Source organism: Mesorhizobium atlanticum, assembly GCF_003289965.1.
Lineage (GTDB): Bacteria > Pseudomonadota > Alphaproteobacteria > Rhizobiales > Rhizobiaceae > Mesorhizobium > Mesorhizobium atlanticum.
The window spans coordinates 333,937-388,782 of sequence record NZ_QMBQ01000005.1; the positions used below are offsets into that span (position 1 = coordinate 333,937).

Annotated in this window: 58 protein-coding genes and 1 tRNA gene (2 of these 59 cut by a window edge); 22 read left to right on the top strand and 37 right to left on the bottom strand. The window is 65.0% G+C overall.

The window, feature by feature from the left end:
* A protein-coding gene (gene mnmE, locus DPM35_RS19035) for a tRNA uridine-5-carboxymethylaminomethyl(34) synthesis GTPase MnmE (RefSeq protein WP_112128799.1) crosses the window boundary here: on the bottom strand, positions 1-345 show its beginning. Its footprint begins 963 nt before the window's first position; the window shows 345 of its 1,308 coding nt (coding positions 1-345); the start codon lies at positions 343-345; its stop codon lies beyond the left edge, outside the window.
* A gap of 120 nt (positions 346-465) precedes the next feature.
* On the opposite strand from mnmE, the gene DPM35_RS19040 reads away from it, so the two are divergent.
* Entirely contained in the window at positions 466-2,481 is a 2,016-nt protein-coding gene (locus DPM35_RS19040; protein WP_112128800.1) for a thioredoxin domain-containing protein, read from the top strand.
* A gap of 46 nt (positions 2,482-2,527) precedes the next feature.
* Here the strand turns inward: DPM35_RS19040 and rho are convergent, their stop codons facing one another.
* The 3 genes from rho to hemE all read right to left on the bottom strand — a co-directional run bounded on the left by rho (position 2,528) and on the right by hemE (position 5,619).
* Positions 2,528-3,793 (bottom strand): transcription termination factor Rho, encoded by a 1,266-nt coding sequence (rho, locus tag DPM35_RS19045; RefSeq protein ID WP_112128801.1) that lies wholly within the window; start codon positions 3,791-3,793, stop codon positions 2,528-2,530.
* Between the two features lie 246 nt (positions 3,794-4,039).
* On the bottom strand, positions 4,040-4,594 hold the full coding sequence (gene hemJ, locus DPM35_RS19050; protein WP_112128802.1) for a protoporphyrinogen oxidase HemJ: 555 nt from the start codon (positions 4,592-4,594) through the stop codon (positions 4,040-4,042).
* Positions 4,591-5,619 (bottom strand): uroporphyrinogen decarboxylase, encoded by a 1,029-nt coding sequence (gene hemE, locus DPM35_RS19055; protein WP_112128803.1) that lies wholly within the window; start codon positions 5,617-5,619, stop codon positions 4,591-4,593. Before hemE ends, hemJ begins: the two co-directional genes overlap by 4 nt.
* A 401-nt stretch (positions 5,620-6,020) precedes the next feature.
* On the opposite strand from hemE, the gene DPM35_RS19060 reads away from it, so the two are divergent.
* From DPM35_RS19060 to dnaQ, 5 genes are all read left to right on the top strand, one after another.
* Entirely contained in the window at positions 6,021-6,842 is an 822-nt protein-coding gene (locus DPM35_RS19060) for a pyruvate, water dikinase regulatory protein (protein ID WP_112128804.1), read from the top strand.
* 168 nt (positions 6,843-7,010) lie between these two features.
* The gene (locus DPM35_RS19065; protein ID WP_112128805.1) at positions 7,011-7,610 is read left to right on the top strand and encodes a Maf-like protein; all 600 of its coding nucleotides are present in this window, start codon (positions 7,011-7,013) and stop codon (positions 7,608-7,610) included.
* Entirely contained in the window at positions 7,603-8,436 is an 834-nt protein-coding gene (locus DPM35_RS19070) for a shikimate dehydrogenase (protein ID WP_112128806.1), read from the top strand. The genes DPM35_RS19065 and DPM35_RS19070 overlap by 8 nt, the downstream gene beginning before the upstream one ends.
* On the top strand, positions 8,436-9,041 hold the full coding sequence (coaE, locus tag DPM35_RS19075; protein ID WP_112128807.1) for a dephospho-CoA kinase: 606 nt from the start codon (positions 8,436-8,438) through the stop codon (positions 9,039-9,041). The genes DPM35_RS19070 and coaE overlap by 1 nt, the downstream gene beginning before the upstream one ends.
* Before the next feature lie 75 nt (positions 9,042-9,116).
* The gene (dnaQ, locus tag DPM35_RS19080) at positions 9,117-9,821 is read left to right on the top strand and encodes a DNA polymerase III subunit epsilon (RefSeq protein WP_112128808.1); all 705 of its coding nucleotides are present in this window, start codon (positions 9,117-9,119) and stop codon (positions 9,819-9,821) included.
* 301 nt (positions 9,822-10,122) lie between these two features.
* Here the strand turns inward: dnaQ and secB are convergent, their stop codons facing one another.
* Complete coding sequence (gene secB / locus DPM35_RS19085) at positions 10,123-10,623, bottom strand: protein-export chaperone SecB (protein WP_042645309.1); 501 nt, start codon at positions 10,621-10,623, stop codon at positions 10,123-10,125.
* A gap of 118 nt (positions 10,624-10,741) precedes the next feature.
* Complete coding sequence (locus DPM35_RS19090) at positions 10,742-11,236, bottom strand: FxsA family protein (RefSeq protein ID WP_112128809.1); 495 nt, start codon at positions 11,234-11,236, stop codon at positions 10,742-10,744.
* A gap of 204 nt (positions 11,237-11,440) precedes the next feature.
* Here DPM35_RS19090 and DPM35_RS19095 point away from each other — a divergent pair, with 204 nt between their 5' ends.
* From DPM35_RS19095 to DPM35_RS19110, 4 genes are read left to right on the top strand one after another with little or no spacing between them, the layout of a single operon-like run.
* Positions 11,441-12,145 (top strand): Tim44/TimA family putative adaptor protein, encoded by a 705-nt coding sequence (locus DPM35_RS19095; protein WP_112128810.1) that lies wholly within the window; start codon positions 11,441-11,443, stop codon positions 12,143-12,145.
* 23 nt (positions 12,146-12,168) lie between these two features.
* Positions 12,169-13,275 (top strand): murein transglycosylase A, encoded by a 1,107-nt coding sequence (gene mltA / locus DPM35_RS19100; RefSeq protein ID WP_112128811.1) that lies wholly within the window; start codon positions 12,169-12,171, stop codon positions 13,273-13,275.
* Entirely contained in the window at positions 13,272-13,796 is a 525-nt protein-coding gene (locus DPM35_RS19105) for a Smr/MutS family protein (RefSeq protein WP_112128812.1), read from the top strand. The genes mltA and DPM35_RS19105 overlap by 4 nt, the downstream gene beginning before the upstream one ends.
* A gap of 24 nt (positions 13,797-13,820) precedes the next feature.
* Positions 13,821-14,183 (top strand): helix-turn-helix domain-containing protein, encoded by a 363-nt coding sequence (locus tag DPM35_RS19110; RefSeq protein WP_112128813.1) that lies wholly within the window; start codon positions 13,821-13,823, stop codon positions 14,181-14,183.
* A gap of 241 nt (positions 14,184-14,424) precedes the next feature.
* Here DPM35_RS19110 and DPM35_RS19115 read toward each other — a convergent pair whose 3' ends face one another.
* From DPM35_RS19115 to DPM35_RS19130, 4 genes are all read right to left on the bottom strand, one after another.
* A complete protein-coding gene (locus tag DPM35_RS19115; protein ID WP_112128814.1) occupies positions 14,425-14,673 on the bottom strand; it encodes a hypothetical protein in 249 nt (82 codons plus the stop codon).
* Between the two features lie 482 nt (positions 14,674-15,155).
* Positions 15,156-15,773 carry a transglutaminase-like cysteine peptidase gene (locus DPM35_RS19120; protein ID WP_112128815.1) on the bottom strand — a complete coding sequence of 206 codons (618 nt, stop codon included), beginning with the start codon at positions 15,771-15,773 and terminating at the stop codon, positions 15,156-15,158.
* Between the two features lie 198 nt (positions 15,774-15,971).
* Positions 15,972-17,249: a polyhydroxyalkanoate depolymerase gene (locus DPM35_RS19125; RefSeq protein ID WP_112128816.1), complete on the bottom strand. Its 1,278-nt coding sequence runs from the start codon at positions 17,247-17,249 to the stop codon at positions 15,972-15,974.
* Between the two features lie 286 nt (positions 17,250-17,535).
* Entirely contained in the window at positions 17,536-17,898 is a 363-nt protein-coding gene (locus DPM35_RS19130) for a septal ring lytic transglycosylase RlpA family protein (protein ID WP_112128817.1), read from the bottom strand.
* 309 nt (positions 17,899-18,207) lie between these two features.
* Between DPM35_RS19130 and DPM35_RS19135 the strand changes: the two genes are divergently transcribed.
* Entirely contained in the window at positions 18,208-18,393 is a 186-nt protein-coding gene (locus DPM35_RS19135; protein ID WP_112128818.1) for a hypothetical protein, read from the top strand.
* Positions 18,394-18,534: 141 nt separating this feature from the next.
* Here DPM35_RS19135 and DPM35_RS19140 read toward each other — a convergent pair whose 3' ends face one another.
* The 8 genes from DPM35_RS19140 to tauA form a co-directional block, all read right to left on the bottom strand.
* Entirely contained in the window at positions 18,535-19,338 is an 804-nt protein-coding gene (locus DPM35_RS19140; protein WP_112128819.1) for an ATP-binding cassette domain-containing protein, read from the bottom strand.
* Between the two features lie 8 nt (positions 19,339-19,346).
* Positions 19,347-20,126: an ABC transporter permease subunit gene (locus DPM35_RS19145; protein ID WP_112128820.1), complete on the bottom strand. Its 780-nt coding sequence runs from the start codon at positions 20,124-20,126 to the stop codon at positions 19,347-19,349.
* The gene (gene ssuD, locus DPM35_RS19150) at positions 20,123-21,280 is read right to left on the bottom strand and encodes an FMNH2-dependent alkanesulfonate monooxygenase (RefSeq protein ID WP_112128821.1); all 1,158 of its coding nucleotides are present in this window, start codon (positions 21,278-21,280) and stop codon (positions 20,123-20,125) included. The genes DPM35_RS19145 and ssuD overlap by 4 nt, the downstream gene beginning before the upstream one ends.
* A 75-nt stretch (positions 21,281-21,355) precedes the next feature.
* Positions 21,356-22,327, bottom strand: a complete 972-nt coding sequence (locus DPM35_RS19155) for a sulfonate ABC transporter substrate-binding protein (RefSeq protein WP_112128822.1) — start codon at positions 22,325-22,327, stop codon at positions 21,356-21,358.
* A gap of 185 nt (positions 22,328-22,512) precedes the next feature.
* Positions 22,513-22,698 carry a hypothetical protein gene (locus DPM35_RS19160; RefSeq protein ID WP_112128823.1) on the bottom strand — a complete coding sequence of 62 codons (186 nt, stop codon included), beginning with the start codon at positions 22,696-22,698 and terminating at the stop codon, positions 22,513-22,515.
* Positions 22,699-22,720: 22 nt separating this feature from the next.
* Entirely contained in the window at positions 22,721-23,581 is an 861-nt protein-coding gene (locus tag DPM35_RS19165; RefSeq protein WP_112128824.1) for an ABC transporter permease subunit, read from the bottom strand.
* Positions 23,578-24,366, bottom strand: a complete 789-nt coding sequence (locus DPM35_RS19170) for a taurine ABC transporter ATP-binding protein (RefSeq protein ID WP_112128825.1) — start codon at positions 24,364-24,366, stop codon at positions 23,578-23,580. The genes DPM35_RS19165 and DPM35_RS19170 overlap by 4 nt, the downstream gene beginning before the upstream one ends.
* A 163-nt stretch (positions 24,367-24,529) precedes the next feature.
* Positions 24,530-25,543, bottom strand: coding sequence for a taurine ABC transporter substrate-binding protein (gene tauA / locus DPM35_RS19175; RefSeq protein ID WP_112128826.1), 1,014 nt, complete (start codon positions 25,541-25,543; stop codon positions 24,530-24,532).
* 488 nt (positions 25,544-26,031) lie between these two features.
* On the opposite strand from tauA, the gene DPM35_RS19180 reads away from it, so the two are divergent.
* The 3 genes from DPM35_RS19180 to DPM35_RS19190 all read left to right on the top strand — a co-directional run bounded on the left by DPM35_RS19180 (position 26,032) and on the right by DPM35_RS19190 (position 30,396).
* Complete coding sequence (locus DPM35_RS19180) at positions 26,032-27,372, top strand: FAD/NAD(P)-binding protein (protein ID WP_112128827.1); 1,341 nt, start codon at positions 26,032-26,034, stop codon at positions 27,370-27,372.
* A gap of 421 nt (positions 27,373-27,793) precedes the next feature.
* Positions 27,794-29,230 carry a pyridoxal-phosphate dependent enzyme gene (locus tag DPM35_RS19185; RefSeq protein ID WP_112129105.1) on the top strand — a complete coding sequence of 479 codons (1,437 nt, stop codon included), beginning with the start codon at positions 27,794-27,796 and terminating at the stop codon, positions 29,228-29,230.
* On the top strand, positions 29,227-30,396 hold the full coding sequence (locus DPM35_RS19190; RefSeq protein ID WP_112128828.1) for a trans-sulfuration enzyme family protein: 1,170 nt from the start codon (positions 29,227-29,229) through the stop codon (positions 30,394-30,396). Before DPM35_RS19185 ends, DPM35_RS19190 begins: the two co-directional genes overlap by 4 nt.
* Before the next feature lie 18 nt (positions 30,397-30,414).
* Here the strand turns inward: DPM35_RS19190 and DPM35_RS19195 are convergent, their stop codons facing one another.
* Positions 30,415-31,254: a tetratricopeptide repeat protein gene (locus DPM35_RS19195; protein WP_112128829.1), complete on the bottom strand. Its 840-nt coding sequence runs from the start codon at positions 31,252-31,254 to the stop codon at positions 30,415-30,417.
* A gap of 249 nt (positions 31,255-31,503) precedes the next feature.
* Between DPM35_RS19195 and DPM35_RS19200 the strand changes: the two genes are divergently transcribed.
* The 3 genes from DPM35_RS19200 (at position 31,504) to DPM35_RS19210 (ending at position 34,233) form a co-directional block, all read left to right on the top strand.
* A complete protein-coding gene (locus tag DPM35_RS19200) occupies positions 31,504-32,745 on the top strand; it encodes a D-amino acid dehydrogenase (RefSeq protein WP_112128830.1) in 1,242 nt (413 codons plus the stop codon).
* Between the two features lie 56 nt (positions 32,746-32,801).
* A complete protein-coding gene (locus DPM35_RS19205; RefSeq protein WP_112128831.1) occupies positions 32,802-33,608 on the top strand; it encodes a maleate cis-trans isomerase family protein in 807 nt (268 codons plus the stop codon).
* A 442-nt stretch (positions 33,609-34,050) separates the two neighbouring features.
* Positions 34,051-34,233, top strand: coding sequence for a hypothetical protein (locus DPM35_RS19210; RefSeq protein WP_112128832.1), 183 nt, complete (start codon positions 34,051-34,053; stop codon positions 34,231-34,233).
* Positions 34,234-34,358: 125 nt separating this feature from the next.
* Here DPM35_RS19210 and DPM35_RS19215 read toward each other — a convergent pair whose 3' ends face one another.
* From DPM35_RS19215 to DPM35_RS19265, 11 genes are all read right to left on the bottom strand, one after another.
* The gene (locus DPM35_RS19215; protein ID WP_112128833.1) at positions 34,359-34,664 is read right to left on the bottom strand and encodes a UBP-type zinc finger domain-containing protein; all 306 of its coding nucleotides are present in this window, start codon (positions 34,662-34,664) and stop codon (positions 34,359-34,361) included.
* A gap of 26 nt (positions 34,665-34,690) precedes the next feature.
* Complete coding sequence (locus DPM35_RS19220) at positions 34,691-36,367, bottom strand: FAD-dependent oxidoreductase (RefSeq protein WP_112128834.1); 1,677 nt, start codon at positions 36,365-36,367, stop codon at positions 34,691-34,693.
* 405 nt (positions 36,368-36,772) lie between these two features.
* Positions 36,773-36,857 (bottom strand) — tRNA-Leu (locus tag DPM35_RS19225).
* Positions 36,858-36,937: 80 nt separating this feature from the next.
* Complete coding sequence (locus tag DPM35_RS19230) at positions 36,938-37,558, bottom strand: 2,3-bisphosphoglycerate-dependent phosphoglycerate mutase (RefSeq protein ID WP_112128835.1); 621 nt, start codon at positions 37,556-37,558, stop codon at positions 36,938-36,940.
* Between the two features lie 34 nt (positions 37,559-37,592).
* Complete coding sequence (gene dapB / locus DPM35_RS19235) at positions 37,593-38,414, bottom strand: 4-hydroxy-tetrahydrodipicolinate reductase (protein WP_112128836.1); 822 nt, start codon at positions 38,412-38,414, stop codon at positions 37,593-37,595.
* Positions 38,411-40,282, bottom strand: coding sequence for an ABC transporter ATP-binding protein (locus tag DPM35_RS19240; protein WP_112128837.1), 1,872 nt, complete (start codon positions 40,280-40,282; stop codon positions 38,411-38,413). Before DPM35_RS19240 ends, dapB begins: the two co-directional genes overlap by 4 nt.
* 124 nt (positions 40,283-40,406) lie before the next feature.
* Positions 40,407-41,426, bottom strand: a complete 1,020-nt coding sequence (locus tag DPM35_RS19245) for a glucokinase (RefSeq protein WP_112128838.1) — start codon at positions 41,424-41,426, stop codon at positions 40,407-40,409.
* A gap of 150 nt (positions 41,427-41,576) precedes the next feature.
* A complete protein-coding gene (gene mepA / locus DPM35_RS19250) occupies positions 41,577-42,659 on the bottom strand; it encodes a penicillin-insensitive murein endopeptidase (RefSeq protein WP_112128839.1) in 1,083 nt (360 codons plus the stop codon).
* Between the two features lie 97 nt (positions 42,660-42,756).
* Positions 42,757-43,659: an SDR family oxidoreductase gene (locus DPM35_RS19255; RefSeq protein WP_112128840.1), complete on the bottom strand. Its 903-nt coding sequence runs from the start codon at positions 43,657-43,659 to the stop codon at positions 42,757-42,759.
* Between the two features lie 13 nt (positions 43,660-43,672).
* A complete protein-coding gene (gene queG / locus DPM35_RS19260) occupies positions 43,673-44,824 on the bottom strand; it encodes a tRNA epoxyqueuosine(34) reductase QueG (protein ID WP_112128841.1) in 1,152 nt (383 codons plus the stop codon).
* Positions 44,805-45,497, bottom strand: coding sequence for a glutathione S-transferase family protein (locus tag DPM35_RS19265; RefSeq protein ID WP_042645260.1), 693 nt, complete (start codon positions 45,495-45,497; stop codon positions 44,805-44,807). The genes queG and DPM35_RS19265 overlap by 20 nt, the downstream gene beginning before the upstream one ends.
* 216 nt (positions 45,498-45,713) lie before the next feature.
* Here DPM35_RS19265 and DPM35_RS19270 point away from each other — a divergent pair, with 216 nt between their 5' ends.
* Entirely contained in the window at positions 45,714-46,520 is an 807-nt protein-coding gene (locus DPM35_RS19270) for an undecaprenyl-diphosphate phosphatase (RefSeq protein WP_112128842.1), read from the top strand.
* 143 nt (positions 46,521-46,663) lie between these two features.
* Here DPM35_RS19270 and DPM35_RS19275 read toward each other — a convergent pair whose 3' ends face one another.
* Both DPM35_RS19275 and rsmI read right to left on the bottom strand, forming a co-directional pair.
* On the bottom strand, positions 46,664-47,041 hold the full coding sequence (locus DPM35_RS19275) for a YraN family protein (RefSeq protein WP_112128843.1): 378 nt from the start codon (positions 47,039-47,041) through the stop codon (positions 46,664-46,666).
* 51 nt (positions 47,042-47,092) lie between these two features.
* Positions 47,093-47,983 (bottom strand): 16S rRNA (cytidine(1402)-2'-O)-methyltransferase, encoded by an 891-nt coding sequence (gene rsmI, locus DPM35_RS19280; protein ID WP_181592070.1) that lies wholly within the window; start codon positions 47,981-47,983, stop codon positions 47,093-47,095.
* A gap of 213 nt (positions 47,984-48,196) precedes the next feature.
* Here rsmI and DPM35_RS19285 point away from each other — a divergent pair, with 213 nt between their 5' ends.
* Positions 48,197-48,385: a hypothetical protein gene (locus DPM35_RS19285; RefSeq protein WP_112128845.1), complete on the top strand. Its 189-nt coding sequence runs from the start codon at positions 48,197-48,199 to the stop codon at positions 48,383-48,385.
* A gap of 209 nt (positions 48,386-48,594) precedes the next feature.
* Here the strand turns inward: DPM35_RS19285 and DPM35_RS19290 are convergent, their stop codons facing one another.
* The 5 genes from DPM35_RS19290 to rph form a co-directional block, all read right to left on the bottom strand.
* Positions 48,595-48,915, bottom strand: a complete 321-nt coding sequence (locus DPM35_RS19290) for a low molecular weight protein tyrosine phosphatase family protein (RefSeq protein ID WP_112128846.1) — start codon at positions 48,913-48,915, stop codon at positions 48,595-48,597.
* Positions 48,916-48,920: 5 nt separating this feature from the next.
* Positions 48,921-50,099 carry a radical SAM family heme chaperone HemW gene (gene hemW, locus DPM35_RS19295; RefSeq protein WP_112128847.1) on the bottom strand — a complete coding sequence of 393 codons (1,179 nt, stop codon included), beginning with the start codon at positions 50,097-50,099 and terminating at the stop codon, positions 48,921-48,923.
* Positions 50,096-50,758 carry an RdgB/HAM1 family non-canonical purine NTP pyrophosphatase gene (gene rdgB, locus DPM35_RS19300; protein WP_112128848.1) on the bottom strand — a complete coding sequence of 221 codons (663 nt, stop codon included), beginning with the start codon at positions 50,756-50,758 and terminating at the stop codon, positions 50,096-50,098. The genes hemW and rdgB overlap by 4 nt, the downstream gene beginning before the upstream one ends.
* Complete coding sequence (locus DPM35_RS19305; protein ID WP_112128849.1) at positions 50,758-51,168, bottom strand: VOC family protein; 411 nt, start codon at positions 51,166-51,168, stop codon at positions 50,758-50,760. Before DPM35_RS19305 ends, rdgB begins: the two co-directional genes overlap by 1 nt.
* A 238-nt stretch (positions 51,169-51,406) precedes the next feature.
* On the bottom strand, positions 51,407-52,123 hold the full coding sequence (rph, locus tag DPM35_RS19315) for a ribonuclease PH (protein ID WP_112098165.1): 717 nt from the start codon (positions 52,121-52,123) through the stop codon (positions 51,407-51,409).
* Between the two features lie 172 nt (positions 52,124-52,295).
* Between rph and hrcA the strand changes: the two genes are divergently transcribed.
* The 3 genes from hrcA to DPM35_RS19330 all read left to right on the top strand — a co-directional run.
* A complete protein-coding gene (hrcA, locus tag DPM35_RS19320; protein WP_112128850.1) occupies positions 52,296-53,393 on the top strand; it encodes a heat-inducible transcriptional repressor HrcA in 1,098 nt (365 codons plus the stop codon).
* 74 nt (positions 53,394-53,467) lie between these two features.
* Positions 53,468-53,665, top strand: a complete 198-nt coding sequence (locus tag DPM35_RS19325) for a hypothetical protein (RefSeq protein ID WP_095820109.1) — start codon at positions 53,468-53,470, stop codon at positions 53,663-53,665.
* Positions 53,666-53,784: 119 nt separating this feature from the next.
* On the top strand, positions 53,785-54,846 hold the 5' portion of the coding sequence (locus DPM35_RS19330; RefSeq protein ID WP_112128851.1) for a PQQ-dependent sugar dehydrogenase. It continues 279 nt past the right edge of the window; 1,062 of the gene's 1,341 nt are visible here — the first part of the coding sequence; its start codon is at positions 53,785-53,787; its stop codon lies off the right edge, out of view.

Consider the following 54,846-nt stretch of genomic DNA (forward strand, 5'->3'; position numbering starts at 1 on the left):
AAAGGCGCGCCGGGTGAACTCCCCGGGCTCGGCGTGCCTGACGCCTTCGAAGCCGGTGATCGTCTCCAGCATCTTGGCCGCGACTGCCCGGCTGCCATGGACCTGGAATTCCGCGACATCCTCGCCGGTGAAGCTGCCGGGGCCCGGAAAGAACAGCACGAGCCCATGGTCGATCGTCGAGCCATCCGCTGCCCTGATCGTCCGTAAATTGGTAAACCGATCCTTAATTGACCCGGCAATCGTTTCGACCACGAATCGAGTCTGGGGGCCGGAAATGCGGATCACGGCGATGCCGGCGGGCAGGCGGCCGCTGGACAGCGCGACGATCGAATCCTTCGAAGCCATTGGCGAAACCATTTGCCGGACCTGCCGAACCGCCTAGATTAAAAGGTAGAGCATGTTGGCCGCTGCACTTTTCGGCATCACGCTCTGACTTCTGCCTCAAACCACGCCGAGCCGCCCATCGTGACCTTGCCCGCGCGAAACCTGCTTGCCGAAGAAGCCAGCCCCTATCTGCGGCAGCACAGCGACAATCCCGTGCACTGGCGGGGCTGGTCCCCGGCAGCCCTTGCCGAAGCAAAGGAGCTCGGCCGGCCGATCCTGCTCTCCATCGGCTATGCCGCCTGTCACTGGTGCCATGTCATGGCGCATGAAAGCTTCGAGAACGACGCCGTCGCGGCCGTCATGAACCGGCTCTACGTGAATATCAAGGTCGATCGCGAGGAGCGCCCGGACATCGACCAGATCTACATGGCGGCGCTCCACGCCATGGGCGAGCAGGGCGGCTGGCCGCTGACCATGTTTCTGACGCCCGACGGCAAGCCTTTCTGGGGCGGCACCTATTTTCCGCGCGAGGCGCGTTACGGGCGGCCGGGCTTCATCCAGGTGCTGGAAGCGGTCGACAAGGCCTGGCGTGAAAAGCAGCAGAGCCTCGCGGAAAGCGCGGACGGGCTGACCGCTCATGTCGAATCCCGGCTTGCCGGAACCAAGGGCAAGGCGGTGTTGGAGCGCGACACCCTCGCCGATCTCGCCGGGCGCATCGACGGCATGATCGACCGCGATCTCGGCGGCTTCAAGGGAGCGCCAAAATTCCCGAATGCCCCCTTCATGCATACGCTCTGGCTCTCCTGGTTGCGCGACGGTCAGGCGGACCATCGCGATGCCGTGCTAACCAGCCTCGAGAAAATGCTGGCCGGCGGTATCTACGATCATGTCGGCGGCGGCCTCAGCCGCTATTCGACCGATGCCGAATGGCTGGTGCCGCATTTCGAAAAGATGCTTTACGACAATGCCCAGCTCATCCGCCTCTGCAACTGGGCCTTTGCCGCCACCGGCAGCGACTTGTTCCGGGTACGAATCGAAGAGACCGTCGCCTGGCTGCTGCGCGAGATGCGGGTCGAAGGCGGTGCCTTCGCCGCCAGCCTCGACGCCGACAGCGACGGCGAGGAGGGCCTTTTCTACACCTGGAGCCGCGACGAGATAGAGACCGTGCTAGGCCACGATGCCCCAACTTTCTTCCGGTATTTCGATCTGGCAGCGCCGCATGGCTGGGAGGGCAAGCCTATCATCCGCCAGAGCGACGCGCAGCAAGCTCAGAGCACCGCCGACTATGCTCGGCTCGCTCCATTGAAAGCGAAGCTGCTGGCTGTCCGCGAACAACGCGTCAGGCCAGGCCGCGACGGCAAGGCGCTCACCGATTGGAACGGGCTGATGATCACGGCGCTCGCGGAAGCCGGCCGTTCGCTTGACAGGCGTGACTGGATCGACGCAGCGGCAAAGGCTTTCGCTCATATCGTCGGAACCAGCCAGGATGGCCGCCTGCCGCATTCCATGCTTGGCGCCAAGAAGCTTTTCCCTGCGCTGTCCAGCGACTACGCCGCCATGACGAATGCCGCAATCGCATTGTTCGAGGCGACCGGCAATCCGGCATATTCCGATCACGCCCGGCAATTCATCGGCGAGCTCGACCGCTGGCACCTGGACAGCGACAAGACCGGCTACTGGCTGACGGCTTCGGACAGCGGCGACGTGCCGATCCGCATCCGCGGCGATGTCGATGAGGCGATTCCATCGGCCACCAGCCAGATCGTCGAGGCCCTGGTGCGGCTGTCATCGCTTACCGGCGATCTCGAACTCTGGGAGAAGGCCTGGGCGGCCGCCGAGCACGCCATGGGCCGCGCCGCGCAACAGCCCTACGGCCAGGCTGGTATCGTCAACGCCTGCGCGCTGGCGCTTGAGCCGCTGAAGCTCGTCATCATAGATGAGCGGGAATCTTCAAGCCTCGTTCCGGTTGCGAATCGCAATCCCGACCCGCGCCGGGTCGATATCGTCGTGCCGATCGGTACGGAAGCGAATCGACCCTTGCTGCCGGGCCGCGTGCTGCCGCCGACGGACAAGCTGGGCGCCTGGTTCTGCAGCGGGCAGGTTTGCCTGCCCGTGGTGACGGAGACGGAGGAGCTGGAGAAATTGTTGCGGCGATAGCGCTTTCCCTTCTCCCTGTGGCAGAGAAGGGGGAGCGCTGCCCCCATCACGTATTCATCGAATCGAAGAAGTCCGCGTTGGTCTTGGTCTGCTTGAGCTTGTCGATGAGGAATTCGATCGCGTCGGTCGTGCCCATCGGCGCCAGGATGCGGCGCAGGACGAAGATCTTCTGCAGGTCCGACCGCGGCACAAGCAGGTCTTCCTTGCGGGTGCCCGACTTGAGGATGTCGATCGCCGGATAGATGCGCTTGTCGGCCACCTTGCGGTCGAGCTGGATTTCGCAGTTGCCCGTGCCCTTGAACTCTTCGAAGATGACTTCGTCCATGCGGCTGCCGGTATCGATCAGCGCCGTGGCGATGATGGTCAGCGAACCGCCTTCCTCGATGTTGCGGGCCGCGCCGAAGAAACGCTTCGGGCGCTGCAGCGCGTTGGCGTCGACGCCGCCGGTCAGCACCTTGCCTGATGACGGCACGACAGTGTTGTAGGCGCGGCCGAGGCGAGTGATCGAATCGAGCAGGATCACGACGTCACGGCCATGCTCGACCAGGCGCTTGGCCTTCTCGATCACCATTTCGGCAACCTGCACGTGGCGCGCGGCCGGCTCGTCGAAGGTCGACGAGATGACCTCGCCCTTCACCGAACGCTGCATGTCGGTCACTTCCTCAGGACGCTCGTCGATCAGAAGAACGATCAGGTAGCATTCCGGATGGTTGGCGGTGATCGAATGCGCAATGTTCTGCAGGAGCACCGTCTTACCGGTGCGCGGCTGGGCGTTGATCAGCGCGCGCTGGCCCTTGCCGATCGGGGCCACCAGGTCGATCACGCGCGGCGAGATGTCCTTGGTGGGGGGATTGTCGACCTCCATCTTCAGCCGCGAGGTCGGGTAGAGCGGCGTCAGATTGTCGAAGTGGATCTTGTGCCTGATCTTTTCCGGATCGTCGAAATTGATGGTGTTGACCTTGAGCAGCGCGAAATAGCGCTCGCCCTCTTTCGGGCTGCGGATCGGTCCTTCGACGGTGTCGCCGGTCTTGAGCGAGAAGCGCCGGATTTGCGACGGCGAGATATAGATGTCGTCGGGACCCGGCAGGTAGTTTGCGTTGGCCGAGCGCAGGAAGCCGAAACCGTCCTGCAGCACCTCGACCACGCCGTCACCGATGATCTCGATGTCTTGCGCGGCGAGCTTCTTCAGGATCGCGAACATCAGCTCCTGCTTGCGCATGACGCTGGCGTTTTCCACCTCGAGCGATTCGGCGTAAGCGATCAGCTCCGGCGGCTTCTTGTTCTTGAACTCTGCGAGTTTCATTTCTTGCATTAGATAGACTCTGGGTAGGCTTTTGGGAGAAAAATCGGCTGAATACGACAAATGCCGGCGCGGCCGAAAGCGAGTAAAGGGGCGGCGCATGACGGGAAGGAAGACCCGTCTTTTATCGTCGGTCGCCCGAAAGAGCAAGCCGCCTTTTGCGGATCCTGGCAGGGTCGAGGGGAAGCTAAGGCATGGTCTCGAGCAGGTAAGCGAAAAACGGAACCCGGCTCTCGAAGAAGACCATGTGCTCCTGATCTAGAACGGCTTCACGACGACCAGGATGACGATGACGATCATCAGCAATGTGGGGATCTCGTTGACGATCCGCCAGTGCCTGGTCGGCTTTTCGTTCTTGTCCTCGGCGAATTTCCTGACCGCGCCGGCGAGATAGCCGTGCAGACCCGACAGGACGAGCACCAAAGCGATCTTGGTGTGCAGCCAGCCGCCCTGGAAGCCGAAGCCTTTCCAGGCCAGCCAAAGCCCGAACACCCAGGTTACGATCATCGCCGGATTGATGATCCCCCTGAGCAGCCGGCGCTCCATCACCTTGAAGGTCTCGGACTGCACCGATCCCTTTTCTGCGTCGACGTGATAGACGAAAAGCCGCGGCAGATAGAGCATGCCGGCCATCCAGGAAATGACCGCGATCACATGGATGGCCTTGGCCCAGAGATAGAAGCCGTCGCCCGCCACCAGGTAGAGAACGGCGGTCGCCACCACGAGAACGGCAATGCCGATGGCCATGCGCTTCATCGCCTGGCCAGTGCTGTTTCCACTGCTCGCGCTGTTCTCGTTACCTGCAATGCTCATCGGTGGCTCCTCACCATTTTCACCATCGCTTCGACATGCGCCACCGGCGTTTCCGGCGTGATGCCATGGCCGAGATTGAAGATCAGCGGCCCGCCGCCCAGCGTCTTCAGGATGGCATCGACGCCGTCGGCCAGCGCCTTGCCGCCGGCGACCAGCCTCAGCGGATCGAGATTGCCTTGCACCGCGCCTTCGCGCTGCAATTCCTTCGCCATCGACAACGGCACCGTCCAGTCCAGGCCGAGGCCGGCGATACCGGTCTTCTTCCTATAGTCGCGATAGCGCTCGCCGGCGCCCTTCGGAAACCCGATCACCGGCACGTCGGGGTGAGCCGCCTTCACTTGCCGCACGATCTCGGCCACCGGTTCGACGCAGAAAGCCTCGAAAGACGGTTCGTCCAGCACGCCCGACCAGGAATCGAAAATCTGCACCGCATCGGCGCCGGCTTCGATCTGCCGGATAAGATAGGCAGCCGAATGGTCGGCCAGAACTTTCAGAAGCCGCGCGAAGGCGTCGGGCTCGCGATAGGCGAAAAGCCGCGCAGGGCCCTGGTCGGGCGTCCCATGCCCGGCAATCATATAGGTCGCCACCGTCCAGGGCGCACCGCAGAAGCCGAGCAGCGTCGTCTCGTCTGGCAGCTTCGCCCGCAACCGTCGCACGGTCTCGTAGACCGGTTCGAGATTCACGTGAAACACATCGCCGTTCAGCGCCGCAATCTCGGCCGCCATGATCGGCTTCAGGATCGGCCCACGGCCCTCCTCGAAGCGGACATCCCGCCCAAGCGCATTGGGCACGACGAGAATGTCGGAGAACAGGATCGAGGCGTCGAAGCCGAAGCGTTCGATCGGCTGCAGCGTCACCTCGACGGCGAGGTCCGGGTCATAGCAGAGATCGAGGAAGGATCCGGCGCGCTTCCTTGTCTCGCGATACTCCGGAAGATAGCGGCCAGCCTGGCGCATCATCCAGAGCGGCGGCGGTGAAACCGTCTCGCCCTTGAGGACGTCGAGCACGATCCGTTTCCCAGCCATCCAGCGCTGCCCTCTCCAGTTCTCTTAAATCAAATATCTATTTTAAAAGAGTCTTCTGATTCTAAGAGTCTGTTGGTTGTGATGGTTGCGACCTGTCCAGCCTGCGGATCGAAAAGGCCAGTCAGCATATTGTCGCGTACTCGCTTTCGCAAATTGGAGGGCTCTGGGGACAAAGCGGATTCAATCTTTGGAGTCAAAAGCTTGGCTGGTTCGTTCCGAACTCCGCGCTGTGGATGAAATCGGCCCAGAAAAGTTGATCCCCAGTTTTGTCCCCAGCGCCGCGACAAAGCCTACAGCAGGTCGAATTGTGGACAAGCGGCCATCTGATACAGTCGCTTCCTTACCCGAGGCCCGCCCATCCAGCCTTGTCCACAATTGCCCACAGCCTGGACCCATCCCCTGTGAACAAACCTCAGAGCTTCTTCCACCTGCACCTGATCTCCGACGCCACCGGCGAAACGCTGCTGGCGGCCGGCCGTGCTGCGTCCGCCCAGTACAAGGACGCGCGCGCCATCGAGCATATCTATCCGCTGATCCGCACCGAGAAGCAGGTCGCCAAGGTCTTCGAGGATATCGAGGAGGAGCCCGGCATCATTCTCTACACTGTGGTCGACCAGAAGCTGGCGCGCTCGATCGACGAGCGCTGCGCGGCCATGGGCCTGCCTTGCGTCTCGGTGCTGGAGCCGGTGCTCGCCGTCTTCCAGTCCTATCTCGGCACGCCGGCCGGCCGCCGCGTCGGCGCCCAGCATGTCCTCGACGCCGAATATTTCCGCCGCATCGATGCGTTGAACTTCACCATGGAGCATGATGACGGCCAGCTGCCGGCCAATATGGACGATGCCGACATCGTGCTGATCGGCATCTCGCGCACCTCGAAGACGCCGACCTCGATCTATCTCGCCAATCGCGGCATCAAGACCGCCAACATCCCGATCGTGCTCGGCGTGCCGCTGCCTGAAAGCCTAGTCGAGGCCAAGAAGCCATTGATCGTCGGCCTCATCGCTACGGCCGAGCGCATCTCGCATGTGCGGCAGAACCGCGTCCTCGGCAACAGCGCCGCCTTCGTGCCGACCGACTATGTCGATCGCGCCGCGATCAACGAGGAACTTGCCTATGCGCGCCAGCTCTGCACAAGGCATGGATGGCCGATGATCGACGTCAGCCGCCGCTCCATCGAGGAAACGGCGGCGGCGATCGTTGCCCTGCGGGGCAAGACGCGCTAGGGCGTCGATATTCAGGTGATGCCGGCCTGCAAGTGGCGGCTTCCTGCGCTTCCGGTGCTCACGTACTTTAAGTACGTTCCGCTCCGGTTCTCGGAAGCCACTACTTTCGGCTCGGCCTGACCTGAATCTCAACACCCTAGTCGGTGCTACGGACCGGGCGCGAAAATCATGGCCGAGAAAATCATCCTCGCTTCGGGCTCTCCGTTCCGGAAGGCGATGCTCGTCAATGCCGGTCTCGACATCGAGGCGGTGCCGGCCGATGTCGACGAGCGTGCCCTCGAGGCTCCGCTGAAAGACAGCGACGTCTCGCCGGAAGACGTCGCCTCGATCCTGGCCGAGGCCAAGGCAACCGAGGTCAGTGAGCGCAGGCCCGGCGCCCTGGTGCTCGGCTGCGACCAGACGCTGTCGCTGGGCGATGAGGTCTTTCACAAGCCGGCCGACATGGAAGGCGCTCGCCGGCACCTGCTCGCGCTCTCGGGCAAGACGCATCAGTTGAACAGCGCCGCCGTGCTTTGCCGCAATGGCGAGGTGCTGTGGCGCCATGTCGGCATTGCCAGCCTCACCATGCGCAAGCTCGACCCCGCCTTCATCGGCCGGCATCTGGCGCGCGTCGGCGCCAAGGCGCTCTCCAGCGTCGGCGCCTATCAGGTCGAGGGCGAGGGCATCCAGCTGTTCGAGAAGATCGAGGGCGACTATTTCACCATCGTCGGCCTGCCCTTGTTGCCGGTCCTGAAGGAGCTTCGCGCGCTGGGAGCGATCGATGGCTGAGAAAAAGGCCTTTGTGACTGGACATCCGATCGCCCATTCCCGCTCGCCGAAAATCCATGGCCACTGGCTGGCGAGCTACGGCATCGACGGCAGCTACCAGGCGATCGACGTGCGGCCGGAGGATTTTGCCGCCTTCTTGGGGTCGCTCGAGCAAAGCGGTCTCAGTGGTGGCAACGTCACCATTCCGCACAAGGAAGCCGCTTTTGCCGGCGTCGCCCGCCGCGACCATGCGGCCGATGAAATCGGCGCCGTCAACACGCTGTGGTTCGAGGATGGCGTTCTGTGGGGCGGCAATACGGACGGCTACGGCTTTGCCGCCAACCTCGACGACCATGCGCCAGGCTGGGCAGCCAATGGACCGGCCGTGGTGCTGGGCGCCGGCGGCGCCTCCCGCGCCGTCATCCACGCGCTGAAAGAGCGTGGCATCAAGGATATCCGCATCGTCAATCGGACGCTGGCGAGAGCCGAGGAGCTCGGCCGCCACTTTGGCCCCGGCGTCTCGGCGCATAGTGCGGACGCGGTCGATGACCTGCTTGCCGATGCAGGCCTGCTGATCAACACCACGGCGCTCGGCATGCATGGCGATGCGACGCTCTCGGCCGATCCGGCCGGCTTGCCGGACCGCGCCATCGTCACCGACATCGTCTATGTGCCGCTGGAGACGCCTTTGCTGGCCGCCGCCAGGGCGCGGGGGCTGAAGACGGTCGACGGGCTCGGCATGCTGCTGCATCAGGCTGTGCCCGGCTTTGAACGCTGGTTCGGCAGGAAGCCCGAGGTCACGCCCGAATTGCGGCGCATGATCGTCGCCGACATCGAGGGCCATTGATGATCGTGCTCGGCCTCACCGGATCGATCGGCATGGGCAAGTCGGCGACGGCGAAGATGTTCGCCGAGGCCGGCGTGCCGGTACATGATTCCGACGAGGCCGTGCATCGCCTCTATGCAGGCAAGGCAGCACCTTTGGTCGAGGCGGCCTTCGCGGGCACGACTGAGGCGGGCGTGGTCGACCGTGTGAAGCTTGGCCAGCAAGTGCTCGGCGATCCCGCCGCGCTGAAGAAGCTCGAGGCGATCATCCACCCGCTGGTGCGCGCCGACGCCGATGCGTTTCTGGCGAAGCATCGCTCCGCCGGCGCGCCCATCGCCGTGCTCGACATCCCGCTTCTGTTCGAAACCGGCGGCCGCAACCGCGTCGACAAGGTCGTGGTCGTCACCGCGTCGCCCGAGATCCAGCGCCAGCGCGTGCTCGCGAGGCCGGGCATGAGCGAGGAGAAGTTTTTGTCGATCCTCGCCAAGCAGGTGCCCGACGCCGAAAAGCGCCGCCAGGCCGATTTCATCATCGACACCGGACAAGGTTTTGATGCCGCGCGTGCCGCGGTCGACGCAATCATCGCCGAACTCTCAGGGGAAAAGTCCGGCAAAGCCAGCTCCTGACGGCAAGCCGTCAGCTGTCCCCATTGCCATTTTGTTCTGGTTTGTGATTCTGCTGCTTGGAGCGGATTGATTCGAATGCGTGAGATCATCTTCGATACCGAAACCACCGGCCTCGATATGCGCGAAGATCGCATCATCGAGCTGGGCGGCGTCGAGCTGGTCAACCGCTTCCCGACCGGCCGCACCTTCCACAGATTCATCAACCCGCAGGGGCGGGCGGTGAATGCCGAGGCGCAGGAAGTGCACGGCATCAGCGCCGCCGACCTGGTCGGCAAGCCGACCTTCACCGAAATCTGCGACGAGTGGCTGGCTTTCACGGACGGCGCCAAGCTGATCGCGCACAACGCCAATTTCGACATCGGCTTCCTCAATGCGGAATTCGGCAGGCTCGGCCACCCGGTGATAGACACCGGCCGCGTCGTCGACACGCTCGCCTTGGCGCGGCGCAAGCACCCGATGGGTCCGAATTCGCTCGACGCGCTCTGCCGGCGCTATGGCATCGACAACACGCACCGCACCAAGCATGGCGCGCTGCTCGACTCCGAGCTGCTGGCCGAAGTCTATATCGAGCTCATCGGCGGCAAGCAGGCGGCGCTGGTGCTGGAAGCCGTGGCGGTGCAGATGAACGGCGCCGGTGAGGTGGCCGATATCGACATCTCGATCGGCGCGCGGCCCATCGCCCTGCCGCCGCGGCTGAGCGAAGCCGACCGCGCGGCGCACGCCGGGCTGGTTTCGACGCTTGGCGAAAAGGCGCTCTGGCTGAAGGTAGCGGTGGGCTGAGCGGGCGCTCCTGGCGCCACCCGACGCGATTAGCCGAATCCCTCCGTGACGTCGTCATGCTCGGGCTTGACCCGAGTATCCATGCCGTGACCCCGGCCGTAGGGTGCAACGGTGCAGAATTCTGTAACCGTTGCAACGCCTTAGCGTCACGGCATGGATTCTAGGGTCTGCGCGCGTCGCTTCACTCCTTGCTTCGCCCTAGAATGACGACCAAGCTGTCGTGACGGCACATCGCAAAGGCCGATGGCAACAAAAAGCCCGGCACTTAGCCGGGCTTCTCGTAACTCGATGAGGCGCCTTCTCAGCTCACCTGGACCTTGCTCGCGGCCTGGTCCTCGGCGATGCGCTGCTGGAACATCTGCGCGAAATCGATCGGGTCGAGCATCAGCGGCGGGAAGCCGCCATTGCGCGTGGCATCGGAGATGATCTGGCGGGCGAAGGGGAACAGGAGCCGCGGGCATTCGATGAACAGGATCGGCAGCATGTGCTCCTGCGGGAAGCCCGAGATGGCGAAGACGCCGCCATAGACCAGCTCGACATTGAACAGCACTTCCTGGTCGAAGGAGGCCTTGGCGTTCAAGGTCAGGTTGACGTCGAACTGCTTGTCCGAAAGCGGGTTGGCGTTGACGTTGACGTTGATCGCGATGCCGGGCGCCTTGTCGCGGCCGCGCAGCGAATTCGGCGCGCCGGGGCTTTCGAAGGACAGATCCTTCACATATTGCGCAAGCACATTGAGCGAGGGCTGGTTCTGGGTGCCGTTGCCGTTGGCGGCGCCGGTCGCCGCGTCATCGTTGCTGGCCATGAGCCTTTAAGTCCTTCTGCCTGGGCAGCATTGCTGACCGGATTGAAATCGCGGGTTCGCTACCATGCTCGGGCGGACAAAACAAGTTTTGCCGCTTTGCCGGGCAAAGGGCCTGGGACTAATCGTTTTTCAGCCGCCGCCAGGGCGAATTGTGATCCGGCCGGTTCGGATAATCGTCGCGCGAATAGTCGCTGTCGTCGAGATCGATGACGGTCTCGCGCCGGCGCGCCGAAAAGCCGCTCGAGAAGCTGGTCGCCATGACGATGCGGCTCTTGAGCAGGCGCCAGGCGAAGTCACGCACCGGCGGCAGAAGCAGAAGAATGGCGAAAATATCGGTGATGAAGCCCGGGATGATCAAAAGGATCGCCGCCAGCACGATCATCGCGCCATGGGCGAGCTGCCGGCTGGGATCATGTCCGGCGTCCATCTCGGCCCGCACCCGCGTCATGACGCCGAAACCCTGATGCCTGAGCAGCAGGCTGCCGGCGACGCTGGACAGGATGACCAGCCCGACCGTCGCCAAAGCGCCGATCTCGCGGCCGACGACCACGAAGCCGGCGATCTCCAGCAGCGGCAGCAGGAGCAGGAACAGCGGGATGAACGAAATGCGCAAAGTCTCGACCGATCGCTTTCTTCTTTTGAGGGCGCTCGCGGACAATCGCCGCTGGCCTTGGCGCCCTTAGATAGGTATGGCTGCCTTTGATTTGAATGATAGCGCCTGCCGTTCTATATGCTTTAGGTGTTGAACGCTATGCGACCGCCGTCCCCGAGGGGTCATGCCGGTCCGGCAAGAACAGGGTTCGAGTTGGCGGAAAATATGGGTTTCTTCGACTTCGGCACGATTTTCTTTTTGATTGCGGCGGTTGTGATCTTTTTCCAGCTGCGCAACGTGCTTGGACGTCGCACCGGCAACGAGCGCCCGCCCTTCGATCCCTATTCGGCGAGCCGCACGCGCGAGGCCGATGCGGCGCAGAAGCCGGAAAATGTCGTGTCGCTGCCGCGCAAGCGCGCGCCGGGCGAGAGTGCCGAAACCTATGCCGATATCGACGCCTTCGCCAAGCCGGACACTGATCTGAACAGAGGCCTGCGCACGATCAAGGACAACGATCCGTCCTTCGATCCCAAGACCTTCGTCGACGGCGCCAAGATGGCTTACGAGATGATCGTCATGGCCTATGCCGACGGCGACCGTAAGACGCTGAAGAACCTTCTGTCGCGCGAGGTCTATGACGGCTTCGTCGCCGCCATCGGCGAACGCGAGGCGAAGTCGGAAAAGATCCAGTCCTCCTTCGTCGGCATCGACAAGGCTGACATCGTCGCCGCCGAAATGAAGGGCTCGGAAGCGCATATCACGCTGCGCGTCGTCTCCGAGCTGATCTCGGCGACCCGCGACAAGGCCGGCGCCGTCATCGACGGTGACCCGGAGACGGTGGCCGAGGTCAAGGATGTCTGGACCTTCGCCCGCGACACACGCTCGCGCGACCCGAACTGGAAGCTCGTCGCCACCGAAGAAGAAGATTGAGACAAAGCGGCGGGGCCCCAGTCGTGCCGCTCTCTTCCGCATTCATCGAAAAGTCCTTCAGCGACTTGCCCGGCTGGAGCGAGGATGATCACCTTGCGGCCTTCGCGGCCTTTCGCCGCTCGGCCTTCCATGCACCCATAAAAGCCTATCGCACCGGTTCGCTCGGTGTCGATTTCAATGCCTTTGCCGATGCCTATGCCGAGGCGCGCGCCGTTTCGGCGCCGAATCAGTTGGAAGCCCGATCCTTCTTCGAACGGCATTTCGCCCCCACTCTTGTCGCGCCCGACAATGGCAGCGCCGGCCTCGTGACCGGCTTCTACGAGCCGGAGGTCGAGGCCTCGCCGGTCAGGACCGAGCGGTTCACCGTGCCGTTGCTGTCCCGCCCCGCCGACCTGATCGACATCGACGACGACAACCGGCCGGCCGGTGTGGATCCTTATCTGGCCTTCGCCCGCCGGACGGATGACGGCCCAGTCGAATATTTCGACCGCGGCGCGATCGAGCGCGGCGCGCTGGCCGGCCAGAACCTCGAAATCGCCTGGCTCGCCGACAAGGTCGACGTCTTCTTCATCCATGTGCAGGGCGCGGCGCGGCTGAAGATGACCGACGGCAGCTTGCGCCGCGTCACCTATGCCGCGAAGTCGGGCCAGCGCTTCACCGGTCCCGGCAGGATCTTGAGCGACCTCGGCGAGATCCCGCTGGAAAAGGTGACGATGCAGTCGATCCGCGCCTGGTTCAAGGCGCATCCGGAGCGCGTCGACGAGATCCTCTGGCAAAACCGCTCCTACATCTTCTTCCGCGAGGCCGCGGTCGACGATGCGGCGCTTGGGCCCATCGCCGCCGCCAAGGTGCCGCTGACGCCGGGGCGCTCGGTCGCCGTCGACCGGCTGCTGCACACTTTCGGCACGCCCTTCTATATCGACGCGCCGACGCTCACGGCCTTCGACCAGAAACCGTTCCGGCGGCTGATGATCGCGCAGGACACCGGCTCGGCCATCACCGGGCCCGCCCGCGGCGACCTCTTCGCCGGCTCGGGCGATGCCGCCGGCGAGATCGCCGGCATGGTCCGCAACGCGGCTGATTTCTATGCGCTGGTGCCTCGCGCGCTGCTCGATGGAGGACGCCGGTGAGCCGCCGCGACGATCATCTCAGCGACGACGACCGCATCCTGTGGAACCTGGTTGCGCGCTCGGCCCGGCCCCTGAAAGGCAAGACCGCGGTCGAGATTCCCGACGTCATCGAGCCCAAGCCGACGCCCGACGCCGCTCCGGTCAACAGTGTCCCGGCCGTCGCGGCAAAGCCGAAGACGCCGCATGTCTCGCATTCGCTCGACGATCAGACACTGGACAAGCTGAAGAAAGGCCGGCTGCCGATCGAAGGCCGCGTCGACCTGCACGGCATGACGCAGGACGAGGCCTATTCGCTGCTGCTCTCTTTCCTGCATCGGGCGCATGCCGGCGGCATTCGTTACGTTCTGATCATCACCGGCAAGGGTTCGTCCTCCGGCGGCGACGGCATCCTGCGCCGTGCCGTGCCGGCCTGGCTGTCGACGCCGGCCTTCCGCCATCTGGTTTCCAGCCACGATCACGCCGCGCGCAACCATGGCGGCTCCGGCGCGCTCTATGTGCGGCTGCGGCGGACGCGCCAATGAGGGGTCGGCAATGAGCAGGCCGACATGACCCCGTTCGGCGAGAAGCTCAGAGCGCTGCGTGCCGAACGCGGCGTCAGCCAGAAGGCGATGGCCGAGGCCATCGGCGTCAGCGCCGCCTATCTGTCGGCGCTCGAGCACGGCCGCCGCGGCGCGCCGACCTGGACGCTGATCCAGAAGATCATCGGCTATTTCAACATCATCTGGGACGATGCCGAAGACCTCGCCCGCCTTGCGGAGAGCTCACATCCGAGGGTCAGGATCGACACGTCGGGCCTGTCGCCGGCGGCGACCGAGCTTGCCAATCTCTTGGCCGAAAGCATCGAAAAGCTCGATGAAGCCGAGCTGAGGAAAATCACGGCGACGGTCCGGGCTGCGCTGAGGGGATAAGTTGCCCGGATGACAACGGGAGGGGCGCAGGCGCCCGAACTTCGTCATCCACGGGCGGAGCGGAAGCGAAGCGGACGCGCAGACCCGAGGATCCATTCCGTGACCTCGCGCGAGGGCAGAGGCGGCGCAGAACAGAACTCGTTCCGCGCCGCGGTGACGCTGGTAGGCTCTGCGCCGCGTCGCCTCGCTCCGCATGGGATGACGACGGCGCCAGGGCGATGAACCACGCCGCGGGCGGCCCTCAGAACTTGCCCACCGACGGGCCGCCATTGGTGCTGCCGCGGTCGCCCTTGCCTTGATGGCCCTGGTGGTCGCGGCCATTGCCGCCGCCCGGGCAGTTCGCGGAACCGACGCTGCAGCAGCGTCCGCTCCACAGATCATTGAGGTTGGTCGCGGCGCAGCTCTTGTAGGTCTGGTCCGCCAGGGCCGATCCGGTCAGGGCCGACACCGCGGCGGCGGCAAGAAGGGCATTGCGCAGAAAAGCAGTCATTTGGGTTCTCCATGGTTGGGTTTGCCATTCACGGCTGTGTGTCGCCGGCTGAACGGAAACGGTTCATGGAGTCGCCTGAAAATTTTTGGAGGCGGTTACGGGCTTCTTGTTGTCATCCGCCTTTGCAATGTGCGGTTACGACAGCTCGGTCGTCATTCTGGGGCGGAGAAAGGAGCGGAGCGACGCGCAGACCCTAGAATCCTGCCGCTACGCCAACGCTTTGCAACGGTTACAGAATTCTGCACCGGTGCACTCTGCGGCAAGGGCCACGGCATGGATACTCGGGTCAAGCCCGAGTCACGGAGGGATTCGGCCAATCTCCAAGGTTGGCTCCAGAAGCTCAACCAAGCGCCACCTTCAGCCACAGCGCCTTTTCGCCCAGCGCCGAAACCAGCCCGGCATGCGCCGCGCGGTCCGCTTCGCCACCCACCGCGCAGGGAGGTAGAGCGCCTCGCGAAGAAAAGCAGGGCGCCAGCTTTCGCCTACTGCACCGAACCGACCAGCACCGCCTGGCCGTCGCGGATCGAGACCCAGCGTCCGGTGTTGTCGATCGCTTGGCGCTTCAGGAAGCGGTAGCCGGTCGCGTCCCAGGCCTTGACCTTGTCGGTCAGGTTGTCGAGCACGTAGTCGCCCTTGTCGGTGCGCACCGTGAGCACGGAATGGCCTTCGCCATCAGGCTTGCGCACAACGGTGATCAGGAGATCGGCGAGCGACATGCCCATGCGATAAAGCTGGCGGCGCTTTTCCAGCACATAGTCCTCGCAGTCGCCATAGCCGTCATCCGGATAGGCCCAGACTTCATCCTTGCCGTAGTGATCGAGATCGCTCAACGGCTTGACGGCGGCGTTGACCTTGGCGCTGACGTTGACCAGCTTGCGCCACAGGCCGTCCGTCATCCTGGCCGGCTCGAGATCGGCCGGATGGATGTTGCATTCGGTCGGACGCGCTTTGCAGAAATCATAGTGACCGATCGGTTGCGAGGTCAGGCCGCCCGTGGTCATTGCGCCCGCCGCCCAGGCGGGCACCGCCCAGTGGGCCGAAATCGCCAGCCCTGCGACTGAACACAAACGCAGAATCCGCGTCATCGCTGAGGAAGTCATCGCCCCCGCCCTGTTCTTTATTAACGAAACGTTAAAGGCGATTTACAGTCCGTGTCAATTAGACACCACGGCCAGTTTGACGGCATGGTTACCTGGACGATCCCGTAGCGGCACTTTCGCAACAGAGGCAAAGGCGCAACACCAGCGGCCGCCTTCTGGCGTCGGAACGGAAGTCCGCTCTGGCGCGGTCTGCGACGTTCAGCCTTTCGCGGAACGGACCAGTCTCGGCTTCGTCGCCACACGCTGCTGGCGGCCATAGCTGGAAATGAAGTCGGCGATGCGAGGCACGATCTCGGAGCGGAAGCGCGAGCCGTTGAAGACGCCGTAATGGCCGACGGCCGGCTGCATGTAATGGACCTGCTTGTCGGCGGGAATGTTGACGCACAGATCATGCGCGGCCTGAGTCTGGCCGAGGCCGGAAATGTCGTCGTTCTCGCCCTCGATGGTGAGCAGCGCGACGTTGCGGATCGCGGTGCAGTCGACCGTCTCGCCGCGATGCGTCATCTTGCCCTTCGGCAAAGCGTGGCGCACGAATACCGTGTCGACCGTCTGCAGGTAGAATTCCGCCGTCAGGTCCATCACCGCCAGATATTCGTCGTAGAAGTCGCGATGCTTCTCGGCGTTGTCGCCGTCGTTCTTCACAAGGTGCATGAAGAAGTCCTTGTGGGCGATGATGTGGCGGTCGAGATTCATGCTCATGAAGCCCGAAAGCTGCAGAAAACCTGGATAGACCTCGCGGCCGAAGCCCGGCACCGGCCACGGCGCCTGCATGATGACATTGTCGCGGAACCAGCCGATGCCCTTCTCCTCGGCCAGAAGATTGACCGCGGTCGGGTTGCGGCGCGTATCGATCGGCCCGCCCATCAGCGTCATGGTCGAGGGCACGAAGGGATCGCCGCGCTTCTCCATCAGCGCCACCGCCGCCAGCACCGGCACCGAAGGCTGGCACACGGCCATCACATGCGTGTCGGGGCCGAGCGCATGGAACATCTCGATGACATAGTCGATATAGTCGTCGAGATCGAAGCTGCCCTGCGCCACCGGCACCATGCGGGCGTCGACCCAGTCGGTGATGTGCACGTCGGCGTGAGGAAGCATCGCCTCGACCGTGCCGCGCAGCAGCGTCGCGTAATGGCCCGACATCGGCGCCACGATCAAAAGCTTCGGGTCCGGCTTGCGTCCCGCGGGCAGCGCGCGCTCGAAACGCACCAGATTGCAGAACGGCTTCGACCAGACCGTTTTTTCGGTAACCTCGACGCTTTTCCAGTCGACCACGGTCTTGTCCAGGCCGAATTGCGGCTTGCCGTAGCGCCGTGTGGTGCGCTCGAAGAGCTCGGCGGTCGCCGCGACCGAGCGGCCGAAGGGGGTGTGGGAGATCGGGTTGAGCGGGTTGGAGTAGAAGAGCCGCACCGCGTCGGCATAGACGCGGGCCGGCTGCAGCGCCGCATGGTTCATTTCGTAGAGCTGGTAGAACATCGAGAACCCCGCTGCCGTCCGACGACCAAAAGGGACGACGAACAGCGCCGAGCCTTGAATGTCTCCCGGCGAGGTTAACAAGATATTGTTGCGATGCAATACGTCATTTTGTCTGACGAAATGCTTCTTTGGTTCAACCTGTTGGAAATCGGACTTGAGCGGGCGAGCCGGCTCACTGTGCGGTGCCGAAATGTGAAGGATATGTGTGCCTTAAGCCGGACATCGGCCATGATCCAGAACCGCGGGGCTGCGTTGGATCATGGTCCGGCGAAAACGGTGAAGCGCCCTAGACGCGCGCCATGCAGACGGCGGTGTGGCCCGAGCCGATGAAACCCAGCTGGTTGGCGGCGCCACGGGAGAGGTCGAGCATGCGTCCTTTGACGAACGGGCCGCGATCGTTGATGCGAACGACGACGCTGCGGCCATTGTCTTTGTTGGTGACCCGGAGCTTGGTGCCGAAGGGCAAGGTGCGATGAGCCGCAGTCAAGGCCGAGGGGTTCATGCGTTCCCCCGAGGCGGTTCTGGAATGCAGCGCATACCAGGAAGCGCGACCGCATTGCGCGGCGGCCGAGGAGGCGGACGAGGCGCCAGCCATCAGGCCAGCCGCGATCGTTACCGCGACAAGCGCGGTCTGGTTGGTTTTCTTCATGCTTTGGGGGTGGCTCCGTTGATCGAGTAGCCCCGCCTAAGTGCCGAATGAGGCGGGAAATGCGGCAGCCTTCTGGCGGTTCCATGGCGAGGGCACACGTTTGGAGTCGCCGCGAAACAGTTTGTCATGATATTTTTGGAGCCGAAAAAGCGTATTCTTGATGAATATCGGACCACTATCCGGCTCGTTCCGGACGAGATCGGTCCTCAAGATTGGAAGTACAGAGGAACCGGACTATTCCGATTCCTCGGCGTCTTTTGTTGCGTTCCTGTTGTCGTTCAGGATCGACTTCCAGAGGGGGGCCAGCCGATGCGATTGATCAGGTTTGTGCTGGCGCTGATTGTGCTCGGGTTGGGTGCGCTATGGTCGCTGCAAGGCCTCGGCCTGGTGGGCGGCAGCTTCATGACCGGCCGGACGCAATGGGTCTATATCGGGCTCATCACCATGCTGGTCGGCATCGTTGGGCTGCGCTGGGCGAACCGCTCGCGCATCTGACTTGCGGGGCCGGCGGGGCGGCGACATGCGCGCCGCGCGCTTAGAGCAATTTCAGGAAAGTGTGAGCGGTTTTCCGTTCAGAAATTGCGTAAAAACAAAGAGATAGGGCGGTTCGCCGTTTCCGTGAAACGGCGAAACGCTCTAGACGCGGCTGAACAGGTGATCCAGGATGGTGCCCTCGATATGGGCAAGCTCCGCCGAACCGTGCCGGCGGGGCCGGGCCACAGGCACTTCGAGGTCGAGGGCGATCCTGCCGGCGCCGATCACCACGACGCGGTCGGCAAGCGCGACGGCTTCGCCGACATCGTGCGTCACCAGCACGGCGGTGAACTTCTGGTCGAGCCATATCCGTTCCAGAAGCTGCTGCATCTCGATGCGGGTCAGCGCGTCCAGCGCGCCAAGCGGCTCGTCGAGCGCCAGGATCTGCGGCTGGCCGACCAGGGCGCGGGCAAGCGCGACGCGCTGCTTTTGACCCCCCGACAGCACCGAGGGCCACTCGTCCGCGCGATCGGCGAGCCCGACCTCGTCCAGCATGGCAAGCGCCCGCTGCCTGGCTTCGGTGCCGCCGGCGATGCCGGTCAGCCCGATCTCGACATTCTTCACCACGCTGGCCCAGGGCAGCAGCCGCGGCTCCTGGAACATGAAGCGCGTGCGGCTGTGACCCTCCTCGGCGGCGCCGAAGGTCAGCGAACCGCTGCTCGGGCGGTCGAGCCCGGCGAGCAGCCGAAGCAGCGTGCTCTTGCCGCAGCCGCTCTTGCCGATGACGGCCAGGAACTGTCCGGCGCGCACGTCGAGGCTGATGCCGTCGAGCACGATCTTGTCGCCGAAGCGTTTCCCCACCTCCTTGAAGGCGAAGGCCCGACGGCCTTCGACCGAGCCGATCGTCCTGGCCTGCGCCGGCGTGGCGACGAGGGAGCGTGCGGCGGTGAGGGTGGCGGCTGGCATCTTTGTTCTCACCCTTTCTGGAAGGCCGGATGCCAGCCGAGCGACAGGCGCTCGAGCAGGCGGGCCAGGCTGTCGGCGAGCTTGCCGAGCAGCGCGTAGATCAGGATCGACAGCACCACGACGTCGATCAGCAGGAACTCGCGCGCCTGCATGGCCATGTAGCCGAGGCCGGAACTGGCCGAGATCGTCTCGGCGACGATCAGGGTCAGCCACATGATGCCCAGCGCATAGCGCAGGCCGACGAAGATCGACGGCAGCGCGCCGGGCAGGATCACCCGGAAGAACAAAGCGCGCCGGTCGAGCCCGTAGACCCGGCCCATCTCGACCAACTGCGGATCGACGCTCTGGATGCCGAGCAGGGTGTTGACATAGATCGGGAAGAACACGCCGAGCGCCACCAGGAAGAGTTTTGCTTCCTCGTCGATGCCGAACCACAGGATGACCAGCGGGATCAGCGCCAGATGCGGGATGTTGCGGATCATCTGCAGCGTCGTGTCGGTCAGGCCGCGGCTGAGCGTCGACAATCCGTTGGCGAGGCCAAGCGCGAAGCCGATCGAGCCGCCGATGGCGAAGCCCGAAAGCGCGCGCAAAGTGGAGACGCCGATGTTGCGGATCAGCTCGCCGGACAAGGTCAGCCGCCAGAAGGCTTCAGCGACCGCGCTCGGCGCCGGCAGCACATTGGCCGGGATCAAACCTGCGCGTGCCGCGGCTTCCCAGCCGGCGATGATTGCCGCCGGCAGCAGCCAGCCGGCCGCGCCATTGCGGGCTAGGCGAGCGGCCAGGCTCATGACGCCGCCTGCAGGCGGCTGGCGCCATGGAAGCCGACCGAGAATTCGTTGGCGATATCCTTGTGCGCCCGCTGCCGCTGCGTGCCGAGGCCGAGCCGCGGGAACAGGAGCTCGGCGACGCGGTAGGCCTCCTCGAGATGCGGGTAGCCGGAGCCGATGATGGTGTCGATGCCGATCGCCTGGTATTCGCCGATGCGCTCGACGATCTGCTCCGGCGTGCCGACCAAAGCCGTGCCGGCGCCGCCGCGCACCAGGCCGACGCCGGCCCAAAGGTTCGGCGACACGACGAGCCGGTCGCGCCGGCCGCCATGCAGTTCGGCCATGCGCCGCTGCCCGACCGAATCCATCTCCTTGAGGAAACGCGCCTGCGCATTCTCGATCTGCGCGTCGGTGACATGGCTGATCAGCCGCTCGGCGGCGCGCCAGGCCTCGTCCTCGGTCTCGCGCACGATGAAATGCAGCCTGATGCCGAAGCGCAGCTTGCGGCCGCGCCGCGCCGCCTTCTCGCGCGCCGAAGCGATCTTTGCGGCAACCTGCGCCGGCGGCTCGCCCCAGGTGAGATACATGTCGACGAGGTCGGCCGCGAGCTCCTGGCCGGCGTCGGAGGAGCCGCCGAAATAGAGCGGCGGCCGCTCCTGCAGCGGCAACAGGTCGAGGCGGCCATTCTCGACGCGATAGTATTTGCCTTCGAAATTCACCCGCTCGCCGGACACCAGCCCGCGCCAGATGGACAGGAATTCCTGCGCCTGCGCATAGCGCTCGTCATGCGGCAGGAACACGCCGTCGCCGGCAAGCTCGGTCGGGTTGCCGCCGACCACGACATTGAGCAGCAGGCGGCCGTTGCTCAGCCGGTCGAGCGCCGCGGTCTGGCGTGCCGCGAAGGTCGGCAGCGTCACGCCGGGCCTCAGCGCGACCAGGAACTTCAGCCTCTCGGTCAGCGTCGCGAGGCCGGTGGCTGTGATCCAGGAATCCTCGCAATTCTGCCCGGTGGGCAGGAGCACACCGGGGAAGCCCAGCCGGTCGACCGCCTGCGCGATCTCCTTGAAGTAGCCGAACTCCGGTGGACGCTGCTGCTTTTCGGTGCCGAGATAGGTTCCGTCGCCATGCGTCGGGATGAACCAGAAGAAATCGAGCGGGCTGGCTGAAGCGGTCATGGCTGATACCCGGGAGAAGGCAGTCGGAAACAAAGGCGGCGCCGGGCGTTCGCCGCCCGGCGCCGTGGATGAAATTCAGTTGCCCGGCGCGGTCCAGACGGCGTCGGATATCCGCACCGCTTTCGGGATCAGCCCGAGCTTGAAGAAGCGGTCGGCGGTCGCCTGCTGGCCGGCGACGATCTCGGCGGTGATCGGATAGATGCCGAACTTGGTGCGATTGGCGGCGATCGTCTGCGCGTCGAGCGGCACGCCGGTCACCTCATGCAGCGCCTCGGCCACCTTGTCGCGGTTCTGGTCGGCCCATTTGGCCGCGTCGCCAAGCGCGGCGATCGTGGTCGAGACGAAATCCGGATGCGCCTTGGCGAAATCCTTGTTGGCGAGGAAATAGGTGTTGACCTGGAGCACGTCGCTGGAGCGGGCAAGCACGCGCGGCTGGTAACGGGTCTCGGCGATGGCGAAGAAGGGATCCCACACCGCCCAGGCGTCGATCTGGTCGCTGGCGAAGGCGGCGGCCGCGTCTGCCGGGCTGAGATAGACCGGCGTAATCTGGTCAAACGGGATGCCGGTCTTTTCCAGCGCCGCGACCAGAAGATTATGCGCGCTGGTGCCCTTGCCGACGCCGACGCGCTTGCCCTTGAGGTCGGCCAGCGACTGGATCGGCGAGGCCGGCTTGACGAAGATCGCCTCGCCCTGGCCGTTGGACGGCAGCGCTGCGGCGTAGACGATGTTGGCGCCGGCCGATTGACCGAAGATCGGCGGCGCGTCGCCGGTCCAGCCGACATCGATGGCGCCGACATTCAGGGCTTCCACCAGTGGCGGGCCGGCGGTGAACTCGACCCACTTCACCGAGACGCCCTTGTCGGCCAGCGCCTTTTCGATGATCTGCTGCTGCTTGGCGATCACCGGCAGGCCGGTCTTCTGGTAGCCGATGTTGAACGCCTTGAGATCATCCGCCGCGGCGCCGAATGATGTCGTCCCAAAGGATGCGGCAAAGGCCGCCGCTGCCAGCAGGCCGACGCCGAAAGCGCGTCTCGTCAGATTGAACATGACCCTCTCCTTCGTTGGTCCCGAACTGCCGGGCCGTTTGGAATGAGGTCAGGCTAGGTAAATCTATAAAGTTAGTAGAGGAACGATCTTGCGAGTTAGCGCCGCAAATCGGAATCATTTTCTACAGCCGGCGCCGGGCGGCCACACAGCGCCTCGCCGAAACAAAGAATGCTCCTGCGACCCGATCACTGCGACCAGTACTGCCAGGCCCAGTAGAAGCTCTCGTCACGGGGTGGCAGGCGATCGCGGTCGCCGGCGAGAAGCACCGGCGTCGGCGATTTCGGTTCGTCTTCCTGTCGTGCGTCGCTCGGCGGCAGGCGCAACAGCCAGGCGCCGACATGCGCGAACAGCACCGCGGTGGAATGGGTCATCGTCCTACTCCTTCGCTTTCGTTCATTCCCGCCCCGCCCAGGGCACCAGGACCCGCTCGACACGTCGGATGACGAATTCCAGGGCAAAAGCGATGATCGCGATCACCAGGATGCCCATCACCACCACGTCCGTGACCAGGAATTGCGCCGCCGACTGGATCATGAAGCCGAGCCCGCGCGTCGCCGCCACCAGCTCCGCCGCGACCAGCGTCGACCAGCCGGCGCCGAGCGCGATGCGCAGGCCGGTGAGGATCGAAGGCAGGGCGCTGGGCAGGATCACATGGCGGATGACCTGGGCCCGCGTGGCGCCGAGCGAACGCGCCGCGTCGACGCGCTCGCGCGAAACGCCGCGCACCCCGGCGGCGGTCGACAGCGCCACCGGCGCCAGCATGGCGATGGCGATCACCAGGATCTTCGACGGCTCGCCGATGCCGAACCAGATGATGATCAGCGGCAGATAGGCGAGCGGCGGGATCGGCCGCAGGAACTCGAGCAGCGGATCGAACACGCCGCGCCCGATCCGGCTGATGCCGATGGCGAGGCCGACCGGGACGCCGACGAGGATCGCCGCGATCAGCGCGGCGAACACGCGCCAAAGCGAGGCGAGGGTGTGCTGGAGCAGCGTCGCATCGACGAATCCGTCGCGGGCGACGACGACAAATTTCGCCCAGACCGCGGCGGGCGAGGGCAGGAAGACCGGCGATACCAGCTGCAGCGAGGCCGCCGCCGTCCAGGCGGCGAGCAGCACGAGGATGGTGATCGCGCTGACCAGCCTGGCCGAAACGACCGCGCGTTTCGGCCGTGGCCGCGACCATGGCACGGAAAACCCGTTATTCTCGCCGGCCTTCGCGGCGGGCCTTTCGCTGTAGGCGCTCACGCTCATGCCGCCTCTCCTTCGAAGATCGCATCGGTCAGCTCCGCGCGGGCCGCGGCAAAGGCGGGATCCGCCTTGATCGCGCGGATCGGCTCGCCGGCGGCGTAGCGGCGGCCGAAATGGGTTTCGAATGTCCGCACCACATGCCCTGGACCCGGCGCCAGCACGACGATGCGGGTGGCGAGCACCAGCGCCTCCTCGATGCCGTGCGTCACCATCAGCACGCCGACTTGGGCCGCTGCCCACAGGTCGAGCAGCGTCGTCTGCATGCGCTCGCGCGTCAGGGCGTCGAGCGCGCCGAGCGGCTCGTCGAGCAGGAGGAATTCGGGTTCGGCGGCGAGCGCCCGGGCAAGGCCGACGCGCTGGCGCATGCCGCCGGAAAGCTCCCAGATGCGCTTGTCGCCGGCATCGCCGAGCTTGACCAGCGACAGCAGTTCGTCGGCGCGACGCGCCCTTTTGTCGGCCGGCACGCCGCGCAGCCTGAGCGCGAAGGCGACATTTTCCCGCGCCGTCAGCCAGGGGAACAATGCATCGTTCTGGAAGACCACGGCGCGATCGGAGCCGGGCCCGGTGATCGGCCGGCCGTCCACCGTGGCCAGGCCGCCCGCGGGCTCGACCAGCCCGGCGGCGACGTTGAGCAGCGAGGTCTTGCCGCAGCCGGAACGGCCGACCAGCACGACGAAATCGCCCCTGCCTGAATCGCTTTTGCCGATGTCGAGCGAAACGCGCTCGACAGCCGGGGCCGGCTGGCCGTCATAATGGACGCTGACCTTGTCGAGGGTGAGATGCGTCATTCGGGCCTCTGCTGGATCAAGGCGTTGGATCCTGGGGCCTGCCCCGAAGCCGCGCCTCGTAAGCGGCTCCGGGACAGACAAGCGCAAGGCCAGGGAAGGAGGCCGCGCTTGCGAACAATCCCCGGAAAGGCGGTCATCCTTCCGGGAATTGCGTGGAGAAGGCTCAGTTCGAGGCGAGCGCCTCGCTGGCATATTTCGCCGTCACATATTTCGAATAGTCGGGAAGCACGGCGTCGACCTTGCCTTGCTCCTTGAGGAAGGCGGACGTTGCCGCGACGGCCTTGACGGTCGCGCCGCCGAGGAACTTGTCCGAGGCCTGCTCCTCGAGCGACGGGAAGACATAGCCCTTGAGCAGTTCCGGCACCTCTTCCAGCTTGGCGCCGGTGAGCTTGGCGATCTTGCCGGCTTCCGGCGATGACACCGACCAGGCTTCCGGCTTGGCGAGGAACTGGGCATAGGCTTCGCCGGTCACCTTGACGAAGTCGCGCACGGCTTCGGGGTGCTTTTCGGCAAAATCGGTGCGCACGATCCAGGCGTCGAAGGTCGGCGCGCCCCAGGCGGCCACCTGCGAGGAGTCCAGCACCACCTTGCCGGTGGTCTTGACCTGGCCCAGCGCCGGGTCCCAGACATAGGCCGCGTCGATGTCGCCGCGCGCGAAGGCGGCGGCGATTTCCGGCGGTCTCAGATTGAGGATCTGCACCGACTTCGGGTCGACGCCTTCATGCTTCAGCGCCGCGAGCAGGCTGTAATGCGTGGTCGAGACGAACGGCACGGCCACCTTCTTGCCGGCAAGGTCGGCGACCTTCCCGATGCCGGCGCCGTTGCGGGCGACCAGCGCTTCCGAGGGGCCGATCAGGCCGACGACGAAAATGGTCTGGATCGGCAGCTCGCGGCTGGCGGCCGCGGCCAGCGGGCTCGAGCCGACATAGCCGATATCGACCGAGCCGGAGGCGATCGCGGCGATGACGTCGGCGCCGGAATCGAACTTGCGCCAGTCGATCGCCGCCTTGGTCGCCTTCTCATAGACGCCGTCGGCCTGCGGCACTTTCGATGGCTCGACCACCGTCTGGTAGCCGATGGTGATCTTGAGATCCTCGGCGCTGGCCGGACCGAGCAGAGCGGCAGCCGTAAGCGCCGCCGACGAGAAAAGCAGAACGCGTCGTGAAAGAATTGACATTGAAAGGCTCCATAACCCCTGAAAACTGGATTGCGTTTCTATCGTCCGTTAATTCTATCGGGTTTGTAGAGTTAAATCCTTCCAAGGAACGGGGTTTTGTTGGAAAAGTGTCGCCGGGTACCGGCGGAACGGGCGCAAAAGGACGGTCGCGGGTGCCCTGACGAGCGGCAACCTACGCTCTTCGTCATTCCAGGGTCTACGCTCCGCTTCGCCCTGGAATGACGATGGAGACGAGCGCCGCTCCCGGGCCGAACGAAAATTCTCCAATCAGCCCATCCAGGCAAATCCATGCTTCAAAGGGCAGGCGAATTGGAAGGAGGGTTTCGTGCCCAGCCCGCTTAGTATAGTAATCTTATCAACATTGGGAGTGAGAGAACGATGCGCGACCTTCTAGAAACCGTTCCGGCGATCGTTCGTGGGCTGCGGCCGAGGCCGCCCGCGGCGACCGCCGCGCGCTGACCGCTCGACAGAAATTCCGGCTCGCAACCATGGTTGGACGCGGCAACTCCATCATCATTGTCGGCGGCGGCGCCAGCGGCGTCGTGCTGGCCGCGCATCTGCTGATGTCGTCAAACCCCGATCTGCGCGTCACGCTGATCGAGAAGCGGCCGCATTTCGGCCAGGGCATGGCCTATTCCACTCTGCTGTCGGCGCATGTGCTCAACGTCAAAGCCTCCGGGATGAGCGCCTATGCCGACGACCCCACCCATTTCGCACGCTGGGTGCTGGAGCGCGGCTTCGCCAAACCCGACCAGGGGCCATTCTATGCGCCCCGCAGCCTCTATGCGCGCTACCTCAAGGAGCTGCTCGACGATCTGGTGGAACGTGAGCGCGAGACAGGCCGGTTGCGGCTGATTGCCGAGGAGAGCCTGTCGATCTCGCCGACGCCGGCTGGTGTAGAGGTGGTGCTCGCCAACGGCACCAGCGTCGTTGGCCATCTGGCCGTGCTTGCCACCGGCCACGACGAACAGCCCGGCGCCTTCCAGGGCCACGCCATCCGCATGGGGACGGAGGCCGACACCACGCTCGATCCTGAAGCTCCGGTCCTGCTGCTCGGCACTGGCCTCAGCATGGTCGATGCCTTCCTGTCGCTGGAACAGCGCGGCCATCGCGGCCCGATCGTCGCGGTGTCGCGGCGCGGCCTGCTGCCGTCGCCACACCGCAAGGGCAACCCGATCAAGCTCGACATCGCCGACATCCCGCTCGGCACGGAGCTTTCCTATTTTGTCGGCTGGTTCCGCAACCTGATCCGCGAGACCCAGAAGGCAGGCGGCGACTGGCGCGACGTCGTCGACGGGTTGCGGCCGTTCAACCAGACGATCTGGCAGAACTGGCCGTCCTCGGCCAAGCGCCGCTTCGTCGAGCACACCAAGGCCTGGTGGGACATCCACCGCCACCGCATGGCGCCGGAAGTTTACGCGCGCGTCACCGAGGCGGTCAGGTCAGGCCGCATCCGCCTCGTGGCCGGCAGGGTCGTGAATGTCGAGGCGAACGGCGGCTTCACCGTAAAAATCCAGCCACGCGGCACACAGGATATCGAGACCCTGCGGGTCGCCCGGCTCTATGACTGCATGGGCATCGCCCGCGACATTTCGAGGACGTCGAACGGCGTCGTGCGTTCGCTGCTCGAGCGCGGCGTGGCGCGCCCTGATCCGCTGCGCCTCGGCCTCGACGTCACCGCGAAATGCGAGCTGATCGCGGCCGACGGCACGGTGTCGTCGAAGCTGCTTGCCGTCGGCCCGCTGACGCGCGGCACCTTCTTCGAGATCGACGCCATCCCCGACATCCGCGTGCAATGCGCGAAGCTCAGCAAGCAGCTGCTGGGGTGAGGCTCGCTGTGAACCGAGACCTTGAGACGCTGGCGGGACAGCACCCCCCTCTGCCCTCCCGGGCATCTCCCCCGCAAGGGGGGAGATCAGCAGTTCCGCCGACGGCACGTCGCCTGCAACGTCGATGATTGGCGAAAGCGGCCGCGACATCCAATCTCCCCCTTGCGGGGGAGATGTCCGGCAGGACAGAGGGGGTGTGAAGGAACTCGACATAGATAATCGATCCCCAACCACCCCCTCAACTACGCCGTCCGCGAAATTCCATTCCTCGACTCGCCACTGGATTGGCACGATCTATCTTCTTTCCGGATGAAAAGGGCTGGAAAAGACAGGGCGCGCGATCCGCGAAACCGCAATGGCTTTCGGCGGCCCGATGCGCGAGATTGCCAACACCCGCGTCTGCTTCCATGGAGCATCTCAGATGAGCGAGCAGAGACAACCGGCGCCCGGCGGCGCGGACATCAATCTGTCCCGTTTGCGTCCGCCTTACGCTTCGGTGCTCGACCTGATCGGCCAGACGCCGATCGTCGAGCTGACCAAGTTCGACACCGGCAAATGCCGCCTGTTCATCAAGCTCGAAAGCCAGAATCCCGGCGGCTCGATCAAGGATCGCATCGCTTTGTCGATGATCGCGGCGGCCGAGAAATCCGGCGCGCTGAAGCGTGGCGGCACCATCGTCGAAGCCACCGCCGGCAACACCGGCCTCGGGCTTGCCCAGGTCGGCATCCCGAAAGGCTACCGCATCATCCTGGTCGTGCCCGACAAGATGTCGCGCGAGAAGATCCAGCATCTGCGCGCTTTGGGCGCCGAGGTGCGCATGACGCGCTCCGACGTCGGCAAGGGCCATCCCGAATACTACCAGGACATGGCCGAGAAGATCGCCGCCGAATTGCCCGGCGCCTTCTACGCCAACCAGTTCGCCAACCCCGCCAATCCGCTGGCGCATGAGACGACCACCGGGCCGGAAATTTTCTCGCAGCTTGGCGGCGACGTCGACGCGGTGGTGGTCGGCGTCGGCTCCGGCGGCACGCTCACCGGGCTCGGCCGCTATTTCGCGAAGCATTCGCCCAAGACCGAGATGGTGCTCGCCGATCCGGTCGGTTCGGTGCTGGCGCCGCTGATCAAGACCGGCAAGATGGAGGAGGCCGGCAGCTGGACGGTCGAAGGCATCGGCGAGGATTTCGTGCCGCCCAACGCCGATCTCTCGCTGGTGAAGAAAGCCTACTCGATTCCCGACAAGCAGAGCATGCTGGCGGTGCGCGATCTCTTGTCCAAGGAAGGTATCCTGGCCGGCTCGTCCTCTGGCACGCTGTTGTCGGCCGCGCTTCGCTATTGCCGCGAGCAGACGGTGCCCAAGCGCGTCGTCACCTTCGTCTGCGACAGCGGCAACAAGTACCTGTCGAAAGTCTTCGACGATTTCTGGCTGGCCGAGCAGGGCCTTGCCGAGCAGGAGCAGCATGGCGATTTGCGCGACCTCGTCATGCGCTCGCACCGCACCGGCGACACCGTCTGGGTCGGGCCGGAGGAAAGCCTGCTCAACGCCTATGGCCGTATGCGCCGCTCCGACGTCTCGCAATTGCCGGTGCTGGATCAAGGCAGGCTGGTCGGGATCGTCGACGAAAGCGACATCCTGGCCAAGGTCGACGGCCCCTATGACGGCCGCTGGGACCGCTTCAACGCGCCGGTGCGCACCGCCATGACGTCGAACCTGCACACGCTGCAGGCCAATCAGACGCTGGACGCGCTGCTGCCGGTCTTCGACCGCAACGAGGTCGCCATCGTCTTCGATGGCGACGAGTTCATCGGCCTGATAACCCGTATCGACCTGATCAACCATCTGAGGCGCCGCGCAAAATGACTTCAAACGGCAAGAACCGCCTGGCCTTTTCCACCCGCACCATCCATGGCGGCCAGAGCCACGACCCGCTGACCGGCGCGGTGATGGTGCCGATCTACGCCACCTCCACCTACGGCCAGCAGTCGCCCGGCGTGCACAAGGGCTTTGAATACGCGCGCAGCCAGAACCCGACGCGTTTTGCCTTCGAGCGCGCGGTCGCCGACCTCGAAAGCGGCAGCCGGGCTTTCGCCTTCGCCTCGGGCCTGGCGGCGATCTCGACGGTGCTCGAGCTGCTCGATTCCGGCGCCCATATCGTCGCCACCGACGACATCTATGGCGGCTCGTTCCGGCTGATGGAGCGGGTGCGCAAGCGTTCGGCCGGTCTGCAGGTCAGCTTCGCCGATTTCACCGACCTTGCCGCGGTCGAGGCGGCGATCCGCCCGGAAACAAAACTGCTTTGGGTCGAGACACCGACCAATCCGCTGTTGCGCATCGTCGATCTCGAAGGTCTCGCGGCGCTTGCAAAGCGTAAGGGTCTGCTTACCGTCGCCGACAACACTTTTTGCAGCCCATACATCCAGCGTCCGCTGGAACTCGGCATCGACATCGTCGTCCATTCGACGACGAAATATTTGAACGGCCATTCCGACATGGTCGGCGGCGTGGCGGTGGTCGGCGACAACAAGGATCTCGCCGACCAGCTGAAATTCCTGCAGAACGCCATCGGCGCCATCTCCGGTCCGTTCGACAGCTTTTTGGCCTTGCGCGGCATCAAGACTCTGGCGCTGAGGATGGAGCGCCATTCCGCGAATGGCCTGAAGATCGCGCAATGGCTGGAGACGCGAAAAGATGTCCGCCGGGTCATCTATCCCGGCCTCGCCAGCCACCCGCAGCATTCCATCGCCGTCCAGCAGATGCACGCCTTCGGCGGCATGATCTCGGTCGACCTCGACCGCGACCTGGCCGGCACAAAGCGCTTCCTGGAACGCACCCAGCTCTTCACGCTGGCCGAAAGCCTGGGCGGCGTCGAAAGCCTGATCGAGCACCCGGCGCTGATGACGCACGGCTCGATCCCGGCCGAGAAGCGCGGCGCCATCGGCATCACCGATTCGCTGGTGCGGCTCTCCTGCGGCATCGAGGATGGCGATGATCTGATCGCCGATCTCGAACAGGCGCTGGCGGGGTGAGGAGCGAACCCCGCTAGCTTAGGGTAATTGTTCTCCCAGACGTCGAAGCTCCAGAATAGCGTTGTTATTCCCTTGGCGAGCTGCCTTGCGCAGCCAAGTACGGGCTTGATCCAAGTCCTGCGGGATACCCTCGCCTCTGGAATACATTATTCCGAGATTACTGGCCGCGTCCGGGTCACCTTGCTCGGCGGATTTGCGGTACCATGACAGCGCGAGATTGTAGTCTTGAGGAACCCCCAAGCCTTTTTGGTACAAAACACCCAGGCCATTCTCTCCAACCAGATCTCCAGCTTCAGCTGCCTGTCTGTACAAGATTGCTGCCTCAGAGATATCTTTTTGGATGCCGCGCCCCGTAAGGTAAAGTAACGCCAGGTCTGCTCGTCCAAGCGAGTTTCCGGCGTCCGCAGCCTTACCATACCAATAGGCCGCCATAACGTAGTCTTGGGGGACGCCGCGTCCGTAGATGTACATCCCCCCGAGATTTACTTCTCCGTGAACATTTCCTTGCTCGGCAGCCATCCGATAAAGAGCGACTGCCTTGACAACATCTACCGGAACACCGCGACCCTTGGAGTACATTGCTCCGACGGCGCATTGAGCGTCTGCCAGACCCTGATCGGCCGCCTTCTGGTACCAGACCAACGCGGTCGGGAAATCCTGCTTCACGCCACGGCCCGTTTCGTAAATCAACCCGAGGCCGAATTCGGCTGTTGCGACCCCTTGCTCCGCAAGCGGCCGCCAATAGTCCAACGCAATGCCGTATTGACCCTTGTCATAAGCCTCTTGCCCCGCGTCAGCATGGGCAGGAGTCGCCGACAGAAATGCGGCAATAGCGCTGGCACCCAATAGTTCGCGCACGGAGACACCTCGGCGACCTTAGAAGGTTGAAACCATCTTTTGAAACTACGGTAGGCCATTATATGCGTCGAGTAACATAGACATGAGGACAATCGAATTTGAAGCTAACATGCCCACACCCCCCGGATTTGTGGCATTTCGTCTGCACGCGGCTACCTCTCCCCGTCACGCCCGTGGCCTAACGCTCCCACCTTTGCAATTTCCGATTCCCCACTAAACTACCCCCAGCTTGCGATCTCCGGAGGCGTGATGCGCGTGATCGTCTTGGGTGGCGGCGTGGTCGGCGTCACCACCGCTTACCAGCTGCAGAAGGACGGGCACGAGGTGGTCATCCTCGAGCGCCAGCAGCAGGTCGCCGCCGAGACCAGCTGGGGCAATGCCGGCATGATCGCGCCGGGGCATTCCTTCGTCTGGTCCTCGCCCAGGGCGCCGATGATCCTGCTGAAATCACTGGTGCTGAAGGATCAGGCGCTGCGCTTCAGGCTCTCGGCCGATCCCCGGCTCTACAGTTGGTCGTGGCTGTTCCTGATGGAATGCACGGCCGAGAAGGCCAGGCGCAACACGCTGCTCAAGCACCGCCTCGCCGTCTATTCGCAATCCGTGCTGCAACAGGTCGTCGCCGATGAGGCCATCGACTACGATCGCAACGATCGCGGCATCCTCTATTTTTATCGCAGCCAGCAGGCGCTCGACAAAGGTGTCGAACATATGCGGCTGCTGGAATCCGACGGGCAACTGATCAAGGTGCTCGACCGCGACGCCGTCGTCGCGCTCGATCCGGCGCTGGCCTCGGCCAAGGAAAAGATTGCCGGCGGCATCCATTGCCCGACCGACGAGACCGGCGACCCGGCGAAATTCACCCGGGCGCTGGCCGCCAAGGTGGTCGAGCGCGGCGGTGAGATCCGCACCGGCACCACCATCACTGGCATCGAGATATCTGGCGACGGCGTCGCGCAGGTGATGACGGACAAGGGGGCGGTCAAGGGCGACGCCTATGTGCTGGCGCTCGGCTCCTATAGCCCGCTGATCGCCAGGACGATCGGGCTCAGCCTGCCGATCTATCCGATCAAGGGCTATTCGCTGACCATTCCGATCGGCAACCGGCCGGCGCCGCCGACCATCGCCGCGATCGACGAGCATAATCTGGTCGCCGTCTCGCGCTTCGGCGACCGGCTGCGCGTCACCGCCACCGCGGAATTCGCCGGCTACGACACCAGCCACAAGCCGGCCGATTTCGCCTTCATGAAGGGCGTGACGGAGGAGCTTTATCCCGAAGGCGCCGATTACGACCGCGCCGAGATGTGGGCGGGTCTCAGGCCCATGACGCCCAACAACCTGCCCGAGTTCGGCCAGCGGCACCTTCGCAATCTCTACCTCAACACCGGGCACGGCCATATCGGCTGGACCATGTCGCATGGCTCGGCCCGCATCACCGCCGACCTCATCGCCGGCCGCAAGCCGGCCATTTCGATGGATGGACTTTTGAACTGAGAGCAGGATCCTGTTGAGCGAGACCTGTCCTCGCTCCGATCGAGAAAGGGAATGCCATGTCCGCCAGTCTTGCCGCCGCGCCGCGTTCCGCCTCCGGACCGGTCGATCTGGGCGTGCTGCCATCCGAGATCGATGGCGGCCTCGCCTCGCGCGCGGCGATCGGCCTGGCGATCCTCGCCACCGATCAGACGCTGGAGCACGAGTTCCGCGCGCTGGTGCGCATTCCGGGCGTCGCCTTCTACGAGGCGCGCCTGTTCAACGACAACGACATCACGCCCGACACTTTGCGCGCCATCGGCCCGCGCATCGCGCCCACCGTCGACCTCATCCTGCCCTCGATCCCGCTCGACGTCGTCGGCTTCGGCTGCACCTCGGCGACCATGACGCTCGGCGAGGAAGCCGTCTTCGCCGAGATCAGGAAGGCGCGGCCGGGCGTCGCCTGCACCACGCCGGTCACCGGCGCCCTGGCCGCCTTCAAGGCGCTGGGCGCGAAGGGCATCGGCCTGCTGACCCCTTACGCGCCCGAGATCAACCAGGGCCTGGTGCGCTATTTCACCGGCCGCGGCCTCGACATCGCCGCCGTTGCCACCTTCGACCGCCGCGACGACCGCGAGGCCGCCCGCATCTCGCTCGCCTCGATCGAGGCGGCCGCCGAGCGCATGGCTGAAGTGCCCGGCGTTGATGCGATCTTCATCTCCTGCACCAGCCTGCGCGTCGCCGAGGCGGTCGCCGATCTCGAACGCCGCATCGGCATTCCCGTCACCTCTTCCAACCATGCCATGGCCTGGCACTGCCTGCGGCTCGCCGGCATCGACGACGTGGTGCCGGCGGGTGGCAGGCTGTTCGCGCTGCCGGCCGCGTGAGCGGCGAGTCGAACTTTCAGGCGACCGTCATGCATTGTCCATTGTAGCGCTGGTCGACCCTCACTCCGTCTCGGCTTCGCCGAGCCACCTCTCCCCCGATCGACGGGGTAGAGGAAAGGGCGCCAAGCTTTTTGCCGTCAACGCTCGTCCAGCAAGGCTCCCTTCCTTTCCCTCCGGAGGGGGGAAAGGTGGCGCTGCGAAGCAGCAACGGATTGGGGGAACCACGTGGCAATCAAGCCTCGGCCCGATCAGTCACGCCAGTCACGGAAGATGTGCGCATGCCGTAGAAAAAGTAGGGAGAGGTGGCCGCGAAGCTGACGGAGCGGGGGCAGCGCTGCCCTATGCGATTAAAGCCGATCATCCGCCCGTTAACGGAATCGGAAGGAGATGTTTAACGCTTCGTCTCTATGTCCCGCCTCGGGGAGGCGCAGACAGAGCGAGCATGATGAACGACAGCCCCGAAAAGCGAAATGAATGGCGTGCCATCTTCTACGTGCAGGCCCGCGTCGCCATCCTGTTTGTGCCGGTCGTGCTCAGCCTGCTGCTCATCGGCATCTTCGCCGGCAACGAGCGCAAATCCGTGCCCGACGCCGTCGATCCGACCGTGACGAGCTCGGTGCGCTGATTAGAGCAATTCCAGGAAAAGTGTGAGCGGTTTTCCGTCCGGAATTGCGTAAAAACAAGGGACAGAGTGGTTCGCCGTTTCCGTGAAACGGTGAAACGCTCTAGACGCGGCCCGGACGGCTGGACTCAGACAAACTTCGGGATCGGCCCGTTCTGCGGCGTCGTATCGCCCTCGAGGTCGACAAAAACCTCGTCGACGAAGCACCAGGCCCAGCCTTCCGGCGGGTCGTAGCCTTCGATGATCGGATGCTGCGTGGCGTGGAAATGCTTTGTCGCGTGGCGATTGGGCGAGTCGTCGCAGCAGCCGACATGGCCGCAGGTGCGGCAGAGCCTCAGATGCACCCACCAGGAGCCGCTCTTCAGGCATTCCTCGCAGCCCAGCGCGCTCGGCGTGACCTTTTTGATGTCCCTGGTGTGCCTGCATTCGTCCATCGCTGGGTCCTCGCCGGTTCGCTGATCTATTCGTTTACGGCGGCGGCGCCGCCGTTCCGCGCCAGATAGGCATGCAACGCCGCGACCACCTGCGCGCCCTCGCCGACGGCGGCCGCGACCCGCTTGGTCGAGCCGCACCGCACGTCGCCGATTGCGAAGACACCGCCGCGGCTGGTTTCCATCAGCCCGTGACCCGGCGTCGTGTCCGGCCCGGTGCGCACGAAACCCTTGGCATCCAGCGCCACATTGCAGTTCGCCAGCCAGTCGGTGTTCGGATCGGCGCCGATGAAGAGGAAGAGGTGATGGATGGCGCGTTCCGTCTCCTCGCCGGTTATCCGGTTGCGCCAGCGCAGCCGCTGGAGATTGCCGTCATGGCCCTCCAGCGCCACCACTTCGGTCTGCGTCAGCACCTCGATGTTGGGCTGCGCCTTGATGCGCTCGACAAGATAGCGCGACATGGTGGCGTCGAGGCTGTCGCGGCGAGCCAGCAGCGTCACCTTGCGCACCTGGCTCGCCAGATAGACGGCCGCCTGGCCGGCCGAATTGCCGGCGCCGACCAGCGCCACCTCCTGGCTCTGGCAAAGCCTGGCCTCGATCGGCGAGGCCCAGTAATGCACGGACGTCCCCTCGAACTGCGCCAGGTTGGCGATGTCGAGGCGGCGGTAGCGCGCGCCGCTGGCGATCACCACCGCGCGTGAACGCACGCTCTCGCCATCGCCGATCGCAAGCCTGTAGCGGGCGCCGTCGCCGTCGTCGTCGAGCAGCTTCGCCTCGTCGGGAATGACCATCTCGACGCCGAATTTCTGCGCCTGGTTGTAGGCGCGCGCCATCAGCGCCATGCCGGTGATGCCGGTCGGGAAGCCGAGATAGTTTTCGATCCGGGCCGAGGCACCCGCTTGCCCGCCGAAGGCGCGGCAGTCGAGCACGATCGTCGACAGGCCTTCCGAGGCGGCATAGACCGCCGCTGCCAGCCCGGCGGGTCCGGCGCCGACGATCGCCACGTCATAGACCTTGTCGGCATCGATAGGCCGCAGCAGGCCGACACAGCGGGCAAGCTCGTTCTCGCCTGGATTGTGCATCAGCTTGCCGTTCGGGCAGAGCACGATCGGCAGATGGTGCGGGTCGACATGGAACCGCTCGATCAGCGTCTTGGCGCAAGGGTCGGTGTCGGAATCGAGCGCACGATGGGGAAGCCCGCTGCGGCGCAGGAAACCTTGCAGCCGCAGCACGTCGCCATTGCCCGGAGGGCCGATGACGACCGGCCCGCTGGCGCCGCTTTCGAGCAGCCCGACGCGGCGCAGGATCAGCGCCCGCATGACGCGCTCGCCGAGATTGGCCTCCTGCACCATCAGGTCGCGCAGCCGCTGCGAGGGGATGACGATCGCTTCGACCGGCTCGACCGCCTCGGCATTGACCAGCGACGGCCGGTTCGACAGCTGCGCCAGCTCGCCGATGAAATTGCCCGCGCCATGGGTGACGATCGGCTCAGGCCGGCCGAGCCCGCCGGCCTGGGTGATGTCGACCTTGCCCGACAGGATGAGGATCACGCCTGGCGAAATCGTGCCGGCCGTCACGATATGCTCGCCGGCGGCATAGGAGCGTGCCTCGCCGAAGCGCCGCATGCGCTCGATATCCGCATCCGAAAGGATCGGGAACATCTGGTCGCGGCGGGCGGCGATGGTCGGGCTGACGGAAGGAGCCATTGCGCGACCGTAGCGTCATGGCCGCCGGGTTTGAAGCGCTTTGTTGGAGGACTGGCCGGAAGGGGAGGTGCCTGAAGGCCTACACGCCTTCGTCATCCACGGGCGAAGCAAGGAGCGAAGCGAGGCGGCGCAGACCCGAGGATCCATGCCGCGATCTCGAGGCCCCGCCACGGAGCAGAATTCTGCACCGCTGCACCGCTCATATGTAACGGAATGGATCCCAGGGTCTCCGCGACGGAGCTACGCTCCTGCTTCGCCCTGGGATGACGAGGCTCAGAGGCTACAGCCAATCGCGAATGTCGTATCTGGGGAGCGCGATCCCATTGGCAGTCGGGATGATTCGGCGACCCTTTCGCTCTTGGAGCTCCGGGATGGCCTGCCATCCGAAGCTCGAAGAGCGAAGGATGGTGCCCAGAAGAGGACTCGAACCTCCACTCCTTGCGGAACACGGACCTGAACCGTGCGCGTCTACCAATTCCGCCATCTGGGCTGGTGGGCGCTCATGTAAGCGGGCAAACGATATGTGTCAACGCGCTTTTTTCGTGGCTCGCCCTGGCTGGCCGAATGGCCTCACCCCTCCAGCACTTCTTTCTTCGCCACGGTGGAGTCGGCGTTGAGCTTGTAGATGACCGGCACGCCGGTGCCGAGCTCGAGCTTGACGATCTCCTCGCCGCTCTTGCCGTCCAGCGCCATGATCAGCGCGCGCAGCGAATTGCCGTGGGCGGCGACCAGCACCGTCTCGCCGCGCAGCACATGCGGCTGTACCTCATGCAGGTAATAGGGCCACACGCGCGCGCCGGTGTCCTTCAGGCTTTCGCCGCCGGGCGGGGCGATGTCGTAGGAACGGCGCCAGATATGCACCTGCTCCTCGCCCCACTTCTTGCGCGCGTCGTCCTTGTTGAGGCCGGAGAGGTCACCATAGTCGCGCTCGTTGAGCGCCTGGTCGCGGATGGTCTTGAGATCGCTCTGGCCGACCACGTCGAGGATGTGCTGGCAGGTCTTCTGCGCCCGCTTCAGGGCCGACGTGTAGGCGATGTCGAATTTTAGGCCGCGCGCCTTGAGCTTTTCGCCGGCCGCAAGCGCTTCCGCATTGCCCTGGTCGGTCAGGTCGACATCGCGCCAGCCGGTGAACAGGTTCTTCAGGTTCCATTCGCTCTGGCCGTGGCGCACGAGCACGAGAGTTCCCGACATGTTTGCTCCTTTGGAATTTTATGGAAGAGACGCCTCAGCTCAGGCCGAGCACATCCCGCATGGAATAAAGTCCGGGCTTCTTGCCGCGCGCCCAAAGCGCCGCCTTGACCGCGCCGCGGGCGAAGATCGCCCGGTCCTCGGCATGGTGGGACAGCGTGATGCGCTCGCCGGTGCCGGCAAGGATCACGCTGTGATCGCCGACCACGGAGCCGCCGCGCAGCGTGGCGAAGCCGATCGAGCCCGCCTTGCGCACGCCGGTATGGCCGTCGCGCACCCGCACGCTGTTGCCGGCAAGATCGATGCCGCGCCCTTTCGCCGCCGCCTCGCCGAGCAGCAGCGCCGTGCCGGACGGGGCGTCGACCTTGTGGCGGTGGTGCATTTCCAGGATCTCGATGTCGAAATCCTCCGGGTCGAGCGCCTTAGCGGCCTGCTCGACCAGCACCGCCAGAAGGTTGACGCCGAGGCTCATATTACCGGATTTGACGATCGTCGCATGCCGCGCGGCGGCGGCGATCCTGGCATTGTCGTCGGCCGAGCAGCCGGTGGTGCCGATGACATGAACGATACGCGCCTGCGCGGCATAGCCGGCGAATTCGACGCTTGCGGCCGGCGCGGTGAAATCGAGCACGCCGTCAGCCTTGGCGAAGGCCGGCAGCGGATCGTCGACGATCGGCACGTTGATGATGCCGATGCCGGCAAGCTCACCGGCATCCTTGCCGAGATGCGGGGAGTCCGGCCGCTCGATCGCGGCTGCGACGCGCGCGCCGGGCATCGTGTGTATGGCGCGGATCAGCGTCTGGCCCATGCGGCCCGCGGCGCCCACCACGACCAGGCCCATATCGCCGGCTTCGCTCATGCGCTTCTCCTGACGGTCTTCTTGGCGCGGCTGCGCGGCGCCGGAGTTTGGCCCGAAGTCTGGCTTGCCTTGGCGTCGTCGACAAGTCCCAGTCCCTTCTTGCCCTGGATCCTGTGGAAACGGGCATAGATGCTGTGCGGGTCGGCCATCAGCGTCGCATGCGTGCCTTCTTCGACCAGCCTGCCCTCTTCCAGCACGATGATATGGTCGGCATTGACCACCGTCGACAGCCGGTGCGCGATCACGATCGTCGTGCAGCCTTCCATGACATGGGTCAGCGCTTCCTGGACACGCGCCTCGGCCTCGTTGTCCAGCGCCGAGGTCGCCTCGTCGAGCAGCAGGATCGGCGCCTGGCGCACGATGGCGCGGGCGATCGAGACGCGCTGGCGCTGGCCGCCCGACAGCGTCGAGCCGCCTTCGCCGACAGGCGTGTCGTAGCCTTGTGGCTGCTGGCGGATGAACTCGTCGGCGGCGGCCAGCTTCGCCGCCTGCTCGATCTCGGCATCGGTGGCCGAGAGCCGGCCATAGCGGATGTTGTCGCGGATCGTGCCTTCGAACAGGTAAGGCGCCTGCGAGACATAGGCGATCGACTGGCGCAGCGAGCGCTTCGTCACCTTCGAGATGTTCTGCCCGTCGACTTCGATCGAGCCCTTGTCGACGTCGTAGAAACGCTGCAGCAGCGCCACCAGCGTCGACTTGCCGGCGCCCGAGGCGCCGACGATCGCCGTTACCTTGCCGGCGGCGGCGGTGAAGCTCAGCTCCCGCAGCACCGGCATGTCGGGGCTGTAGCCGAAGGTCACGTCGTTGAAGCGCACCTCGCCCGTGGTGATTTTCGCATCGACCGCGTCGGGGGCATCCCCCTGCTTCGGCTTGAGGTCGAGCAGCTCGTAGATCATGCGCGCATTGACCAGCGCGCGTTCCATGCCGACCTGTGTGCGCGCCAGGCGTCGTGCCGGGTCGTAAGCCATGATCAACGCGGTGATGAAAGAGAAGACCGCGCCCGGCGGCTGCCCAAGATACAGCGCCCGGTAGCCGGAATAGGCGACCACGGCGGTGATGGCGAGACCGCCGAGTATCTCGGAAATCGGCGACAGCCGCTCCGCGACGCGGGCGATCTTGTTGTTACGCTGCTCGGCCGTTTCCGCCATGATGCCGATGCGGCGCGCCAGCTCGTCCTCCAGCGTGAAGGCCTTGACGATGGCGATGCCTTGCGTGGCCTCCTGCACGGACCCGTTCAGCTGCGAATTGATCAGCACGGATTCCCGGTTGATCTTGCGCAGTCGGCGGGTGATGTAGACGACGGCCCAGATCAGCGGCGGCCCGATCAGCAGCGAGCTCAGCGACAGCACCGGGTCCTGATAGATCATGACGCCGACGAGCGCGACCAGCGAGACCGCGTCGCGGCTGATCGAGGTCAGCGTCAGCGACAGCAGGTCGCGGATGCCGCCGACATTCTCGTTGACCTGCGCCGCCAACCGGCCGGAACGCGTGTCGTTGAAGAAGTTGACGCCGAGCTTCATCAGATGATCGAAGACGCGCTTCTGGTAGCGGGCGACCAAATTGTTGCCGATCGTGGCCAGTGCCACCGCCTGGCCGTAGCCGGCGAAGCCGCGCAACAGGGAGGCCCCCATGAAACCGGCGCAGACCCAGAAGATCATGTCGCTGCGCCGCTCGACGAATATCCCATCGATCATCGGAGCCATGACCCATGCGAGGAAGGCAGTGGTACCGGAAACAATCAGGAGGCAAGAGATGGCGACGACATAGGTCCAGCGATATTCACCGCCGTTCTCGGCGAGGATGCGGCGCAGCACAGCCCTGACCTCAGCGGGCTGAACTTTCAGTTTGAGTGGATTTTGAACTGTCAAATCGCGGGCGCTTCGTGGTTTGTCTAGGTGCCGGGCTGCGTTCCGGCACCCCTCTTAGCGCCCCGGCTACGGCTTGCCTATGGCGAAACTTCGTCGCGGCGGCCGATCGCGGGCCCAGGCGCCATCATGCCCGCCAGTGCCGCCCGGCGATCTGCACGCCGAACAGCGAAGGCGTTCTGGCATAGGCGGCAAGCCCAAGCAGCGCCGCCAGCGGATGGGTGATCACATAGACCGGCATTTCACGCATCAGCGCGCTGTGCGGCGCCTTGTCCTCGAAGGCGGCGCGGAAATTTCCGGCCTTCAGCGCCGGCACGATCTTCTGCGCGATGCCGCCGGTCAGGAACACGCCGCCCCGGCTCATGAACACCAGCGCCAGGTCACCGGCGGTTCGGCCGAGGCAGGTGACGAACAGCTCCAGCGCCTCCCCGGCCACCGCGTCGGTCTTGGCAAGCGCCGCGCCGGTGACCTCGGCCGGCGTCGTGAACGGCGTCGGCTTGCCGTCCGTCCTCGCCACGGCGCGATAGACATTGACCAGCCCGCGCCCGCACAGGATCTGCTCGCCGGAGATGCGGCCTTCGAGCTTGTCGATATGCGGGAACACCTCGAAGTCGCGCGGAGTGCGCGGTCCGATATCCATATGCCCGCCCTCGCCCGGCACCGGGATCCAGCGATCGAGCGCGTAGATCAGCCCGGCGACGCCCAGCCCGGTTCCAGGGCCGAGCACGACGCGGCTCGCATTGGGCTCCGGCGTGCCGCCGCCGATCTTTTCCATATGCTCTTCGCCGAGCGCCACCACGGCCAGCGCCTGCGCCTCGAAATCGTTGAGCACCACGACCTCGCTCAGGCCCAGATTGGCGATCATCTGCCGGGGTTTCACGACCCAGGGGCAGTTGGTGAGCGGAATCTCGTCGCCGTCGACCGGCCCGGCGATCGCCAGCACCGCCGAATTCGGCTGGACCGACGAACGATCAAGCACCGCCGCCTGGATCGCGTCGTCGATGGTCTTGAAATTCGCCGTCTGGACGATCTGCGGCTCGGTCGCCTCCGAATTGGCGTCGAGCACGATCGAGAAGCGCGCATTGGTGCCGCCAATGTCGCCGATCAGGACCGGAAACCGCAGCGCTGTCTCGTTCTCGCTTGGCATTTTTCTCGCGCGTCCCCGTTCGTGGCCTTCCGCCATCCGTCTGTTCGTTGAACTAGCGCATGGGCTTGCAAAGGGGAAGCGGCTTCGCTCCCGGGTCTCACCACCCTTCCAGCGTCGGCTACCTTGACGATTGGACGCCTGGCTCCGACGTCAGTTCCCTGGCCTGGGCCTTGGCAGCGGAATGCCGATCTTGGGCGTCGGCGCGAAAGCGCTCGCCGCCGCCGGCATCGCGGCGTTGCCGCTGGAGATCGTCTCCGCCGGCTCGCTCGGCTGCGGCTCGGCCACGGCGACCGCGGCGGCGGTGCCGCCCTGGTAGGTCACGGCCGCCAGCGACGGCGCATCCGTCGCGGCGAGCACCGCCTGGCACTCTTTCGGCAGATTGGCCATTGTCATCAGGTCGCGGGCCTTGGGCGCATCGGGGTTCTTGTTGGGCCGCCACGGCTCCTCGGTGAACCACCAGGCCAGCGGCTTGCCGCAGCCGTCATCCGCGGGCGTCGCCTCCTGCCCCTTGCAACCGGGCGAGCCCGGCTGGCAGCCGATGCGCATGTGGAAGTGATAGTCATGCCCCCAGAACGGCCGGATCTTGCGCAGCCAGGAACGGTCGCCGGTGACGGTGTCGCAGAGCTTCTTCTTGATGCCGGGATTGACCAGGATGCGCTCGACTTCCGGATAGCTCGCCGCGCGCTTGAGCAGCCTTGTGTGCGCCGGCGTCCACAGCGCGTCCTTCACCAGATGCGTCTTCTCGTCGACCATCAGCGTGGCGCTCATCGATTCGCGTTGCGCCATGGTCAGCGGCCGCTTCGGCATCGGCGTCAGCCAGATGTCGGCGTCGAGCCCGATCTGATGCGAGGCATGGCCGGTCATCATCGGTCCGCCGCGCGGCTGCGAGACGTCGCCGACCAGAAGCCCTGGCCAGCCATCGGCTGCCGCGTCCCGCGAGAGTTTCTCGATCAGCGCGATCATGGCCGGATGACCCCAGCGGCGGTTGCGCGAGGGGCGCATCACTTCCCAGGTAGGCCCGTCCATGGGCAGGGCGACGCCGCCGGCGAAGCAGCCCTTGGAGTAGAAACCGAAGGATTGCGCGGGCACCACCGCCGGCAGTTTCTTGGCGCCGAACAGGTCCTTGGCGCGCGGTTCGGCCGAAATCGCGGCCGCCGCCAGCGCGGCCAAGGTCACCAGCGCCAGCGCGGCGGTCAGGAACGGCTTCCTGTCGGGCAGCGATCGCAAATTCATCAGGCCGGATCCCTCTCCAGTCTATCTCCTTGCCGCGCGCTTAGGCGAACCCGGTCAGGAACGAATCATACCACGCTGCGCGTCCCGCATCGATCCTTCAGTCCCTCATCGGGCTGCGCGGCTCCCCGTCCCGCCAGTTGCCTTCGGCCCACATCCGCTCCAGCGCCACCCGGTAGTTCGGGAACCGGAAGCGATAGCCGGCCGCCTTGATCGCCTTGTTGGCGACGCGCTTGTTCTCGCCATAGAAAGACCGCGCCATGGGCGAAAGTTGGGCGGTCTCGAAGGGAATTTCGGGCGGCGGCTCGACGCCCATCAGCCCGGCGGCGTAAGCCACGACATCCTGCGGCGGCGCCGGCTCGTCGTCGGTGACGTTGAAGATGCCGCCGAGGTTGTTGCCGGCGAGGTGCCGGAGCGCGCCGGCGATGTCGTCGCAATGGATGCGGTTGAACACCTGCCCCGGCTTGACCAGCCGCCGCGCCGTGCCCTCCTCGAGATTGGCGAGCGCATTGCGGCCGGGCCCGTAAATGCCGGAAAGCCGCAGCACTGCCGCCGGCTTTCCGATCTCGCGGCCAAGCGCCAGCCATTCCTGTTCGGCCGCCACCCGCATCACCGAGCGCTTCGACACCGGCCGGCAGTTGCTGGTCTCGTCCACCCAGGCGCCGCCATGGTCGCCATAGACGCCGACGGTGGAGAGATAGGCGATCCATTCCAGTGCCGGCATCTTTTCCTTGAGCGCATCGCCGGCGGCGTTGAGCACCGGGTCGCCGGCCTCGTCGGGAGCGACCGACACGACGAGATGCGTGGTCCTGGCGAGCGCATCGCCGAGCTCAGGCGACAGCGCGCCATCGAATTGCAGTGGCTCGATGCCGGCCGATCGCAGCGTCGCGAACTTTTCCGGCGCCCGGGTCGTGCCGGAGATCGGCACGCGCTGCCCGTTGGCCCGCGCGAAAGCCTTGCCGGAATAGCCGGCGCCAAAGATGAAGAAGCGTTTCTCGCTCATCGATGAATCTCCTTCAATCGGCCTTCGCCGGTTTTGCCAGCGACGCCAGCCACTCGTCACGGACCGCCGCATCGGTCTCGGTCTTCGAGGCGGTGGCGGCAAGCTCGCCAAATTCGCGGTCGGACAGCAGTCGCGACAGGGCCCAGATTGCCGCACCTCGCACCAGTGGCGAGGCGTCGCGCAGCAGGCCACGCACGCCAGGTGCAAGCGATGCGTCGCCCGAATTGCCCGCCGCGATCAGCACGTTGCGGACAAAACGGTCGCGGCCGATGCGCTTGATGGGCGAGCCCGAGAAGAAGGCGCGGAACGCCGCGTCGTCGAGGGCGAGCAGCTCCGACAGCGGCGGCTCGCGCAAATCCTCGCGCGCGGCAAGCTTCGCCTCGGATGCCGCGCTGGCGAACTTGTTCCACGGGCAGGCGGCCAGGCAATCGTCGCAGCCATAGATCCGGTTGCCGATCTTGTCGCGGAATTCGCGCGGGATTGGTCCCTTGTTCTCGATGGTGAGGTAGGAGATGCAGCGCCGCGCATCGATCCGGTATGGCGCCGGAAACGCATCGGTCGGGCAGGCGTCGAGGCAGGCGCGGCAGGAACCGCAATGGTCGATCTCGGCCTTGTCCGGCTCAAGCTCAGCCGTGGTGAAGATCGTGCCGAGGAACAGCCAGGAACCGTGCGCGCGGCTGACCAGATTGGTGTGCTTGCCCTGCCAGCCGAGGCCGGCGGCCTCGGCAAGAGGCTTTTCCATCACCGGCGCCGTATCGACGAACACTTTGACGTCGCCGCCGGCCTTTGCCACGATCTTGCCGGCGATCTCCTTCAGCCGGCCCTTCATCACGTCGTGATAGTCGCGGTTCTGCGCATAGACCGAGATCGCGCCGCGGTTGCGCTTTTCGAGGATACCGCGCGGGTCATGGTCAGGCCCATAATTCATCGCCAAAACGACGATCGAGCGCACCTCTGGCCACAGCGTCGAGGGCTCGGCGCGACGCTCAAGCGTCTCGGCGATCCACGCCATCGAGCCGTGGAAACCGTCGGCGATGAATTCGGCGAGCCTTGCCGGCGCCAGCGGGATCGCGTCCGGCCGCGTCACGGCGACCGCCTCGAAGCCGGCGCGGCGCGCCTCCGCCTCGATCAGCGCGCGCAGGTTTTCAGAAGTCGAGATCCGCATAATGCGACACCGGCGACAGGCCGCGAACCCGGTCGGAAAGCAGCGGCCGGAACGACGGCCGCGATTTCACCCGCGTGTACCATTCGCGCGCGGCGCTGTGTTCGCGCCAGTCGATCTCACCGAGGTAATCGAGCACCGAAAGCGTCGCCGCCGCGGCGAGGTCGGCATAGGTCACCTTGTTGCCGGCCAGCCAATGGCGCGTGCCGGCGAGCCAGTTGGTGTATTTCATGTGCTGGCGGATGTTGGCGCGCGCGGCGCGGATCGCGGCCGAGTCCGGCGAGCCGCCGCCGGCGGTTTCCGGCATCACCGGCTTCAGCACGCGCTCGCGCACCAGGTGGCGGGTGACCTCGCTTTCGGCCTTCGCCAGGTACCAGTCGGTCAGCCGGCGGATTTCGGCGCGCTGCATCGGGTCCTCGGCGAACAGCCGCTTGTCGCGCTTCAAGACGCCCCGCGTCTCGTCGAGATATTCCGCGATCACCATGGCGCCGACGATCGGCACGTCGCCTTCGGCGAGCAGGATCGGCAGCGTCCCGGCCGGGTTCAGCGCCAGGAACTCCTTGCGCCGCGTCCACGGCTTTTCCTCGATCAGCGCCAGTTCCTCGCCATACTCGCCGAAAGCGAGGCGCACGAACCGGCAGGTGGCGAACATGGGATGGTGGAAAAGCGTCAGCATGGTTCCGCGATGATAGGGCGCACTGGCGAATCGTTAACGGCGCCGGTAAGTCTTGGCCGCCCGATTCCAGGGACTGTCATGGTGTTGCGACCTATAGGGGCACTTCCGCCCCATGACAAGCAAACCCTTCCTCCCCTCGGAGCATGATGTCGTCCGAAAATCGCTTCACACTTTTCGGCATCATGCTCTAGCCGTCATTCGAACCGAGAGGTTGCCATGGAAAGCCAGACCATCGTCGAAGCGCTGCTGCTTGGGCTTTTGGAGGGCCTGACCGAGTTCATCCCAGTGTCCTCGACCGGCCACATCCTGCTTGCCGGCCATTTCCTCGGCTTCCATTCCACCGGCAAGGCCTTCGAGATCCTGATCCAGCTCGGCGCGATCCTGGCGATCCTCAGCGTCTATTTCGGCAAGCTCTGGCAGATGCTGGTCAAGCTGCCCAGCGATCCGCAGACCCGGCATTTCGTCATCGGCATCCTGATCGCCTTCCTGCCGGCGGCGGTCATCGGCGCGCTGGCGCATGATTTCATCAAGACCATCCTGTTCGAATCGCCAAAACTGATCTGCATCATGCTGATCATCGGCGGCGTGGTGCTGCTCGTCGTCGACCGCATCAACTTCAAGCCCGTGCATCACGACGTCGAGCGCTTCCCGTTGAGCGTCTATCTCAAGATCGGCCTGTTCCAGTGCCTGTCGCTGATCCCCGGCACCTCGCGCTCCGGCTCGACCATCGTCGGCGCGCTGCTGATGGGCGTCGACAAGCGCGCGGCGGCGGAATTCTCCTTTTTCCTCGCCATGCCCACCATGGTCGGCGCCTTCGCCTTCGACCTCTTCAAGAACCGCAACGTTCTGACCTCGGCCGACCTGCCGATCATTTCCGTCGGCTTCATCGCCGCCTTCGTCGCCGCGCTGATCGTCGTGCGCTTCCTGCTCGATTACGTCTCGAAGAGGGGCTATTCGCTGTTCGGCTGGTGGCGGCTTGTGGTGGGTATCGCGGGGCTGGCGGCGTTGATGGTTTGGGGGTGAACCTTACCCTCGCCCTCGAGGGGGAGGGTCGATCCTCAAAGCGGATCGGGGTGGGGGCCGCGCCAAACCCCCGCCCCGGTTCGCCAGCGACGCTTCTCGTCGCTTGCTCGCCGACCCTCCCCACAAGGGGGAGGGTAAGCCCTTCAATTCCGTCCATAAAACGCATTCTCGACATGCACCGGCCAGCGCCAGGGCAGCACCGCCACCATGTCGAAACGCATCGAAAGCCGTCCGTAATCCGGCTGGCGCGACAGCCAGATATCCGCAGCGCCCTCGATGCGGCGCTCCGATTCATGGCCGATCGCCTCCATCGCCTCGATCAGCGTGCGGCGCGCCTTGACCTCGACGAACAGCACGAGGTCGCCACGCCTGGCGATCAGGTCGATCTCGCCGAGCCTGGTGCGGTGGCGGCGGGCAAGGATGCGGTAGCCCTTCAGCATCAGCGCCAGCGCCGCCAGCCATTCGCCGCGATGACCGCGCCGATAGGCCTTGCGGCGATGGCTGACCGTGCGCTCAGCCATCTTTTTGCTCGACCATGATCTTTTCCAAAAACCAGTGTCCACTTTTTGGGATCATGGTCTGTCCTTAAGTTCCAGCAGCCGCCGGTAAAGCGCCTGCTTCTGCCCGCCGGTCATCTTTGCCGCTTCCGCCGCCGCCTTCGACGCCGGCATTTCAGCTGCCAGTGACAACAGCAGCCGGTCGACATCCGCCGGCTGGTCCTCCGCCGCCTCGGGCGGCCCGACGCAGATGACGATCTCGCCCTTCGGCGTGTCGGCCGCCGCATAGTGATCGGCCAGCTCGGCTAGCGTTCCGGTGCGCATTTCCTCGAAGGCCTTGGTCAGCTCGCGCCCGATCGCGGCCTTCCGTTCGCCGCCCAGTGCCTCGACCATGGCGCCGAGCGTCTCGGCCAGCCGTCTGGGCGATTCGAAGAAGATCAACGTTGCCGGCACCTGCTTGAAGGTTTCGAGCTTGGTCAGCCGCTGGCCGGTTTTAACGGGCAGGAAGCCGGTGAACAGGAAGGCATCGGACGGCAGGCCGGACGCCGTCAGCGCGGCGAGCGCGGCCGAAGGTCCCGGGATCGGCACGACGCGGATGCCCTGCTCCAGCGCCTCGCCGACCAGCCGGTAGCCGGGGTCGGAGACCAAAGGCGTGCCGGCGTCGGAGATCAGCGCCACGCTTTGCCCGGCCGCCAGTGCCTCGATCAGCTTCGGCCCGGCCTCTTGCGCATTGTGCTCGTGATAGGCGGTGGTGCGGCGGCGGATGCCGTAGCGTTCGAGCAGCACGCGCGAGACGCGCGTGTCCTCGCAGGCGACGATGTCGGCGGCGGCCAGCGTCTCCAGGGCGCGCAGCGTGATGTCGGCCAGATTGCCGATCGGCGTCGCCACCAGATAAAGCGCCGGCTGGAGCGCCCGCGCCGCGATCTCGGTCTGTCCGATCAGGTAGCTGCGTTTGTCGCCGGTCAAGGATAACCCTCCGTTCAAGCAATTCCAGCAAAAGTGCGTAGCGGTTTTCCGTCCGGAATTGCGAAAGAACAAAGTCTCTTTGGCATGGCTGACGGCCTGTTGCAAAACGTGAGGTTGGGCCAAGGAAATCGCCATGCCTTTGCCACAGTGCGGAACGAAACCGGCAACGGCGAATTTAACCCCTGATTCCCCGGGAGGAGGCAGGACCGAACGATGCCCAATCGCTTCGACATCTTCATCAGCCGACTTGAAAGCAAAACCGCCCGAGAGGGCATCCCTTCACACCCCATCGCCGCCCAACCCGGCGCACGCCGCGACAAGGCCGACCAGAAGCAGGTCCGCCACGACGAGGCGCATGGCGAGAAGCACCGCGGCAAGCATCGCCAGAAGCACGACGCTTAGAACAACCAGCAACCTTCGCCATCTCACGCTTCGTCATTCCAGGGCGGAGCAAGGAGCGAAGCGACGCGCACAGACCCTGGAATCCATGCCGTTACATCGACGTTCTGCCAGCGGTGCAGATTCTGCTCGGCCGCACCCTTCGCATAGGTCACGGCATGGATTTTCGGGTCAAGCCCGAGAATGACGAACGCGCTGGCAGCGCGCTATTTTCAAAGGTATCTGCCTACCCTCGCCTCCAGCAGTCGCACCAGCTCCGGGTCCATGAACTCGTAGTCGTCCGGTATATCCAGGCAGATCACCCTGGCGCCCTTCAGGCTCGCCCGGAACTTCTTCTGCAGCTTGGCGCGATGCGCCTTCTCCATGACGAAGATGATGTCGGCCCAGGCGACCAGCTCATGCGTCAGCGGGTTGTCGGCGTCATGATTGGTGCCGGCCGATTCCACCTCGATGTCGCGGCGCTTGGAAAACACCTGCTCGGCGGTCGGGCTGCGCAGGCGGTTCTGGCTGCAGACGAAGAGGACGTTCTTCAAAGAGCTTACCTAGCCAGGTCCGCCACCACGGCATCCAGCACGATCATGCCGGCGGTCGTGGCGCGCAGCCTTGCATTGCCGACCGGCGCCACCAGCCCTTCTTCCTGCAGCACCGAAAGCCGCGCGCTCGAAAGGCCGCGCCCCGAGAGCGCCTCGTAGCGCTGCAGGTCGATGCCTTCGGCGAGCCGCAAGCCCATCAGCAGGAACTCGTCGGCTTCCTCACTGCGGGTCAGGATCTCGCCGCCGGTGACGCCGTGCCCCTTGGCCTCGACCAGGTTGGCCCAGGTCTCCGGCATCCTTTCCGCTATTGTCACCGTGCGGCGGCCGTTCTCGACGAAACGGCCATGCGCGCCCGGCCCGACGCCGACATATTCGCCATAGCGCCAATAGGTGAGGTTGTGCCGGCTTTCCGCGCCCGGCCGGGCGTGGTTGGAAATCTCATAGGCCGGCAAGCCATGCGCCGCCGTCACCTCCTGCGTCAGCGCGTAGAGGTCGGCGGCGTGGTCGTTGTCGGGCAACGTGAATTTCTTCGCCGCGTAAAGCGCGTGGAAGGGTGTGCCCTCCTCGATGGTCAGTTGGTAGAGCGACAGATGGTCGACGGCATAGCCGATCGCCTGCTCCAGCTCCGCCCCCCACGCCTCCGGCGTCTGGCCGGGCCGGGCATAGATCAGGTCGAAGGAGAGGCGCGGAAATATGTCCCGAGCGAGCCCGATCGCGTGTAGCGCCTCCTCGACATTGTGCAGCCTGCCAAGGAAGCGCAGATCCTTGTCGCTCAGCGCCTGCACGCCGAGCGACACGCGGTTGACGCCGGCGGCGCGATAGCCGCGGAAACGCTCGGCCTCGACCGAGGACGGGTTGGCCTCCAGCGTCACCTCGATGCCGGCCGGCATCGTCCAGTTCTTCGCCACCGCCTCCAGCACCGCGCCCACCGTTTCCGGCTTCATCAGCGAGGGCGTGCCGCCGCCGAGAAAGATGCTGGTCACCTCGCGCGGCCCGGTGCGGGCGCGCATCGTTGCCAATTCGGTTTCGAAGGCGCGGGCGAAACGCTCCTGGTCGACCGGCTGGTGGCGGACATGGCTGTTGAAGTCGCAGTAAGGGCACTTGGCCGCGCAGAACGGCCAATGGATGTAGACGCCGAAGCCTGGGCTCCGGTCGAGCTGCATCGTCTGGGCGGTCCCGATCATGCCGAACCCAGCCGGGCCAAATCTAGACGCGCCTGCGCGAATTTCTGGAAAGCGCGGGCGCGGTGCGAAAGCGCCGTCGCCTGGCCTGGCTTCCAGCCATGCTTCTCCTCGGCGCTCATCTCGCCGAAAGTCTTGTCGAAACCATTGGGCAAAAACACCGGATCGTAGCCGAAGCCGAGCGTGCCGCGCGGCGGCCATACCAGCGTGCCCTCGGCCTCGCCCCGATAATACTCGGCCTCGCCGTCCGGAAAGGCGAGACAGATGACGGCGACGAAACGGCCGCTGCGCTGCGAAGGCTCGGTTGCCCCGACGTCTTGCAGCGCCGTTTCCGTCTTCTGCATGGCCATGCCGAAATCGCGTGATCCGTCCGGCTTCTCGGCCCAGTTGGCGGTGTAGACGCCCGGCGCGCCGTCGAGCGCGTCGACGCAAAGGCCGGAATCGTCCGACAGCGCCGGCAGGCCGGTGGCCTTGGCCGCGGCATATGCCTTGATGTAGGCGTTCTCCTCGAAGGTCGTGCCGGTCTCTTCCGGCTCGGGCAGGCCGTATTCCTTGGCCGATTTCGCCTCGAAACCGAACGGCGCCATCAGGTCGGCGAATTCGCGCAGCTTGCCGGCATTGTGGCTGGCGACGACGATCTTCCGGCCGTTCAGAGAATGCATCAGAAACCCCAGATCCTTGGCTCGGCGAACTCGATCGAATTGCCCGAAGGGTCGCGGATATAGATCGAATGCCCGCCCTGCGGCCATTCGAAATCGCTTTCGATGGCGATATTGTTCGCTGCCAGATGCTTGCGCCACGCGACGATCTCTTCGGCGGTTGTCGCAAAGCAGAGATGCCCCTCGCCGGCCGTGCCATGCGGCGGCACTTTCAGGCGAGCGTCCGGCGCCGGCGGGATTTTCGTCGCTTCGGCATTGAAGAGGAGCAACACGCCGTCGCCGCAGCGAAAGAAGACATGGCGGCCCTCGACCTTGCCCAGTGGATCCAGGCCGATGATGTCGCGGTAGAAGGCTTCGGCTGCGGTGAGATCAGTCACATAGAGCGCCGATTCCAAAATCGCAGAGGGAGTCACGAGGCCCCCCTCTCTGCCCTCGGGCGTTCGTCGATCGCAAAGCCAAGCAATTGGCTTTGCGTCCGCTTCGCGGACCACTCCTCACCCCCCTCAAGGGGGGAGATCAGCAGCGGCCGCGCCGGCATCTCTCCCGCAACCTTGGTGATTGGCGAAAGCCGTGGTGACATCCAATCTCCCCCCTTGAGGGGGAGATGGCCGGCAGGCCAGAGAGGGGGGCCCAGGCTCGGCATTGGAAACCTTACGCCACCGCCATCTGCTGCAGGCTGACCAGCCGCGAGATGCCCTTCTTGGCCAGCCCCATCAGCGCGGCGAACTGCTCCTCGGAAAACGGCTCGCCCTCCGCGGTGCCCTGGATCTCGACGATGCCGCCCTTGCCGGTCATGACGAAATTGGCGTCGGTGCCGGCCGAGGAATCCTCCAGGTAATCGAGGTCGATGACCGGCTGGCCGTCATGGATGCCGCAGGAAATCGCCGCGACATGGTCCTTCAGCACCTTGGATACGCTGACCATCTGGCGCGCTTCCATCCAGCGCAGGCAATCATAGAGCGCCACCCAGCCGCCGGTGATCGAGGCGGTGCGGGTGCCGCCATCGGCCTGGATAACGTCGCAGTCGACGGTGATCTGCTGCTCGCCCAGCGCCTGCAGGTCGACCACGGCGCGCAACGAGCGGCCGATCAGCCGCTGGATCTCAAGCGTGCGGCCGCCCTGCTTGCCGGCCGAAGCCTCGCGCCGCATGCGTTCGCCGGTCGAGCGCGGCAGCATACCGTATTCGGCCGTCACCCAGCCCTTGCCGGAGTTGCGCATCCAGGCCGGCACTTTTTCCTCCAGGCTCGCGGTGCACAGAACATGCGTGTCGCCGAACTTCACCAGGCAAGAGCCTTCGGCATGCTTGGACACGCCGCGCTCGAAGGAGATGGCGCGCATTTCGTCGGCTTGGCGTTTGGAGGGGCGCATTCGGCCTGCTTTCTTCTCGTTTCCGGTATCGTGGCCGGGCTTGTAGCCCCATGCGAGGCAAGTCGCAAAGGAAAAGGGGCAGCAAACGCGGCACCGTGACCGCAAACGCGGCACCGGGTTGCGCGGGGGTGGCTTAAGTCTATATCTTTTCGGCAGGAGGTTTTTCGCCGGAATGAACAAACCAGTCGATCCGACGTCGCAGTCACCCGGGCTTCAGTCGCCCGTACTTCAGTCACTCGACATGCGCTCGCGCGATATTTTCCGGCGGATTGTCGATTCCTATCTGCGCGACGGCGAGCCGGTCGGCTCGCGCAGCCTCTCGCGCATCCTGCCCTCCTCGCTGTCGCCGGCCACCATCCGCAACGTGATGAGCGACCTCGAGCATCTGGGCCTGATCTACGCGCCGCACATCTCCGCCGGGCGGCTCCCGACCCAGACGGGCCTGCGCTTCTTCGTCGACGCCTTCATGGAGCTCGGCGATCTTTCCGACGACGAGCGCCGCATCATCGAGGCGCAGGTGCGCGCCTCCGGCTCGGGCGCGACGCTGGAGCATATGCTGACCGAGGCCAGCCAGATGCTGTCCGGCATGTCGCGTGGCGCCGGCCTCGTGCTCGCCTCCAAGAACGAGGTGGCGCTGAAGCACATCGAATTCATCCAGCTCGAGCCCACAAAGGCGCTTGCCGTGCTGGTGTCGCAGAACGGCGATGTCGAGAACCGCGTCGTCGACCTGCCCGCCGGCACCACCGTGTCGCAACTGCACGAGGCGTCCAATTTCCTCAACGCCCATATCAGGGGCCGGACGCTTGCCGAGGCGCGCGCCGAGATCGCCCGCATAAAGGACGAAACCAAATCCGCCCTCGACACGCTGTCGCAGGATCTGGTCGAGAAGGGCCTGGCGGTCTGGGCAGGCGCCGAAAGCGGCCTGCCGGCGCGTCTCATCGTGCGCGGCCGCGCCAACCTGCTCGAAAATGTCACCGCCCAGGCCGACCTGGAACTGCTGCGCCATCTGTTTGAGGACCTGGAAACGCAGGACGGGCTGCTGCAGCTGCTCGACCTCGCCGAGGAAGGGCCGGGCGTGCGCATCTTCATCGGCTCGGAGAACAAGCTGTTTTCGCTGTCCGGCTCGTCGCTGGTCGTCGCGCCCTATCGCGACAAGGACGCCCGTGTCATCGGCGCGCTTGGCGTCATCGGGCCGACGCGGCTCAATTACGCCCGCATCGTGCCGATGGTCGACTATACGGCGCAGCTGATTTCGCGCATGCTTCGTTAGGTGTATCGATGTTCAGGTGATGCCGGCCTGACCTGAATCTTGACACACCTAAGGTCGCTGCGGAGGAGAAAAACATGGCGCTGGAAGCAATCAAGGCCCAGATCGACCTCCTGCTTCAGGAAATGATCAACCAGCCCGAGGACGATCACGAAATCCAGGAGCAACTGCGCGAGAAATTGCGGGAGCTGCGCGCCATGGGCCTGCCCTTGCCGGCCGATCTCGTCGAGCTGGAAAAGCGCCTCGACGACGACCTGGATGCCGAAGAGGCCTAAGCCGGCATTTCTGCCGTCACATCCGTGGGCGGATGCTTCTCTTCTAACACGGTCGCCCAATATGTCCTGCTCGGAGCGCCTGACCGAGCGAGGCGCATTGGCAGACGACGGAGAACAGCATGATACGGATCGCCGGCCTTGCGGGCATTGCCTTGATTCTCGCCACGGGTGCGCTTGCGCAACAGGCCGATCAGCCCCTGCTCAGCGGCGAAAAGGCCTTCGGCGACTGGAAGGCCGACCGTCCTGGCGTGCGCCGGCTGCTGAAGCCTCAGGATATGCAGAAACCCTATGTGACGGAGTCCGCCTCGAATGGCGGCGGCGTCACCGATCGTCCCGCGGGCGCGAAGCCACAGCTTCCGCCGGGCTTCTCCGCCGAGCTGGTCGCTTCCGGCATCGACAGTCCGCGTGTCGTGCGCGTGGCGCCCAACGGCGACCTCTTCGTCGCCGACAGCCGGGCGAACCAGGTCCGCGTCTATCGCCTGGCGCAAGGCAGCGCCAAGCCCGCCGAGACGTCGATCTTCGCCAAGGGCCTGACGCGACCCTACGGCATCGCCTTCTATCCGCCCGGCGACAAGCCGCAATGGGTCTATGTCGCCAACAGCAACAGCGTCGTGCGCTTCCCCTATCGCGACGGCGACCTTGAGGCCTCCGCCAAGCCGGAGACCGTCGTCGCAAAAATCCCGGCCAATCATCACTGGACGAGGGATATCGCCTTCTCGCCCGACGGCGAGACGCTCTATCTGTCGGTCGGCTCCGGCTCCAACATCGCCGAGGATATGGGCGCCAAGCCGAAGGGCGGTGTCGAGGCGTGGGCGAAATCGCAGCCGCTCGGCGCCGCCTGGGGTGCGGAAGAGGGCCGCGCCGACGTGCTCGCCTTCGATCCCGACGGCAAGAACCGCAGGACGCTCGCCACCGGCTTGCGCAACTGCTCCGGCATGACCGTGCAGCCGGCGACAGGCGCGCTCTGGTGCGTCGTCAACGAGCGCGACGAGCTTGGCGACAATGTCCCCTTCGAGTACGCCACCGCGGTGAAGGACGGCGCGTTCTATGGCTGGCCCTGGTACTATATCGGCGACAATGACGATCCGCGCCACAAGGGCGCGCGCCCCGATCTCGCCGGCAAGGTCACGCTACCCGACGTGCTGATCCAGGCGCATTCGGCGCCGCTCAATATAGCTTTC

Bases quoted from the DNA above. Each gene is read 5' to 3' on its own strand.
- DPM35_RS19070 (WP_112128806.1), top strand. From the start codon at position 7,603: ATGGCTGAGAAAAAGGCCTTTGTGACTGGACATCCGATCGCCCATTCC.
- DPM35_RS19165 (WP_112128824.1), bottom strand. From the start codon at position 23,581: ATGAGCGTGAGCGCCTACAGCGAAAGGCCCGCCGCGAAGGCCGGCGAG.
- DPM35_RS19065 (WP_112128805.1), top strand. From the start codon at position 7,011: ATGGCCGAGAAAATCATCCTCGCTTCGGGCTCTCCGTTCCGGAAGGCG.
- DPM35_RS19095 (WP_112128810.1), top strand. From the start codon at position 11,441: ATGGGTTTCTTCGACTTCGGCACGATTTTCTTTTTGATTGCGGCGGTT.
- DPM35_RS19325 (WP_095820109.1), top strand. From the start codon at position 53,468: ATGGCGCTGGAAGCAATCAAGGCCCAGATCGACCTCCTGCTTCAGGAA.
- hemW (WP_112128847.1), bottom strand. From the start codon at position 50,099: ATGATCGGGACCGCCCAGACGATGCAGCTCGACCGGAGCCCAGGCTTC.
- DPM35_RS19255 (WP_112128840.1), bottom strand. From the start codon at position 43,659: ATGAGCGAGAAACGCTTCTTCATCTTTGGCGCCGGCTATTCCGGCAAG.
- DPM35_RS19265 (WP_042645260.1), bottom strand. From the start codon at position 45,497: ATGCTGACGCTTTTCCACCATCCCATGTTCGCCACCTGCCGGTTCGTG.
- DPM35_RS19210 (WP_112128832.1), top strand. From the start codon at position 34,051: ATGATGAACGACAGCCCCGAAAAGCGAAATGAATGGCGTGCCATCTTC.
- dnaQ (WP_112128808.1), top strand. From the start codon at position 9,117: ATGCGTGAGATCATCTTCGATACCGAAACCACCGGCCTCGATATGCGC.
- DPM35_RS19120 (WP_112128815.1), bottom strand. From the start codon at position 15,773: ATGACTTCCTCAGCGATGACGCGGATTCTGCGTTTGTGTTCAGTCGCA.
- DPM35_RS19145 (WP_112128820.1), bottom strand. From the start codon at position 20,126: ATGAGCCTGGCCGCTCGCCTAGCCCGCAATGGCGCGGCCGGCTGGCTG.
- DPM35_RS19160 (WP_112128823.1), bottom strand. From the start codon at position 22,698: ATGACCCATTCCACCGCGGTGCTGTTCGCGCATGTCGGCGCCTGGCTG.
- DPM35_RS19185 (WP_112129105.1), top strand. From the start codon at position 27,794: ATGAGCGAGCAGAGACAACCGGCGCCCGGCGGCGCGGACATCAATCTG.
- mepA (WP_112128839.1), bottom strand. From the start codon at position 42,659: ATGAATTTGCGATCGCTGCCCGACAGGAAGCCGTTCCTGACCGCCGCG.
- DPM35_RS19215 (WP_112128833.1), bottom strand. From the start codon at position 34,664: ATGGACGAATGCAGGCACACCAGGGACATCAAAAAGGTCACGCCGAGC.
- DPM35_RS19270 (WP_112128842.1), top strand. From the start codon at position 45,714: ATGGAAAGCCAGACCATCGTCGAAGCGCTGCTGCTTGGGCTTTTGGAG.
- rph (WP_112098165.1), bottom strand. From the start codon at position 52,123: ATGCGCCCCTCCAAACGCCAAGCCGACGAAATGCGCGCCATCTCCTTC.
- hemJ (WP_112128802.1), bottom strand. From the start codon at position 4,594: ATGAGCATTGCAGGTAACGAGAACAGCGCGAGCAGTGGAAACAGCACT.
- hrcA (WP_112128850.1), top strand. From the start codon at position 52,296: ATGAACAAACCAGTCGATCCGACGTCGCAGTCACCCGGGCTTCAGTCG.
- tauA (WP_112128826.1), bottom strand. From the start codon at position 25,543: ATGTCAATTCTTTCACGACGCGTTCTGCTTTTCTCGTCGGCGGCGCTT.
- DPM35_RS19130 (WP_112128817.1), bottom strand. From the start codon at position 17,898: ATGAAGAAAACCAACCAGACCGCGCTTGTCGCGGTAACGATCGCGGCT.
- DPM35_RS19170 (WP_112128825.1), bottom strand. From the start codon at position 24,366: ATGACGCATCTCACCCTCGACAAGGTCAGCGTCCATTATGACGGCCAG.
- DPM35_RS19115 (WP_112128814.1), bottom strand. From the start codon at position 14,673: ATGACTGCTTTTCTGCGCAATGCCCTTCTTGCCGCCGCCGCGGTGTCG.
- DPM35_RS19140 (WP_112128819.1), bottom strand. From the start codon at position 19,338: ATGCCAGCCGCCACCCTCACCGCCGCACGCTCCCTCGTCGCCACGCCG.
- coaE (WP_112128807.1), top strand. From the start codon at position 8,436: ATGATCGTGCTCGGCCTCACCGGATCGATCGGCATGGGCAAGTCGGCG.
- rho (WP_112128801.1), bottom strand. From the start codon at position 3,793: ATGCAAGAAATGAAACTCGCAGAGTTCAAGAACAAGAAGCCGCCGGAG.
- DPM35_RS19205 (WP_112128831.1), top strand. From the start codon at position 32,802: ATGTCCGCCAGTCTTGCCGCCGCGCCGCGTTCCGCCTCCGGACCGGTC.
- DPM35_RS19220 (WP_112128834.1), bottom strand. From the start codon at position 36,367: ATGGCTCCTTCCGTCAGCCCGACCATCGCCGCCCGCCGCGACCAGATG.
- hemE (WP_112128803.1), bottom strand. From the start codon at position 5,619: ATGGCTGGGAAACGGATCGTGCTCGACGTCCTCAAGGGCGAGACGGTT.
- DPM35_RS19155 (WP_112128822.1), bottom strand. From the start codon at position 22,327: ATGTTCAATCTGACGAGACGCGCTTTCGGCGTCGGCCTGCTGGCAGCG.
- secB (WP_042645309.1), bottom strand. From the start codon at position 10,623: ATGGCCAGCAACGATGACGCGGCGACCGGCGCCGCCAACGGCAACGGC.
- DPM35_RS19190 (WP_112128828.1), top strand. From the start codon at position 29,227: ATGACTTCAAACGGCAAGAACCGCCTGGCCTTTTCCACCCGCACCATC.
- DPM35_RS19125 (WP_112128816.1), bottom strand. From the start codon at position 17,249: ATGTTCTACCAGCTCTACGAAATGAACCATGCGGCGCTGCAGCCGGCC.
- DPM35_RS19180 (WP_112128827.1), top strand. From the start codon at position 26,032: ATGGTTGGACGCGGCAACTCCATCATCATTGTCGGCGGCGGCGCCAGC.
- DPM35_RS19110 (WP_112128813.1), top strand. From the start codon at position 13,821: ATGACCCCGTTCGGCGAGAAGCTCAGAGCGCTGCGTGCCGAACGCGGC.
- DPM35_RS19285 (WP_112128845.1), top strand. From the start codon at position 48,197: ATGCCCAATCGCTTCGACATCTTCATCAGCCGACTTGAAAGCAAAACC.
- DPM35_RS19230 (WP_112128835.1), bottom strand. From the start codon at position 37,558: ATGTCGGGAACTCTCGTGCTCGTGCGCCACGGCCAGAGCGAATGGAAC.
- DPM35_RS19275 (WP_112128843.1), bottom strand. From the start codon at position 47,041: ATGGCTGAGCGCACGGTCAGCCATCGCCGCAAGGCCTATCGGCGCGGT.
- dapB (WP_112128836.1), bottom strand. From the start codon at position 38,414: ATGAGCGAAGCCGGCGATATGGGCCTGGTCGTGGTGGGCGCCGCGGGC.
- queG (WP_112128841.1), bottom strand. From the start codon at position 44,824: ATGCGGATCTCGACTTCTGAAAACCTGCGCGCGCTGATCGAGGCGGAG.
- DPM35_RS19245 (WP_112128838.1), bottom strand. From the start codon at position 41,426: ATGCCAAGCGAGAACGAGACAGCGCTGCGGTTTCCGGTCCTGATCGGC.
- DPM35_RS19200 (WP_112128830.1), top strand. From the start codon at position 31,504: ATGCGCGTGATCGTCTTGGGTGGCGGCGTGGTCGGCGTCACCACCGCT.
- DPM35_RS19135 (WP_112128818.1), top strand. From the start codon at position 18,208: ATGCGATTGATCAGGTTTGTGCTGGCGCTGATTGTGCTCGGGTTGGGT.
- rdgB (WP_112128848.1), bottom strand. From the start codon at position 50,758: ATGCATTCTCTGAACGGCCGGAAGATCGTCGTCGCCAGCCACAATGCC.
- ssuD (WP_112128821.1), bottom strand. From the start codon at position 21,280: ATGACCGCTTCAGCCAGCCCGCTCGATTTCTTCTGGTTCATCCCGACG.